Source organism: Pseudomonas sp. PAMC 25886 (genome assembly GCF_000242655.1).
Lineage (GTDB): Bacteria > Pseudomonadota > Gammaproteobacteria > Pseudomonadales > Pseudomonadaceae > Aquipseudomonas.
This window is the reverse complement of sequence record NZ_AHHC01000037.1, coordinates 1-55,447: the sequence shown is the minus strand read 5'-3', so window position 1 is coordinate 55,447 and position 55,447 is coordinate 1. Positions and strand designations below refer to the sequence as shown.

Genomic DNA, 55,447 nt, shown 5'->3' with positions numbered 1-55,447 from the left:
CCCTACGGCATCCCCCTGGCGCAAGGCGACATAGCTGAGTAACAGGCAGGCGTTGAGAGCGTGGTCGAAGTGCGACAGTTCGGCGTCCTGGCTGCGCATGCGCCGGCCACAATCGAGCATGAACATGATTTGCTGGTCGCGCTCATCCTGGTACTCCCGGGCGATCGGCGTGCGTTGCCGGGCGGTGGCTTTCCAGTCGATCTGGCGCAGGCTGTCGCCCTCGCGAAACTCGCGCAGTTGATGAAACTCCAGGCCCAGCCCGCGTCGTTGCCGCTGGCGTACGCCAAGCTGGTTGAGCCAGTTGTCCACCGCCAGCAACTGAGCCCCGTACAGGCGCGCGAAGTCCGGGTAGACGCGGGTGGCATCGCTGACATCTATCAAGCGCCGTGCCGACCACAGCCCCAATGGGCTGGGAAGATGGATTTCACACCGGGTAAAACTGAAATGCCCGCGCCGCAGTGGCCGCAGGCGGTAACCCAATTCACTCTGCTCACCGGGTCGCAGTTCGATGGACTGTGGCAGGTTCTCCACCGCCAAGCCGTCAGGCACATGATCGAATACACGGGCTACCAGCGGCTGTCGATAATCGTGTTCCAGTGTCACCCGCACATCTCCCCAGCGACCCAAAGCGAGGCTGCCGGGCATCTGCCGTCGTACGCGCGGGGAGGGCCGGCGGCGCAAGCGGCTGGCGTCCAGCAAGGCCAGCAGCAACAGCGCGAGCAGCAAGCCCCAGGTTACTGAGTGCAGGGTGCCGGGTACCTTGAACTGCAGCGCCACCAACGCGCCGAGCACGATGCCCAGGCCCAGCAGCACACTGAGCCAGATCAATAGCAGGCGGGCCGGTCTCATGGGCGTGTCATTGCCGTGGCGCCGGGACTTGGTCCAGCAGTTGCCGGAGCACCTGGTCGACTTCCAACCCGTCGATATCCAGCTCCGGCGCGATCCGCGCGCGGTGGCGCAACACCGCCAGGGCGCAGCCCTTGATGTCGTCCGGGGTCACGAACTCGCCACCGCGCAGCAAGGCCCGGGCCCGAGCGCCACGCACCAGGGCGATGGAGGCCCGGGGGCCGGCGCCGATGGTCAGGCCTGGCCAACTGCGGGTGGTGCGGGCCAGGCGTACGGCGTAGTCGAGTACCTGCTCATCCAGCGGCAGTTCGCTGGCAATCTGTTGCAACAGCAGCACGTCTTCAGCGTGCAGCACCGTGCGCAGCGGTTGGACGTCGAGCATGTCGGCCCGGGACGAGCGGGTGACTTCGCGCACCATGTCCAGTTCCTGCTGCGCCTCGGGGTAGTCCATGCGCACCTTGAGCATGAAACGATCGAGCTCGGCTTCGGGCAACGGGTAAGTGCCTTCCTGCTCGATGGGGTTCTGGGTGGCCAGCACCATGAACGGCTGGCCGATGGGCAGCGCCTCGCCTTCGAGGGTCACCTGGCGTTCCTGCATGGCTTCCAGCAGTGCTGCCTGGGTTTTTGCCGGGGCGCGGTTGATCTCGTCGGCCAATAGCAGGTTGGTAAACAGCGGCCCCTTGCGCAGCTTGAACTGTTCGGTATGCAGGTCGTACACGGCATGGCCGGTCACGTCGCTGGGCATCAGGTCCGGTGTGAACTGGATGCGCGCGAACTCGCCACCAAAGCAACGAGCCAGGGCCCGTACCAGCAAGGTCTTGCCCAGCCCGGGCACCCCCTCAAGCAGGACATGGCCGCCTGCGATCAACGCAGTGAGCACGTCATCGATTACCGGGTCCTGGCCGATGACTGCCTTGCGCAATTCCACGCGCAAGGCCTGGGCCAGTTGGCTGGCGCGCTGAATCGGGTCAACGGCTGGAAATTCGCTCATAGGGCATTCCTGAGGGTTTGCAGGCAGGCCACCTGGCGGCTGAAGTCGGCGCTGGAAAGCCGTTTCGCCGGGAGTGGGCCGAGGGCCTGGCTGATGATGAGGGCGGGTTGGCGGGTCAGGCGTTCAAGGACCTGCAATTGTTCGGTGGTGTCGAGGTGTTCGAACCCGGGATGACGGCGCCGGGCTGTGCGCTGGATGTCGCGCTGCAAGGCAATTAGCAGGCTGTTTTGCCCACTGCGGCGCAGCAGGAAGTCGGCACTGGCTTTCAAGTGTTCCTGCAGTTGCCGGCGTGCCTTGGGTGCCGGTGGCCGGATCGGGCCCTGGCGCATGCCGGCGTGCCATAACCCCAGGGCGATCAGTGCGGCAAGTGCCACCAGGGCCTGGGGGAAGTAGCGCAGCAACAGGCTGAACAGATCCTCGACGTCGGTGTTGAACAGCAGCGTAACCTGAGTGCCCTGGCTCAGGTACCAGAGCAGCCAGGCGTTATCGTGTTTGCCAATGGCCGGGCTTTTCCACAGGTCGCTGTCGGTGACCACGGTGACGCGGCCTTGCCCGAGGTTGACCTGCATCAGGTGCGTCGACCGGGCGCTGTTGGCCGAGAATTGCGCCAGGTGCCTGGGATCGGTGAGGTTGAAGTCGGTGTCGAAGCTGAAATAGGCCGGCGCCGTTTCGTTATCCACATAGAGTTTGGTCAGGTCCGGCGCTTTCTTTTTACGCGCGGGCGCTGGAGCGTCGAATTCTTCACTGAAGGATTGATGTATCTGCACGCGATCCAGCAGCAGGTCACCACTTTTGCCGGTGTCCTCATCCCACAACGCTTCGGCTACCAGTAGAAGGTGGCCGCCAGCCCGGGTCCATTGCAGGAGTTGATCCACCTGCGGCGGGCTCATGTTGCTGCGCTCGCCCAGCAACAACAGGCTGTTGCCTTCGGGCGAAAGGCTGGCCAGCCGCTCCAGGCTGTTGGTCTGCTCCACCACCAGGCCTTGCTGGCGCAGAAAGTGTTCCGCCGCGAGGTAGGGGTTGGCGAGGGCTTCAGGCGAAGGGCCGCGATCGACCACCTCCTGGTAGGGAATCGCCTTATGCCAGGCATAAAAGCCGCCTGCGGCCAACAGACATGCAACAAGCAGCCCCACCCACAGCAATGGCCGGTTCATTGCGCCGCTCCGGAGCCGAACAGGGCTCGCCAGTTGCTGCACAGCTGTTGTTGCGCCAGTGCGGGCGGCAGGCGGTGGCCATAGGCAAGGTTTTGCCAGTAGCGGGTCAGCTCATCACTGAATGCCAGCAACTGCGGTTGTTGCAGTTGGCGGATACGCTCCAGGACCTGACCTTCGGTGTCGGCGCTTTTCAGCGGCAGGTTGAAGTCGTGCAGCAGGCGGCTGAGCAAGCCACGGTAAAGCAAACCGAGGGCTTCCCGGGGCTGGGTTGCCCAGAGCTGTTCGGCGGTGCCGGCGATGTCTTCCGGCAGCGTGTCGGCCCCCAGTTCGAGGCCGAACAGTTGTGGGGGAGCTGGGTTGGCAGCCTTGGGCTTGTGCGGTCTGCGTCGGCTGACAAACGCATGCAGCCAGTCGCGATAACGCCAGATCACCAGGGCCAGCCCACCCACAAGCAATCCCCAGAGCAGTACCTCAAGCCCTTTCGCGATGTGCTTGAACGAATCGCTGTTGAGGTTTTTCAGGAATGCTTCCAGCCAGGCCGGCAGCTTGGCGTCACCTGCCGCTTTGTTTTTGTCTGTGGCTTTATCTTCGCCGAAGCGATAGCGGGTGACGGTTTCCGGGTTTTTGAACGGTGGCTGCTCCAGCAGCGCCTTGATCGACTGATTGGCCGATTGCGTACTCAGGGGCTTTTGGGGAACCGGCTCATCCGCCCACACCGGTGGCGCCGTCGGGACCAGCATCAGCCCGATCATCAGCAGCAGGACCGGTGCCACACCACTCAGGCGCTGGCGCAATCGGCGGAACACCAGTTCCAGGTCCCAGGCTTCCAGTACGGTGCGGCGGTTCAGGTACAGGCTGAAGCCACAGGCGACATAGATGGGTTCCCAGAACACCAGGATCAGGGCATAGAAGGCATTGGTCAGGTGTTCCAGCCACCGCCAGTCGTGTCCCGCAGTGAGCACCAGCTGTTGCCAATCCCAGTCCCGCTCGACCTCTTGCGGCAGGAAGAAATAGAACGCGGCCATCAACCCGAACCACAGGGCGATTTCCAGGTGCACCCCGATCAGGGTCAACCAGCGGGCGGCCCCCGCGTTGCGTTGTTGCAGCACTCCAAGACGTTGTTGGCGCGCCTGGCCGTGCAGGCCTTCGAGCTGGACTACCGGCATCTCGAAGCTACGGCTCAGGCTGAAGCGCCGCCAGGTCAGGCTGGCCAGCATTTGGCTCTTGAGCAGGCGCGGCCATTGGCGCAGAGCCTGCTTCAGGCTGGGTGTTTCGCCGAACAGGGCCTTGGACAGGATATACAGTGGCAGGCGGTCGAAGGCGGGTTTCAACCACCAGAACAGCAACAGCGCGGTGGAGGGGTGGTTCCACAGCAGCACGCTGAACAGGGCGAAGACCGGCAAGGTCACGATGGCCCAACTGCTCATCAGCAGCAGTCGGTGTTCGCGGGCCAGCAGGATGCCGAGGTCCATGGCTTCCCACGAGGTACGCGGGCGGATCACGACGCTGGCGTCACTCAGGCGCATGGCGATTCCGTCCGGCAAACAGCAGGTAGGCAGCCATCAGCAACCACAGCGCGGCGCCCACCAGGTACTTGATCCACGGTGCCACGGCAGTGGTGGAGGACCAATACGCTTCGATAAACGCGGCGATCAGCAGGAACACCATCACCCCACAAATCATTTGCACGCTTTTGCGCGCAGCCAGTCGCAGGGATTCGCCTCTTGTCAGTTGCCCCGGTGCAATCAATGCCCAGCCCAGTTGCAGGCCTGCTGCGCCGGCCAGGGCAATGGCACTGAGTTCGAAGGCGCCATGGCCAATCACAAACGACCAGAAGGTCTGGCCATAACCGATTTGTGTCAGGTGCCCGGCAACGGCACCGATTATCAGGCCGTTGAAGAACAGGAAAAATACGCTGCCCAAGCCGAACAACAGCCCGGCGGCAAAGGTCTGGAAGGCGATACCGATGTTGTGCATGACGTAGTAGCCGAACATCATCCAGTCTTCGCTTGAGGCGCGTTCGGCTGCCCGGCCCAACCGGCTGGCATCGGGATCGTACATGCCCTGCATCTCGGCCACTTGTTGCGGGCTGACGATGCTGTAGATCAGGTCCGGAAACAGGTACACCAGCAAGGCGATGCCGATCAGGCTGCCAAAGAACAGCAGGCTGGCGGCCAGCACAAATGGCCATTGCGCGCGAACCAGCCTGGGGAAGTCGGCCAGCAGGAAGCCCAGCACGTTTGCTCCCAGTTGGCTGCGATGTCGATACAACTGTTGATGGCCACGCAAGGCCAGTTGCTGCAGCGGGTCAACCAGGTAGCTGCTGTAGCCGCGCTCCTGTGCCAGGGCCAGGTGCTGGCACAGCTGCCGGTATTGATGAGGGAAGTCGGCGAAATCAGCGTGCCTGGCTTGGCCTTTTTCGAGCTGTGTCAGCTGTGTGGCAAAGGCTTGCCATTGTGGCTGGTGGCGGCTTTCGAAAAGACTCTGCTTCATGCTGGCCCCAACAATCCGCGGGCCACGCCATTGAGTTCCGCCACGGCGCGGGCAGGGGAGACTTGCAGGGGCGTGGCAAGGATCGCAGCCAGTTCATTGACCCGCTCGGCGGACAGTTCGCCCTGGCGTTCGGCGAAGCTGAGAATGGCCCGTTGCTCGCTCAGTTCAAGGGCGAACGGCAGGCGCAGTGCCGGGGCTTGCGGTACTTGCGGACGGGAAAGCGCTTGTTCGCGGTAGATCACCAGCGTCCCGGCTGCGAGGTCGCCCAGGCGCTTGAAGTGGGGGTGTTGCAGGCAACTGATGGCGCCGAGGAAGTAACCGAAGGGCAGCATGTCGACAAAGCGCAGCAGGTTGCGGACCAGCGAGGCGGACCAGCCGATGGGCGTGCCATCGTCCTGTACCACCCGCAGGCCCATGATCTGCTTGCCGGGCGAGCAGCCCTGGTTGAGCACTTCGAACAGCACCATGTACCACCAACTGACGAGGAACAGCAGCAGCGAACCCAGGCCAATGCCCAGGTTGCCGAGAAAGGCCAGCGCGATGAACAGGATGCCGAGAATCAGGCCGCGCAACCCCAGGTCGAAGGCAAAGGCCAGCGAGCGTACCAGCAGCCCGGCGGGGCGCAGGGGCAGGTCGACGCCCTCCGGGGTCTCGATCTGGTAGCGGGTATCCAGTGGCGCAGGTGGCATCGCGGTCCTTGGCAGTGCAGCGCTGGCGCCTGGGCGGCGGCAGCGGCGGGGTTGGAAACACGGATGCTAGCAGTGTCGACGGTGGAAGCAACCACTCAACGATTTACTGAATGTTTGTACAGTGAACACAGCGCTGGCCCCCGGTGCCTTCAAGCGCCTAGACTTTGGCGGTCTTCAGCACAGGAATAGCCCGTGACCACCATTTTCTGGTACGACTATGAAACCACCGGCATCAACCCGCGTACCGACCGCCCGCTGCAGGTAGCCGGCATTCGCACCGACCTTGAGCTCAACGAGGTCGGGCCGCCGGTCAACCTCTACTGCCAGCCCAGCGACGATATCCTGCCGCACCCGGCGGCGTGCGCGATTACCGGCATCACCCCCGGCGTGCTGGCGGAGAAGGGGCTGGCCGAAGCCGACTTCATGACCCGGGTGCACGCTGAACTGGCGGCGCCCGGCACCTGCGGGGCCGGCTATAACACCTTGCGTTTTGACGATGAGATGACGCGCTACAGTTTGTACCGCAACTTTTTTGATCCTTATGCCCGGGAATGGCAAGGCGGTAACAGCCGCTGGGACCTGATCGACGTGGTACGCACCGCCTACGCGCTGCGCCCGGACGGGATCGTCTGGCCGGAACAGGACGGGCGCGTCACCCTCAAGCTTGAGCGATTGACCGCCGCCAATGGCATCGATCACGGGCAGGCCCACGATGCCTTGTCCGATGTGCGCGCCACCATCGCCCTGGCCCGGTTGGTCCGCGAGAAGCAGCCCAAGCTTTACGACTGGTTGTTTCAATTGCGCAGCAAGCAGCGGGTCATGGACCAGGTGCGCTTGTTGCAGCCGATGGTGCATATTTCCGGTCGTTTTTCTGCCGAGCGTCATTACCTGGGCGTGGTGCTGCCGTTGGCCTGGCATCCACGCAATCGCAATGCGTTGATCGTCTGCGACCTGGGGCTTGATCCCCAGGGGTTGCTGGACGAGGACGCCGATACCTTGCGCAAGCGTCTGTATACCCGCCGTGACGACCTTGCCGAAGGTGAGTTGCCGGTGCCGCTCAAGTTGCTGCACATCAATCGCTGCCCGGTGGTTGCGCCGTTAAGTGTGCTTCGGGCGCAAGACCGTGAGCGCCTGCAACTGGATATGGATGAGTACGCTGCCCGTGCCCTGCGGCTAAGCGACGCACAAGAACTATGGCGCGATAAATTAGCGGCGATTTATGCCGAGGAAGATTTTGCGTCGAGCGCCGATCCGGAGCAGCAGCTATACGATGGTTTTATCGGTGATCGGGATCGACGTTTATGTGAACAAGTGAGAGTCGCCGAGCCTGAGCAACTAGCACGCCAGCAATGGCCGTTCGATGATGAACGTTTGCCTGAATTATTATTTCGCTATCGCGCCCGTAACTTCCCCGAAACCTTGAATAGTGAGGAGCAACAACGCTGGAGAGTTTTCTGTCAGCAACGTTTGTCAGACCCGCAATGGGGCGCTCCAAACACCCTTGAGGATTTTAAACAGGCGCGTCTTGAGTTGGCTGTTAGTGCTACACCGTTTCAGCGGCAGGTGCTTGATGAGTGGCAGGAATATGTTGACTCTTTAGCGACTCGAATGAGCCTGTAGTCGGCTCCCGGGTAAAACACGCGCAATAAAAAACGCCAGCAAGCTGGCGTTTTTTATTGCGTTGCGAATCACGCAGCGTCCTGACGAGGCTTAGCCCAGCAGGGTAGCCCAGCCTTCAACCACGTCGCCGCCCCACTTGGCTTTCCACTCTTTCAGAGTCTTGTGGTTGCCACCTTTGGTTTCAATCACTTCGCCGTTATGCGGGTTTTTGTATTGTTTAACCTTGCGCGCACGCTTGGTGCCGGTAGTTTTTACGGCGCCACGTGGAGCCTTAACTTTCGACTCTGGATCCAGCAGCGCGATGATGTCACGCAGGGATTTGGAGTATTCACCCATCAGGGTGCGCAATTTGCCTTCGAATTCCAGCTCGGTTTGCAGTTTGTCGTCTTGGGACAGGTTCTTCAAACGGGCTTGCAGCTCTTTGATAGCTTCTTCGGTGGCGCGGTATTCGTTGATCAGGGACATGGGGACTACCTTATGTAGGGCGCTGGGGTGAAAGGGGATAGTGGCCCAATAATAGTCAGACGGTTTGTCCAAGTAAACATTTAAGGCCGCATTTATGTAATTTACTTTGGATGTTTGTGGCAAAAGCGTGGAATTGAGTTAATTAGTAAGGGTTAAGCCCTAAAGATACTCTCGTTAAGTCTTGGCTTACTGCCGGAGTCCACGCGTTTGCACACATATAGTGGCTAAAACCTTACGCTATTAAGGGGCAGGGCTGACGCTCGCGATCAGAATAAGCGATGAGGAATACTGCAGTTTTTCTGCGCAATCGCTAGAATGGCGGCCTTTGCGAAGTTCTGGAGTTTCCCCCTAATGCGCACTTTTCGGCTGGTGATTGCTTGCCCGGACCGGGTTGGCATCGTTGCCAAGGTCAGTAACTTTCTGGCTTCCCACAACGGCTGGATCACCGAAGCAAGCCATCACTCGGACAATCTCAGCGGCTGGTTTTTCATGCGTCACGAAATCCGTGCCGATACGCTGCCCTTTGGCCTGGAGGCATTTCGCGAGGCATTTGCGCCGATCGCTGAAGAGTTCTCCATGACCTGGCGCATCACTGACACGGAACAGAAAAAACGTGTGGTCCTGATGGCCAGCCGTGAGTCCCACTGCCTGGCTGACTTGCTGCACCGCTGGCACAGCGACGAGCTGGACTGCGAGATCTCCTGCGTGATTTCCAACCATGACGACCTGCGCAGCATGGTCGAGTGGCACGGCATCCCGTATTACCACGTCCCGGTCAACCCGCAGGACAAGGAGCCGGCATTCAACGAGGTCTCGCGCCTGGTCAAGCAGCACGACGCGGACGTCGTGGTACTGGCGCGCTACATGCAGATCCTGCCGCCCGAACTGTGCAGTGAGTACGCTGGCAAGGTGATCAACATTCACCACAGCTTCCTGCCGTCGTTTGTGGGTGCCAAGCCGTATCACCAGGCATCCCTGCGGGGTGTGAAGCTGATCGGCGCAACGTGCCATTACGTCACCGAAGAGTTGGACGCCGGTCCGATCATCGAGCAGGACGTGGTGCGCGTCAGCCATAGCGACAGCATCGAAGACATGGTGCGTTTTGGCCGTGACGTCGAGAAGATGGTGCTGGCCCGTGGCCTGCGCTATCACCTGGAAGACCGGGTATTGGTGCACGGCAACAAGACCGTCGTGTTCTGATTGAAGCGTTTTGATTGAAGAATGAAGGGCCTGGGCGTTAAATCGCTACAGGCCCTTTTTCTTTGGCAACAGGTGAGGAGTGGAGAATGAGCGATCCATTGGATAAAGCCACGTCCAAAGCCCCCGCGACGCTGGGAGAGGGCTGTTTGAGTCGATATGACCCGGATGACCTGAGCAGTGAGGACGGCACCGAGTTTCCTGGCGCCGCCGAGTTGTGGGAACAGTTGCAGGACACATCTGATTCGCCGGAAGAAAAGGCGTCAGCCGCTGCGCAAGGCAGCAACTGAGCCTGCTGGATCAGATCCGGAAACTGCCCACCAATTGTTTCAAGCGCGCCGCCTGCTGTTCCAGGTCGGAGCAGGCCCGTAACGTTGAATGCAGGTTTTCCACGCCTTCCTGATTGAGGGTGTTGATCTCGGTGATGTCCATGTTGATCGACTCCACGACGGAGGTCTGTTCCTCGGTGGCGGTGGCGACCGACTGGTTCATGCCGTCAATTTCGCCGATGCGCAGGGTCACGCTGTTCAGGCGTTCCCCCGCGAGGTTGGCGATTTCCACGCTGTCCTGGCTGTGGCGTTGGCTTTCGCTCATGGTGCTGACCGAATCCCGGGCGCCCACCTGCAGCTCCTCGATCATCTTTTGCACCTGTTGCGCCGACTCCTGGGTGCGGTGTGCCAGGTTGCGCACTTCATCGGCCACTACCGCGAACCCGCGCCCGGCTTCCCCGGCTCGTGCGGCTTCAATCGCCGCGTTGAGGGCCAGCAGGTTGGTTTGCTGGGAAATGCTGGTGATCACCTCCAGGATTTGCCCGATGTTCACCGTCTTGCTGTTAAGCGCTTCGATATTGGTGCTGGAAGCGCTGATCATCTGTGACAGCTGGTTCATCGCCTTGATATTGCGCTCCACCACCTGCTGACCGTCTTCCGCCAGGTGCCGGGCATCGCTGGCCTGGCTGGAGGCTTGCGCGGCGTTGCGGGCGATTTCCTGGGCGGCGGCCCCCAGTTCGTTGATGGCAGCGGCGACGCTGTTGGTGCGATTGGCCTGTTCGTCGGAGTTGACCATGGAGGAGTTGGAGGCGCTGACCACCCGCAGGGCCACTTCATTGACCTGCTCGGTGGCCGAGGACACTTCGCGAATCGAGGTGTGAATACGTTCCACAAAGCGATTGAACGCGCTGCCCAGCACACCGAACTCGTCATGGTTCTGGATGGTCAGGCGGCGAGTCAGGTCGCCTTCACCGTCGGCAATGTCTTCCATGGCGCGGGTCATGACGTGCAGTGGCTGCAGCAGGATGCGGATCAGCATGCCCAGCAGGGCGATGATGATAACCACCGCGATAATCGTGGCAATGATCGCCGAGGTGCGGAATTCGCTGAGCATGGCGAAGGATTTGTCTTTATCTACCGACAGGCCGAGGTACCAGTTCACCGATGGCAAGCCCTTGATCGGGGTAAAGGTGACGATGCGGGTCTTGCCGTTAACCTCGACTTCGCTGAAGTCGCTGCTGATCTTGGGGGTAGTGTTTGGATAGACGTCGGCCAGGGTCTTCATCACCAGGCTCTTGTCGGGGTGTACCAGTACTTTACCGTCGGCGCTGACCAGGAAGGCATAACCCATGCCGCCGAAGTTCAGGGCGCCGATATTGTCCACCAGGGTTTGCAGGCTCAGGTCGCCACCCACTACGCCGACACTCTGGCCCGCTTTGCTGCTGGGGGTGGCAATGGAAATGATCAACTGGCCGGTGGCTGCATCAATATAGGGTTCGGTCAGGGTCGAGCCGTTGCTGCTCTGGGCCCCCGTGTACCAGGGGCGCACACGCGGGTCGAAGCCGTCGGGCATCTTGGTGTCGGGGCGGATCACGAAGCCGCCTTTGCTGTCGCCCAGGTAAGTCGCCATGAATGAAGAGGTCAGGGCTTTCTGTTCCAGCAGGCTGGCGACGGTGCTTGAATCAGGGTTGATGGCGATGTTCTGCGCGGCGCTTTCTATCAGCACAATGCGCCCGGCGAGCCAGGTCTGGATATTGCTGGCGGTGACATCGCCCATTTCATGCAGGTAGTTGTTCAGATCGTCGCGAATCGCATTACGCTGCAAGTAGTCGTTGTAGAGGGTAAACAACGCAAAGGCGGCAATGACGACAAGAGCGGCGGCAAGCAGGATTTTATGGCTGAAACGCAGATTTTTATTCATGGCTTGTGGGGTCCGCTATGGTCTTAATATCCGATGCACGTCCTTTTGGGGCGTGCAAAATGGCTGCGTCAAAAAAAGTGTGATATTTCCATCTGCTCCTGCAGGAATTATCCGGCCCATTTTTTCTAAGACTTTTTGGGTCTCTCGCGTTAACTGTATCGACCATGCAGTGCTAAAGATTAACCATGGGTGACAAAATGCCTGACTCCTCGCAACTCATTATTGGTGCAGATCTCAAAGGCCAGCCGATCGCCCAGTCGATGCGCCTGGCCAACCGCCATGGCCTGATCGCGGGCGCCACCGGTACGGGCAAGACCGTCACCTTGCAGCGCCTGGCAGAAGCCTTCAGCGATGCCGGCGTCGCGGTATTCGCCGCCGACATCAAGGGCGACCTGTGTGGCCTGGGCGCCGCAGCCAACCCTCAGGGCAAGGTCGCCGAGCGGATTGCCGGCATGCCTTTCCTTAATTACGCGCCCAAGGCTTATCCGGTGACGTTGTGGGATATTCACGGCCAGTCCGGTCATCCATTACGTACCACCATCAGTGAAATGGGCCCGCTGTTGCTCGGCAGCCTGCTGGAACTTACAGACAGCCAGCAATCGGCCCTCTACGCCACCTTTAAGGTGGCCGACCGCGAGGGGCTGTTGTTGCTGGACCTCAAGGACCTGAAGGCCCTGCTGAATCATCTGCGCTACCACCCGGAGTTGCTGGGGGAAGATGCGGCCTTGATGACCACGGGCTCAAGCCAGGCTTTGTTGCGGCGTTTGGCGGTGCTGGAGCAGCAGGGTGCCGAAGCGTTGTTCGGCGAGCCGGCCCTGCAACTGGAAGATATCCTGCAACCGGCCAGTGACGGCCGCGGGCGCATTCATCTGCTGGACGCCAGCCGCCTGGTGCATGACGCGCCGAAGGTGTACGCGACCTTCCTGCTCTGGCTGCTGGCCGAGTTGTTCGAGCAACTGCCGGAACGCGGCGATGCCGACAAGCCACTGCTGGCGCTGTTTTTCGATGAGGCGCATTTGTTGTTCGCCGACACCCCCAAGGCTCTGCAGGATCGCCTGGAACAGGTGGTGCGGTTGATTCGTTCGAAAGGTGTCGGCGTGTATTTCGTCACCCAGTCTCCGGGTGACCTGCCGGACACCGTGCTGGCACAACTGGGCTTGCGGATCCAGCACGGGTTGCGGGCGTTTACCACCAAAGAGCAGAAGTCCCTGCGGGCAGTGGCCGATGGTTTCCGTCCGAATCCGGCGTTTGATGCGTTGGCGGTGCTGACCGAGCTGGGTACCGGTGAGGCGTTGGTGGGAACCTTGCAGGAAAAGGGGACGCCTGAAGTAGTCCAACGCGTACTCGTGGCACCGCCGCAATCGCGGATCGGGCCATTGAGCGAAGCCGAACGGGCGGCATTGATTGCCAGCTCGCCGTTGCTGGGGCGTTATGACAAACCGATTGATCGCGAGTCGGCGTACGAAGTGTTGATGGCGCGCAAGGACTTGGGGCCGCAAGAGGAGGCGGCGCCCGCCGCTGAAGAACCGAGCTTCACCGACAAGGCCGGTGCGTTCCTTGGCACCACGGCCGGCAAGGCGCTGAAGTCCGCGATGCAGCAGGCAGCCAATCAGATGGGCCGGCAGTTGGTGCGAGGGTTACTGGGCTCGTTGTTGGGTGGCAGCAAGCGTAAATAAAGCAAGGGAGTCGCTCGCCCTCACGCCTTCGGTTTGGCGTGAGCGGCCAGGCGCTCCAGCGCAGCGCGCAAGTTCGGATCGGTAATCCCGTCTGCCGTGGCCTGAATCGTTTCGGCCGCAATCTCCGACAAGTCCATGGTATGACCCGCTGCACCTTGCTGCACGGTCGGCGGCTGCACCTTGAACTGGATACGCGTCAGGCTGGCGAATTCGTCGAAGGCCATCAATTGGCGCTGCAAGCGTTTTTGCTGATAACGCAGGCGCGTCGCCCAATGGCCGTCGGTGACGATCAGCAGCAGATTGCCTTCACGCCACGAGGCCACGTGGCAGTGTTCGCGGGCGGCGGGTTGCAGTTGGCTTTCTACCAGGCGTTGCAAATGACCAAGGCGTTGCGCATGGCCAAAGATGGCTTTTAAAGGCTTGGCTTCGCGAAGCAACACGGCGGGAGCACGGGCCGTAAGAGGGCGAAATGCCATGACTAGACACCTTAAGTAACAGAGAGGCCATGGTAGCAGAAAGCGTCTGCGACGCCGCGGCCATTGCATTACCGGCAGTTTATCCATTAAATCAACGAGTAACTTATTACCCGAATGGGTTGAAGTTCAGCAAAAAGCCCTTATTTTAAACAAGCCCTCCAAGAGCGCCGTGCCAGCATCGTGGAATAACGCCACTTTCCTCACCCACGTTTCCGGGTAGAATGCTCGTTCGCATGCGGCCGTGAGGGCTGCTCGGGCGACTCACGGGGCGCCCTCCATCCCTATGTGTGGAAGAACCTGCCGATATGTTTGCGCCTTTGTTAAAGAAACTTTTTGGAAGCAAGAATGAGCGCGAAGTCAAACGCATGCTCAAGACGGTGCAGCTGGTCAATGCCTTCGAAGAGCAGATGGTTGCCCTTTCGGACGAGCAATTGCGCGCCAAGACCGAAGAGTTCAAGGCCCGCATAGCCAAAGGTGAAACCCTCGACAAGCTGCTTCCCGAAGCCTTTGCGGTCGCCCGTGAAGCCGGCAAGCGTGTCATGGGCATGCGCCACTTCGACGTTCAGTTGATCGGCGGCATGACCTTGCATGAAGGCATGATTGCCGAAATGCGTACCGGTGAAGGCAAGACCCTGGTGGCAACCCTGGGCGTTTACCTCAATGCACTGTCCGGCAAGGGCGTGCACGTTGTGACGGTGAACGACTACCTGGCTCGCCGGGATGCCAACTGGATGCGCCCGCTGTATGAATTCCTCGGCCTGACCGTCGGCGTTGTCACGCCGTTCCAGCCGCCGGAAGAGAAGCGCGCCGCCTACGCTGCCGACATCACCTACGGTACCAACAACGAATTCGGTTTCGACTACCTGCGCGACAACATGGCGTTCAGCATGGAAGAAAAATTCCAGCGCGAACTCAATTTTGCCGTGATCGACGAAGTCGACTCCATCCTGATCGACGAAGCCCGTACCCCGCTGATCATCTCCGGTCAGGCCGAGGACAGCTCGCGCCTGTACACCGAGATCAACAAGCTGATTCCGCGCCTCGAGCAACACATCGAGGAAGTGGAAGGCGTGGTGACCAAAGAAGGTCACTTCACCATCGACGAGAAGACCCGTCAGGTCGAGCTCAACGAAGCCGGTCACCAGTTCGTCGAAGACATGCTGACCCAGATCGGCCTGCTGGCTGAAGGCGAGAGCCTGTACTCGGCGCACAACCTGGGCCTGTTGACCCATGTGTATGCCGGCCTGCGCGCGCACAAGCTGTTCCATCGCAACGTCGAATACATTGTGCAGGACGGCCAGGTCGTACTGGTCGACGAACACACCGGTCGTACCATGCCGGGTCGCCGTTTGTCGGAAGGCCTGCACCAGGCGATCGAAGCCAAGGAAGTCCTGAACATCCAGGCTGAAAGCCAGACCCTGGCCTCGACCACCTTCCAGAACTACTTCCGTCTGTACAACAAACTGTCCGGCATGACCGGTACAGCCGACACCGAAGCGTTCGAATTCCACCAGATCTACGGTCTGTCGGTGATGGTTATCCCGCCGAACAAACCGCTGGCACGTAAAGACTTCAACGACCTGGTGTTCCTGACCGCCGACGAGAAATACGCTGCAATCGTCGCCGACATCAAGGAATGCATGGCCCAGGGCCGTCCGGTGCTGGTGGGTACGGCCACCATCGAAACTTCCGAGCACATGTCGGGCTTGCTGAACAAGGAAGGCATCGAGCACAAGGTTCTCAACGCCAAGTTCCACGAAAAAGAAGCGGAAATCATCGCCCAGGCCGGTCGCCCAGGTGCACTGACCATCGCCACCAACATGGCCGGTCGTGGTACCGACATCCTGTTGGGCGGTAACTGGGAAGTGGAAGTGGCTTCCCTGGAAGACCCGACGCCTGAGCAGATCGCGCAGATCAAGGCCGACTGGCAGAAGCGTCACCAGCAAGTGCTGGAGTCCGGCGGCTTGCAGGTGATCGCTTCCGAGCGTCACGAATCGCGCCGTATCGACAACCAGCTGCGTGGTCGTGCCGGTCGTCAGGGGGATGCCGGTTCCAGCCGCTTCTACCTGTCCCTGGAAGACAGCCTGATGCGCATCTTCGCCTCTGACCGGGTGAAGAACTTCATGAAAGCCCTGGGCATGCAGTCCGGTGAAGCGATTGAGCACCGCATGGTGACCAACGCCATCGAGAAGGCCCAGCGCAAGGTAGAAGGCCGCAACTTCGACATTCGTAAGCAATTGCTCGAGTTCGATGACGTCAACAACGAACAGCGTAAAGTGATTTATCACATGCGTAACAGTTTGTTGGCCGCCACCAACATCGGCGAGACCATTGCCGATTTCCGCCAGGACGTGCTCAATGCCACGGTCAGCGCACACATTCCGCCACAGTCGCTGCCTGAGCAGTGGGATGTTGCCGGTCTGGAAGCGGCGTTGAAGAGCGACTTCGGTGTCGACTTGCCGGTCCAGCAATGGCTCGACGAAGACGACCACCTGTACGAAGAAACCCTGCGCGAGAAGCTCATGACCGAGTTGCTGGCCGCCTACAACGAAAAAGAAGAGCAGGCGAGTGCCGAAGCACTGCGCACCTTCGAGAAGCAAATCGTACTGCGCGTGCTGGACGACCTGTGGAAAGACCACCTGTCGACCATGGACCACCTGCGTCACGGCATCCACCTGCGTGGCTACGCCCAGAAGAACCCGAAGCAGGAGTACAAGCGCGAGTCGTTCACGCTGTTCTCCGAGCTGCTGGATTCGATCAAGCGCGATTCGATTCGTGTGCTGTCCCACGTTCAGGTGCGTCGCGAAGACCCGATCGAGGAAGAAGCTCGCCTGCGTCAGGAAGCCGAGGCACTGGCTGCGCGCATGCAGTTCCAGCATGACGAAGCGCCTGGTCTTGAGGCTCCGGAAGTGTTGGGTGAAGAGGTCGATGTGGCCCTGGCCCAGGCCCCGGTGCGCAATGAGCAGAAGCTGGGCCGCAACGAACTGTGCTGGTGCGGTTCGGGCAAGAAGTTCAAACACTGCCACGGCGAAATCAACTAAGATTTTCGCCTGACGCTGCAACACCCCGCGCCGCGACCGGCATCAGCCGTCGCGGCGTTTTGCCATTTTGTCACCGTCGATAGCGACGGGTCACACATCCACTATTTTTAGGAGCGCATTCATGGCTGTTGGTCTTGGTCCTTTGCCCACGTTGCACCCGGTTGCCGGTTTTGAACTCGGTATTGCTTCGGCCGGCATCAAACGCCCGGGGCGCAAGGATGTGGTGGTGATGCGCTGTGCCGAAGGCTCGACCGTCGCGGGTGTGTTCACCCTGAACGCGTTTTGCGCGGCACCGGTGATTTTGGCCAAGCAGCGGGTTGAAGGCCCGGTGCGTTACCTGTTGACCAACACCGGCAATGCCAACGCCGGCACCGGCGAGCCTGGGCTGGCCGCAGCTGCCCGCACCTGCGCCAAGCTGGCCGAACTGACTGGCGTTGATGCCAGCCAGGTGCTGCCGTATTCCACCGGCGTGATCGGTGAGCCGCTGCCGGTAGAGAAAATCGAAGGCGCGCTGCAAGCGGCACTGGATGACCTGTCGGTGGATAACTGGGCGGCTGCGGCCACCGGCATCATGACCACCGACACCCTGCCCAAAGGCGCGAGCCGCCAGTTTGTGCATGAAGGCGTGACCATCACCGTGACCGGCATCAGCAAAGGCGCCGGCATGATTCGCCCGAACATGGCGACCATGCTTGGCTACATCGCCACCGACGCCAAAGTGTCCCGTGACGTGCTGCAAAACCTGATGCTCGACGGCGCCAACAAGTCGTTCAACCGCATCACCATCGACGGTGATACGTCGACCAACGACTGCTGCATGTTGATCGCTACCGGCAAGGCCGACCTGCCGGAAATCACCTCGTCCAACGGCGCGTATTTCGCGGCGTTGAAGCAGGCCGTGTTCGAAGTGTGCATGGATGTGGCCCAGGCCATCGTGCGCGACGGCGAAGGCGCCACCAAGTTTGTGACGGTTGAAGTCAACGGCGGCGGCAATCACCAGGAATGCCTGGATGTGGGCTACACCGTGGCTCACTCGCCATTGATCAAGACTGCGCTGTTTGCCTCCGACCCGAACTGGGGCCGTATCCTGGCCGCTGTTGGCCGTGCCGGTGTGCCGAACCTGGACGTGAGCAAGATCGACGTGTTCCTCGGCGAGGTGTGCATCGCCAGCCGTGGCGCCCGTGCCGAGACGTACACCGAAGCCCAGGGTTCTGCGGTGATGCAGCAGGAAGAAATCACCATCCGTATCGAATTGGGTCGCGGTGAGTGCAGCGAAACCATCTGGACCACTGACCTGTCCCACGAGTACGTGAAGATCAACGCGGAGTACCGCACCTGACACCAGGCTGGTCTTCAAACCGATTCAGAGGAAATAGTGCGGTGAAACGAGTTCATGTAGCAGCAGCGGTCATCCGGGGTGTCGACGGCAGGATTCTGCTGGCGCGCCGCGCCGATACCCAGCATCAGGGTGGCCGCTGGGAGTTTCCCGGTGGCAAGGTGGAGGCCGATGAGTCGGTCGCTGCCGCGCTGTCCCGTGAGTTGCAGGAAGAGCTGGGTATCCAGGTCACAACGGCTCGTCCGTTGATCAAGGTGCAGCACGATTACCCGGACAAACAGGTGTTGCTGGATGTCTGGGAAGTCTCGGTCTTCACCGGCGAACCCCACGGTGCCGAAGGGCAGCCGCTTGAATGGGTCGCCCCGCGGGACCTGCCGAACTACGAGTTTCCGGCGGCCAATGCGCCGATCGTTGCGGCGGCGCGTTTGCCGGCGCACTACCTGATCACCCCGGGTGAGCTGGAAACCCCCGTGCTGTTGCGCGGCATTCAAAAAGCCATCGCTGGCGGCATCAAGCTGGTTCAGTTGCGTGCCCCCAACGGTTACGACCCCAAGTACCGCGACCTGGCGGTGGACGCCGTAGGCCTGTGTGCGGGCAAGGCGCAATTGATGCTGAAAGGGCCGTTTGAATGGCTGGGGGATTTTCCCGCCGCCGGCTGGCACATGACTTCGGCGCAACTGCGCAAGTACGCCAGCAAAGGGCGACCTTTGCCCAAGGACCGCTGGTTGGCGGCGTCTTGCCACAATGCTGAGGAATTGGCGTTGGCGGAATTGATGGACGTGGATTTCGTGACGTTGTCGCCGGTGCAGCCGACCCAGACTCATCCGGATGCCCAGCCGTTGGGTTGGGAGCAGGCGCAGCAGTTGATCAGCGGCTTCAGCAAGCCGGTGTTCCTGCTCGGTGGGGTTGGGCCTGCCGAGCTGGAAAAGGCCTGGGAAGCCGGTGCTCAAGGTGTGGCAGGGATTAGGGCGTTCTGGCCTGAGGTTTAAGGACCAGGCCGGGGCGCTTGTTGTGGCGAGGGAGCAAGCTCCCTCACCACAAGTCTCAATCAGTCAGTAAGCGTCAGTGCGGCTTCGCGGCCGCCTGCCACAAAATCTCCGCAACACCCTGACGCTTGGCAATCACTCGTGCTGCCACAAACAGCAAGTCCGACAGCCGGTTGATATACGCCAACCCTACGCCTTCCAACGGTTCCACCGCATTCAGGTGCTGACACCGCCGCTCCGCGCTGCGGGCCAGGCTACGGCACACATGAGCCTGGGCAATCAGCGCCGAACCACCCGGCAAAATGAAGTTCTCCAGCGGCCCGACCTCTTCATTCCAGCGATCAATCGCCGCTTCCAAACGGTCGACTTCCGCGGCATTCAGCGATTTGTACACCGGCATGGCCAACTCACCGCCCAGGTCGAACAGTCGATGCTGGCAGGGCGTAAGCACCTCGATCACATCCTTCAGCGCCGGGTGTTGCCCGCTCTGTTCCTCCAGGCCTGCCAACAACAGACCCAGCTGGCTGTTCAGCGCATCCACTTCGCCAATCGCCTCCACCCGTGGATGGTCCTTGGGTACGCGGCGGCCGTCGCCCAGGCCGGTTTCGCCCTTGTCACCGGTACGGGTGTAAATTTTCGACAGGCGAAAGCCCATGGTTAGCGCTCCAGTTGAGTGAGTTCGTTGGGTGGCAATTGGCTGCCGGCCAGGGGCAGGCGCAAGGTGAAGCAGGTGCCCTGGCCGAGGGTGGAATGGACTTCCATCTGCCCCTTGTGGTTGTTGGTGATGATGAAATACGAGACCGACAAGCCGAGCCCGGTGCCCTGGCCGATCTCCTTGGTGGTGAAGAACGGTTCGAAGGTGCGCTTGCGCACGTTCTCGCTCATGCCGATGCCGTTGTCCTCCACCTGGATTTCCGCCCACGGCGGGTTCAGCCGTGTACGCAGGATGATGCGCCCTGGCTCGCTGTCATCTTCGCGCTGATGAATCGCCTGGGCGGCGTTTTTCAGCAGGTTGAGCAGTACCTGTTCCAGTTCGTTGGCGGTGCCGGGCACCGGGCCCAACTGCGTGTCGAACTGGCGGATGATCGCCTGGCCCTTGAAGTCGAAGCCGACGGTGAGGTCGAAATCGTTGCCGGCAATTTCCACCGCCTGGTCAATCAGCGCCGGTAGATCGCAGGGCGCCATCTGGCGATTGCTGCGGCGGCTGAAGCTGAGCATGTGGGTGACAATTTTCGCCGCCCGGGCGCCGGCTTGCTGGATGCCGTCGAGCAACTGCGGCACTTCGCGGCTTTGCAGGTAGCGGTTCACTGTTTCCAGCTCGATGCCCACCTGTTCGGCATGCTCGAGGTTTTTTGGCAGCTCCGGCGACAGCCGGCGGCGGATGTTCTGCACGTTATGCAGGATCGCCCCCAGCGGGTTGTTGATTTCGTGGGCCATGCCGGCGGCCAGGCCGCCGACCGAGAGCATCTTCTCCGACTGCACCATCATTTCTTCCAGGGACAGGCGCTGGGTGATGTCGTCGATCCGGATTACCACACCGCGCCCGGCACCGCCCATCAGCGGGTAGAACGTCAGGGCGTAGTGCTTGGGCTCGTCATCCTTGACCCAGGTTACCCGCTCGATCCGCTCCACAGTGTGTTGCTCCACCGTGGCCTTGATCTGCGGCAGGAAGGGCTTGAGCGGCTGGAAGGCGAGGAAGATCGGCTGGTTCAGCGCCTCATCCAGACGGGTGCCGGAAAGTGCGCTGGCCTCCTGGTTCCATTGGGTGACGTAGAGCTGTTCGTCGAGGGCGATCAGCGCCGAGGGCATCGAGTCGATGATGCTGTTGAGGTAATTCTGGAACCCGGTGAGTTTTTTCTCGATCTTGCTGCGCACCTGGACTTCCAGCTCCAGCTTGCGGTTGGTATGGCGGGTTTCTTCCGCCAGGCCCTGGGCTTGATCGTAGGCGGCCTGGGAATCGTCCCGCGCGCGCTTGAGTTGCTGCTCGCGGGCTTCGATGCGCGAAAGCATGGTGTTGAAGGCTTCGGCGAGGCTGCCGATTTCGTCGTGGTTGCCGCGACCGGCGCGCAGGGCGTAGTTCTCTTCCCGGGTGACCTGGCGCGACAACTCTTCCAATTCATGGATCGGGCGGGTAATCAGGCGCTTGATCTGCCGGGCGATCACCAGCCACAGCAGCACACTGAAAATCAGGATGCCCAGGCTGGCGGTGAACGTCCCGGTGTAGAAGGCCACCGGCAGTTCGCTGCTGGCCACCAGCAGTAAATGCCCGGACGGTTGGCCGGCACGGGGAATGGTGATCACTTGATTGCTGCGAAACTCGGTGGCGCGCCAGATTTCAATCTCGCGGTAATTGTCGGGCAGGTGCAGGCGATTGGCGTGTTGCAACTGGGCCAGGCGGGTGCCTTCGCCGTCATATAGGGCGGCGGCCCGTAATGGCGAGTAGCTGGTCAGTTCATCCAGCAGGGTTTGCGCCTTGAGCGGTGAGTCCAGCGCCTCGGCCGCGAGCGACGGGTTGGACACCAGCCGACCGATGGCCTGCAAGGCCTGGGGGGCCATGCTTTCCTGGGAGATCCAGTAGGCGGCGCTGATAAAGGTCAGGTTGGCCACCAGCAACACGGTGGTCAACAAAACCAGCAGGGCCGCCAGCAGTTTCTGCCCAACCGGTAGATTTTCGAGACGCTGGCGCAGTGGCATCGAGGTTTTCGCTGCAAAGGAACAAGCAGGCAGGGTAGCGCGTGCCTCAGTCGCTGGGCAATCCGCGTGCAGACAGTCGCTGTACCAATCGCACCTGGAGTTGTTGCAGGTGCGGCAAGGTCAGTTGATGGCGAGCCGCCGCCTGGCAGGCGTAGCCGAGCAAGTAGCTGATTTCGGTGCGCCGGGCACTGATCACGTCCTGGTACATCGACGAGTAGTTGGCCGCGGTGGCCTGGATCACGCGTTCCACTTCGCTTTGCAAATCCTGCGCGGCGGCGGGTTGTCCGCAGCATTCTAGCAGGTCGGCGAGTTCGGCGCACAGGGTGGCGACTTCGCACTGATGGGCTTGCAGCTCGCCATTGCGGCATTCGTACAGCACGGTCAGCGGGTTGATCGCACAGTTCAGGGCCAGTTTGCGCCACAAGCGGGTGAGGATGTCGGTGCTCCACTCATGGGGAATGCCGGCGGCTTGCAGGTCATCCAGCCAGAGCGGCGGGGTAGGGTGGCTCGCATCCCCCAGCCAGGTATAGCCATGGCCGGCAAACACCACCCGCCAGTCGCTTTCACGAAACGCGCCTTCGGTGCTGGAGGCAAAAATACAGCGGGCTTGGGGCAGTTGGGCGGCGACCGCGTCCTGGCTGCCCAGGCCATTTTGCAGCAGGATCAGCTCGGCGTCGGGTGCCAGCCGGTGTTGAAGCTGTGCGACGGCGTCTTGGGCGTCGTAGGCTTTGCACGCCACCAGCAGGCGATGAATTGGCCCCGGACTGTCGGATGTTTCGCCGACGACCGGGTAGGTGTGGGCCACGCCTTGCTCGACCAGGGTCAGGCCGTTGGCCGCCTGATAGCTCGCCAGCCGCGCGTGGTCCCGCAGGATCAGCCGCACGGGCAGCCCGGCACGGGCCAGGCGTGTGGCCCACAGCGTGCCGAGACTGCCGGCGCCGAGGACATGCCAGGTGGTCGACATCAGTTTTTACTCCGTAAGGCTGCCCGCAGTGAACGAGGCGAAAGAACCGCTATAATGCCCGGGCATTTTAGCCCGGGCGTGCTCCATCTCTACTGAGCCGCGCCCCTTTTTATTGGAGAAATTACATGCCGTCGTTCGACGTGGTATCCGAACTGGACAAGCACGAACTCACCAACGCCGTCGAGAACGCCGTCAAGGAGTTGGATCGTCGTTATGACTTGAAGGGCAAGGGCAGCTTCGAGTTCAAGGAAAAAGACCTCACCGTCAACCTGACCGCAGAAGCCGATTTCCAGCTTGAAGCGATGATTGAGATCCTCAAGCTGTCCCTGGTCAAGCGCAAGATCGATGCACAGTGCCTTGAAATCAAGGACGCGTATGCCTCCGGCAAGCTGATGAAGCAGGAAGTCGTGTTCAAAGAGGGCATCGACAAGGAGCTGGCGAAGAAAATCGTCGCTCACGTCAAGGACGCCAAGCTCAAGGTCCAGGCCGCGATCCAGGGCGAGCAGGTGCGCATCACCGGCAAGAAGCGTGACGATTTGCAAGAGGCCATTGCTGCCTTGCGCGCCAAGGCTTTCGACATGCCGCTGCAGTTCAATAACTTCCGCGACTGAGTGCCCCCCGTTGGGAACCTGAGGGCGTTTTTGACGTCCCACGCCCAGAACCTGCAGAAACGATTGAGCCCTTCGGGGCTCATTTGTTATGTGGGCATAAATAAAGCCGTACATCCGGTAAACAGGAGAACGTAGATGGATTTGAACGCTGAAGTGGATCACTTGATCAAGACCTCGGAGTCGTGGTTACCGATGATCATGGAATATGGCAGCCGCTTTTTGCTGGCGCTGGTCACCCTGGCCATCGGTTGGTGGCTGATCAACGTCTTGACCCACCGAGTGGGGCGTTTGCTGGCACTGCGTAATGCTGACCTGGCACTGCAACACTTCATTACCAGCCTTGCGAACATTGCGCTCAAAGTCATGCTGGTGGTCAACGTGGCCTCGATGATCGGCGTGGCAACCACCTCGTTCGTTGCCGCGATCGGTGCCGCCACCCTGGCCATCGGTCTGGCATTGCAAGGCAGCCTGGCGAACTTCGCCGGAGGCGTGCTGATTCTGTTGTTCCGTCCGTTCCGCATTGGTGACTGGATCGAAGCCCAGGGCACTTCCGGTACCGTCGACAGCATCCAGATCTTTCACACCGTGTTGCGCACCGGCGACAACAAGACGGTGATCATCCCAAACGGCAGCCTGTCCAACGGCCTCATCACCAACACCAACCGTCAGCCGACCCGCAAGGTGGTGTTTGACGTGGGTGTCGACTATGAAGCCGACCTGCAGAAAGCGCGTGAAGTATTGCTGGAACTGGCCAAGGATCCACGGGTACTGGCTGATCCTGCACCGGCAGCCGTGGTTTCGACCTTGGGCGACAGTTCGATCACCGTATCCCTGCGAGTCTGGACCAAGACGTCGGATTACTGGGATGTGATGTTCATGTTCAATGAACTGGCGCGTGACCGTTTAAAAGGTGCGGGGATCGATATTCCGTTCCCGCAGCGGGTTATTCGCGTGATGCAGGAAACTGCTGCGAAGTGAGGGCGTGACTTGCGTGTCAAACTTGTCCGATGTGTCAGGTTTGATGCGTGGTGTTAAACTAGATAGTTAGCTTGCTAGTTATCCGGGTGTTGAGATTAAGTTGCAATAAAAAAGCCGCTCACTTGCGAACAAGTGAGCGGCTTTTTAGTTAGGGCCGAGGCCCTAAGTCATCGTTGTAATCAAACTGCCAATTACAAGATGTTCAGCGGGTATTGCGCGATCAGACGCAGTTCGTCGATCGACGCCGAACCGTAGTACACACCATCGCTGGAGCGATAAGTGGCTTGACGTACGCGCAGGCTCAGGTCTTTGGCCGGGCCGCTCTGGATCACGTACTTGGCTTCGATGTCGCGTTCCCACTCTTTACCGTTCGAAGTGTCGGCGGTGTTGGCGCCGGTACCTTTAACGTAGCGAGTCATGAAGCTCAGGCCTGGAACGCCGAAAGTCGCCATGTTCAGGTCGTAGCGAGCCTGGAAGGACTTCTCGTCTTCAGCGTTGAAGTCGGAACGAGCGATGGAGTTGGCAAGGAAGATCGTGCCGCCGCCGTCTACGCCGTAGCCGTAGTCACCGTCACCGCTAACCTTCTGGTAGGCCAGGGTAAAGGTGTGAGCCTGGATGGTGTACGCACCTTGCAAGCTGTAGGCACGGTTATCCAGTTTGGTGGTGCCGTCCTTCTCAGCCCGTTGCAGGCCAGCGCCATCGCTTTTGGTGCTGTAGATGTTGAAGTCGACCGCCAGGGACTGTTCATTGCTCAGCGCATGGGTCCAGTTCAGGTTGGCGTAGGTTTTCTTCCAGTAGTCTTCGGTCTTCGCGTAGTAGAGGCTGGCGCTGACTTCTGGAGTCAGGGCGTAGACGCCACCGATGAAGTCAGTTTTTGTCAGGCCCAGGCTGTCGCGGTAGGTCTGGGCTTGCGCCACGCTCGAAGTGAAGTGACCGCCTTCAAGTTTCAGGCCCTTGATCTCGTTGCTGGTCAACGAGATACCTTGTGGCAATTCAGGCAGCAGACGGCTGTCATCGGATGCGAATACAGGTGCGGTGGTGTACTGGTCGCCGATTTTCAGGACCGTATCGGAGATACGGAACTTAACTGCGCCGCCGCCTTTGGAGTAATCATCTTGAGCGCGACCGTCGGAGCCTGTTGGAAACAGGCCGGTGCCGGAACGACCCTTGCCGCTGTCCAGTTTGACGCCCAACAGACCGATCACGTCGACACCCACACCGATGGTGCCTTGGGTGAAGCCCGACTGGTACAGGCCGTTGAAGCCCAGGCCGGTTTCGTCGACGCGGCTTTTACCGGTGTCGTTGTTACGGAAGTCGCGGCTAAAGTTCAGGAGGCGAGTGTTGATGCTGAAGGTACTGTCTTCAACAAAGCCCTTGGAGTCGTCCTGAGAGGACGCCATTGCGAACTGCGAGGTGCCTGCTGAAACAGCCAGGGCGATCATGCTCCACTTCATCACGCGCATCGTGATTTGCTCCTTTGGTTTTAGGAAGAGTACTGCCGTCCCACCTATATTTTTGTCTGGGCGGCTCTTTCTTTTTTGTGTCGGCGCAAACTTATATCACGCTGACAATATTGGCGATACTTGCCCATCTATCCTTTCAGCTTCTTTACGAGCCTGTCGTAAATTGCTATGTCCATGTCGCAAATTTACAGTTCGAATGTAACCGAACTGACAACTTCAATACTGTTTTAAAACCTTGAGTTCAGGGTGGAAAAGTCACCCTTGAAAGTTTTAACACTTCCCTGAAAAGCATTGACCCGCTGTTGTTTTCTGTCGCGAAACACCTGCTTCCCGCCGGTGCTGTTGTCGACCATATGGGGGTGAATGCAACAAGCGTGCACAAACGAGTAACTGAATGTGATTTTTTCGTGAAAATTGTCAATGCCCTGTAAAAACCGCATAAGCACGGGCTTTTTACGCCGTTTGGTTTGGCCTTGACGCGCCTGCTGTACTCCTGTTCGGTGGTGCATAAAACCTGCACCAGAGCAAAACGTTACCGGTTCACCCCGTTCGGTGGGTAGTCGGCGGATCCCTTTGAGGCACAAATGGGTCATTTTGGTGCAGTTGTGCCCTTGCTGCATTTTTGCTCCAGTCCGCTGTTCGCGCCTGGAAAGCCCTCTGGCTCAGGTGCTTGAAGCCTGTCACGCGTCCTGGCTTTGACTGAATGAAGGTGCGTTGGTCATTTAGCGTAGCCGAAATATTGACCTGTCTCGAAATGGTGCGTTTTTTTTCATGGCGTCCTGTTTGGGCGCGTATTTGGCCCGGTGCATTCGCCGTGAAGCGCCGGGCATTCGCAGGTATGCTGGGCGCCTGAAACCTGACCCGCCGAACGGGAGTGACTGCTGTGTTCGCCTTAGATCCACGTCTTCAACAAGACACCTTGCCCATCGGGGATTTCCCCCTGTGCCGGCTGCTGCTGTCCAATGACTCAAATTACCCCTGGTTCATCCTGGTGCCGCGCATAGACGGTATCAGCGAAGTGTTTCAACTGGATGTCGCTGACCAGCAGCGGGTGTGGCAGGAAAGCACGGCGCTGGCGCAGTTGCTTAATGAAGGGTTTGGCGCCGACAAGATGAATATTGGTGCCCTGGGCAACGTGGTCAGCCAACTGCACGTGCATGTGATCGTGCGCAGGCGCGATGACGCCGCGTGGCCGGCGCCGGTCTGGGGCAAGCATCCGGCGAAGCCTTACAGCGACGAGCAAGTGGCGGCGATTCGTGCGCGTCTGCGCGAAATCCTGCCGGCTGACTTCACGTTCCTGGAGGCTTGAGCCATGGACCTTCAAGACCGCGTGACCGACCTGGAAAGCCGCCTGGCTTTTCAGGACGACACCATTGAGACCCTCAATGACATCCTGGTCGCCCAGCAGCGGGCGGTCGAACGCCTGCAGTTGCAGATGACTGCGCTGCTCAAGCGCCAGGAAGAAATGGGCGGCCAGTTCGAGTCGTCCGAGGAAGAGGCGCCGCCGCCTCATTATTAATGCAGGGCTGAATGCCCGGGCATAAAAAAACCGCGATGCAGCCTGGCTGCATCGCGGTTTCTTTTTTCGGGGTGCTGGAATCAGCGACGCGGCAACGCGGCGATCACATCTTCAGCTTGCAAACCCTTGTCACGGTTCATCACGGAGAACTCCACGCGCTGGCCTTCCACCAGGACGCGATGGCCTTCGCCGCGAATCGCCCGGAAGTGGACGAAGATATCGTCGCCCGAATCCCGGGAAATAAAGCCGAAGCCCTTGGAGGTGTTGAACCACTTGACCGTGCCGGTATCCCGGTTGGTCATGTCGTAGGTTTGCGACGCAGCGGCCGGGGAGGAACGGTAAAAACTGATGGCCAGATGAAGAACGATGGCGACCAGTGCTATTGCCAGGCTGAGCAGGACGGCCGGGTGGCCACCGACTTCAGGCATAGGCGCCAGCAGGGTGAGGGTTTGCACGACAACAGCCAGGACCAGCAGGGCGCTGACCAGGTTTTGCAGTTGATGACGCGGGCCTTTGTTCCAGTAAGGAATGACTGGAGCCAGTGTCAGGTTAAGAAGACCAAAGAAGGTCAGGTAGAGAGCGTCAGGTTGTTGCAGGTAAGGCAGGGTTTCTGATCGCAGGCTGGGGATAAAGGACAGCAGCAAAGCTGCGGCGCCCGTTAGCAGGTGGACGATTTTCAACATTTTGATTAACTCACGTTAAGACGGATCACGAGGAAGAGCTGACTGGCACGGTTCGCTTCTGAACAATGGGAGGCGTTGGGCACGTGCGCGGGTATCAGCCTATGTCGCTACCGCGAAAAATAACGGTGGCGACACGCTGCCTATTTAACAGCAAAGCCTGTGCCTACTCAAATCAAGCATTTCAGGCTGTTACAAGGGGCACGGCATTTCTGCGGCAAACACTTGTCCTAGACAGGTGCAGGCTTTTTCGCAGGCGTTGGGTAATTTTTCTTGCAGGGCTCGAAGCCCCGTCTGTCGCGCAGATTCGCTCTGCAAGGGGCGATTTGCCGCACGTCGTGAGGGTCAGCCGGGCTGCGCAAGGCCGGTACTCTTGCTAGAGTGGTCCTGCACCTGATCAATGAATTTTTTATCAATTGAAGGGGAAAAACATGGCAATCGATATTGGTATCAGTGAAGAAGATCGTAAATCAATCGTTGATGGACTTTCGCGGCTGCTTTCCGATACCTATGTACTTTACCTGAAGACCCACAACTTCCATTGGAACGTCACGGGCCCCATGTTTCGCACACTGCACTTGATGTTTGAAGAGCAGTACAACGAGCTGGCGCTGGCGGTGGATTCAATTGCCGAGCGGATCCGCGCCCTGGGCTTTCCGGCGCCGGGTGCTTACTCGGTGTACGCGCGACTTTCTTCAATCAAGGAAGAAGAGGGCGTGCCGAGCGCTGAAGACATGATCAAGCAGTTGGTCGAGGGCCAGGAAGCGGTTACCCGCACCGCCCGGGGCATCTTCCCGTTGTTGGATAAAGTCAGCGACGAGCCTACTGCGGACTTGCTGACCCAGCGTATGCAAGTTCATGAAAAGACCGCGTGGATGTTGCGCTCCCTGCTCGAAAACAAGTAACACCGGTTGCGGGTGGGCGTTGAACCGACGCCCCTCGCATGCCTGCTTCCCGGCGATTCCCTTCATCCTGCGAGCTTCCTGATACGCGCGTTGGCTTGTCCTACGGCGATCGGCTCCCTGTCTTCTGGCTGCACTTGTCTTCTTGATGTTTTATAGGCCCAACGGCCAACAAGAACGATTGATGGGTGGCCGTCAGGCAATGGAGTGTCAAGTGTATGTCACGCGGAGCAGGTAATGGAGTGATGGAAACGTGCGGGTTGCACAAGATAAAGGTAGATCCCTTTGCCAAGGGGTTTGATATGAACCTGGCCAGGCCATTGTCCCGATCCGTTCGGCTTAATGGTTTTTCGACGTGTTTGCGACTTGAAGAAGTCTATTGGAATATCCTCACGGAGATAGCCAGGATCAATACCTGTTCGGTCAGTGCGCTACTGTCTTACGTGGACCGCGAAGTGCACTTGCGTTATGGCGGTGTAAAGAACTTCAGCGGTCTGGTCAGGGTGGTGTGCGTGGTTCATTTATTGAAAGGACGCGTCACCGCGCCAAGTGTCCCTTTGGGCCAGGCGTGATCCTTGTGCCAGCTGCCAGCCCCGGGATTGCCCCGGGTCGGGCGCCTGGCACAAGCCTGCTGCAGCCACCTATATAAAGAGCAGCACGCCGCCACGGCTGCACAGCCTCGATTTACCAGATATAATCCCGGGCTTTGCTGCGCATGCCGGGACTTTCCCACGGGACACAGTCAGGGCAGGGCGTGGCGCAGTAATGATCTGATCGCCGAGACATCTCCATGCCCATGTACGACTATCAATGCGCTTCCTGTGGTCATCAGTTGGAAGCCATTCAAAAGATCAGCGCCGCGCCGCTGGTCGATTGCCCTGCCTGCCAGGCACCGGAGCTTAAAAAGATGTTGTCCATGCCGGGCTTTCGCCTGAGTGGCAACGGCTGGTACGAGACCGACTTCAAGACCGGTTCGAAGAAGAATCTGGCCGGCGGCGACAAAGCAGACTGAGTTGAACTCTACGCGCAGGCTCCTGCATTATCCGTCACCTGACTTAGCTGTACGGTGATGAGGCAGGCCTCCACCGAATTTCGAATTACGAGAAGCGAAACCACTATCATGATGCGCAGCCACTATTGCGGCCAACTGAACGAGACCCTGGAAGGTCAGGAAATCACCCTTTGCGGATGGGTTCACCGTCGCCGCGACCACGGCGGGGTGATCTTCCTCGATATCCGTGATCGTGATGGTCTGGCCCAGGTGGTGTTCGATCCGGACCGCGCCGAGAGCTTCGCCGCCGCCGATCGCGTGCGCAGCGAGTACGTCGTGAAGATCACCGGCAAGGTTCGCCTGCGTCCGGCCGGTGCCACCAACGCCAACATGGCGTCGGGCATGATCGAAGTGCTCGGCTACGAGCTGGAAGTGCTGAACGAGTCGGAAACCCCGCCGTTCCCGCTGAACGAGTTCTCGGACGTTGGCGAAGAAACCCGCCTGCGTTATCGCTTCCTCGACCTGCGTCGCCCGGAAATGGCCGAGAAGCTGCGTCTGCGTTCGCGCATGACCACCAGCATCCGCCGCTTCCTGGACGAGAACGGCTTCCTCGACGTCGAGACGCCGATCCTGACCCGCGCTACTCCGGAAGGCGCCCGCGACTACCTGGTGCCGAGCCGTACCCACGCCGGTTCCTTCTTCGCCTTGCCGCAGTCGCCACAGCTGTTCAAGCAGCTGCTGATGGTTGCCGGCTTCGACCGTTACTACCAGATCGCCAAATGCTTCCGTGACGAAGACCTGCGGGCCGACCGCCAGCCGGAATTCACCCAGATCGACATCGAGACCAGCTTCCTCGATGAAAAAGAGATCATGGGCATCACCGAACAAATGATCCGCAACCTGTTCAAGGAAGTGCTGGACCTGGAATTCGGCGAATTCCCGCACATGACCTTCGAAGAAGCCATGCGCCGTTACGGTTCCGACAAGCCAGACCTGCGTAACCCGCTGGAACTGGTTGACGTTGAAGACCAACTCAAAGACGTCGACTTCAAGGTGTTCAGCGGCCCGGCCAACGACCCGAAATGCCGTATTGCCGCCCTGCGTGTGCCTGGCGCTACGAGCATGCCGCGCAAGCAGATCGACGATTACACCAAGTTCGTCGGCATCTACGGTGCCAAGGGCCTGGCGTACATCAAGGTCAACGAGCGCGCCAAGGGTGTTGAAGGCCTGCAGTCGCCAATCGTCAAGAACATCCCTGAGGCCAACCTCAACGTGATCCTGGATCGTGTTGGCGCGGTCGACGGCGACATCGTGTTCTTCGGTGCCGACAAGTCCAAGATCGTCAGCGAAGCGCTGGGTGCATTGCGGATCAAGGTCGGCAACGACCTGAACCTGCTGACCTGCAAGTGGGCGCCGATGTGGGTGGTCGACTTCCCGATGTTCGAAGAGAACGACGACGGCAGCTTCAGCGCGCTGCACCACCCGTTCACCGCGCCGAAGTGCACGCCGCAAGAGCTGGAAGCCAACCCGGCTGGCGCTCTGTCCCGTGCCTACGACATGGTGCTGAACGGCACCGAGCTGGGTGGCGGTTCGATCCGTATCCATCGCAAGGAAATGCAGCAATCGGTCTTCCGCCTGCTGGGTATCGACGAAGACGAACAGCAAGAGAAGTTCGGCTTCCTGCTTGACGCACTGAAATACGGCGCGCCACCCCATGGCGGCCTGGCCTTCGGCCTGGACCGTCTGGTGATGCTGATGACCGGTGCCCAGTCGATCCGTGAAGTGATTGCCTTCCCGAAAACCCAAAGTGCTGCCGACGTCATGACGCAGGCACCGGGTGTGGTGGATGCCAAGGCACTGCGCGAGCTGCATATCCGTCTGCGCGAGACACCAAAGGCTGAGTAAGGCCGCAGCGTGAAAGCGCGATAAGGTTTTACATTGTCAGCTAAGGGCGCATCTTCGGATGCGCCTTTGCGTTACAAGGGCTGTACGTTTAAGAGGGAAGTCCCGCCTGGGGCGGGATCGACAGGTTTCTACAGAATTTCGGAGTTGTGTTATGGCTGGCCATTCCAAGTGGGCGAACATCAAGCACCGCAAAGAGCGTCAGGATGCCAAGAAAGGCAAGATTTTCACCAAGTGGATTCGCGAGCTGACGGTCGCTGCCCGCCAGGGTGGCGGTGACCCGGGCTCCAACCCGCGTCTGCGCCTGGCCCTGGACAAGGCCCTCGGCGCCAACATGAGCCGCGACATCATCGACCGCGCCGTGGCCCGTGGCGCCGGTGCGGCCGATACCGATGACATGGTCGAGTTGAGCTACGAAGGCTACGGCCCGGGTGGCGTGGCGGTGATGGTCGAGTGCATGACCGACAACCGCAACCGTACCGCGGCGGCCGTACGCCATGCGTTCAGCAAATGTGGCGGCAACCTGGGCACCGATGGTTCGGTGGCCTACCTGTTTGAGCGCAAGGGGCAGATTTCCTTCGCGCCGGGCGTTGATGAAGATGCGCTGATCGAAGCGGCGATGGAGGCCGATGCCGACGACGTGGTGACCAATGAAGACGGCTCCATCGACGTGTTTACCTCGTTCGCGGGATTTTACTCGGTGCGTAACGCCCTGGAAGCGGCCGGTTTCAAAGGTACCGATGCGGAAATCGTGATGCTGCCGACCACCAGTGCCGAACTGGACCTGGACGGCGCGCAGAAGGTGCTCAAGATGCTCGATATGCTTGAAGACCTGGATGACGTGCAGAACGTTTATTCCAACGCCGATATCCCGGAATCGGTCGCCGAACAGCTCACTTAAGGGCACTGAAGATCCAATGTGGGAGCTGTCGAGCCCCGGTGAGGCTGCGATGGCATCAACTCGGTGTGACTGATGCTCCGAGGTGCCTGCATCGCAGGCAAGCCAGCTCCCACAGGTTCTATGCTGTTACACAAACCATGTGCCTCGCGCATCCGCTTTAAACCCATCTCGCAGGCGTTATGACTCTAATCCTAGGTATCGACCCCGGTTCGCGAATCACCGGCTTTGGCGTGGTGCAACAGACCCCGCGAGGCTGCGTGTACGTGGCGTCGGGCTGTATCCGTACCGGCGCCGGCGAGTTGGCCGAGCGCTTGCAGATCGTTTATCGCGGCGTACGTGAAGTGATCCAGACCTACGGCCCGGTGACCATGGGCATTGAAAAGGTGTTCATGGCAAAAAACGCCGACTCGGCCCTGAAGCTCGGCCAGGCACGCGGTGCGGCCATCGTTGCCAGTGCCGAGGAGGGCATGGAGATCGCCGAGTACACCGCGACGCAGGTCAAGCAAGCCGTGGTCGGTACCGGTGCGGCCAATAAGGAGCAAGTGATGATGATGGTCATGCACATGCTCAAGCTCACCGCCAAGCCGCAAATCGATGCCTCCGACGCCCTGGCCATTGCCATTTGCCATGCCCATACCCGTTCCAGCCTGATGCCGCACGGTTTGGGTACGGCACGCAGTCGTGGCGGCCGGCTGCGTCTCTGATAGCATCAGCGCAATCATTCTGCGTGGGGTGCGTGAACGGCCTGTGCTGTCGGCCGGCATGCCCGCGTTATTACCGGTCAGGCCTTGATCTGAGCCGACTCTTAAGGATTCGAACGTGATTGGACGCTTGCGCGGCACCCTGGCTGAGAAACAGCCGCCGCACCTGATTCTGGATGTAAACGGGCTGGGCTATGAGCTGGAAGTGCCCATGACCACCCTCTACCGCCTACCGTCGGTCGGTGAGCCGCTGACCCTGCACACCCACCTGGTGGTGCGCGAAGACGCACAATTGCTCTATGGTTTCATTGGCAAGCGTGACCGGGATTTCTTCCGCGAACTGATCCGCCTCAATGGCGTGGGGCCGAAGCTGGCGCTGGCGCTGATGTCGAGCCTGGAGGTCGATGAATTGGTACGGTGTGTGTCGGCGCAGGATACGTCCGCGTTGACCAAGGTCCCGGGCGTCGGCAAGAAAACCGCCGAGCGTTTGCTGGTAGAACTCAAGGACCGCTTCAAGGCCTGGGAAGTCGTACCGAGCATGTTCGCCCTGGTGCCTAATCAGCCGGACGCGCCAGGTGTACCGGTGGCCAGCGCCGAAAGCGATGCAGTCAGCGCGCTGATTTCCCTGGGCTACAAGCCGCAGGAGGCGAGCAAGGCCGTGTCGGCCATCAAGGACAAGAACCTGAGCAGCGAAGACATGATCCGCCGCGCCCTGAAGGGAATGATTTAAGTGATTGAAGCTGATCGTCTGATCGCGGCCACCGGCCCGCGTGATCGTGAAGAAATCCAGGACCGGGCGATTCGTCCCCTGAGCCTTGCCGAATACATCGGCCAGCCCACCGTGCGCGAGCAGATGGAGTTGTTCATCCAGGCCGCGCGCGGGCGCAGCGAATCACTGGATCACACGTTGATCTTCGGTCCGCCGGGGCTGGGCAAGACCACCCTGGCCAACATCATCGCCCAGGAAATGGGCGTGTCGATCAAGTCCACCTCCGGCCCTGTGCTGGAGCGCCCGGGCGACCTGGCGGCGCTGCTGACCAACCTGGAACCCCACGACGTACTGTTTATCGACGAGATTCACCGGCTTTCGCCCATCGTCGAGGAAGTGCTGTACCCGGCGATGGAAGATTTCCAGCTGGACATCATGATTGGTGAGGGTCCGGCGGCCCGCTCGATCAAGCTCGACCTGCCACCGTTTACGCTGGTGGGTGCCACCACCCGTGCGGGGATGCTGACCAACCCGCTGCGAGACCGTTTCGGGATTGTTCAACGTCTAGAGTTCTATAGCACGGCGGATCTGGCCACCATCGTCAGTCGTTCGGCGAACATCCTCGGCTTGCCCCTGGACCCGGAAGGTGCGTTTGAAATCGCCCGCCGCGCCCGTGGCACGCCGCGGATCGCCAACCGTTTGCTGCGCCGTGTGCGCGACTTCGCCGAAGTGCGTGCCAAGGGCCATATCACCAAGCCCGTGGCAGACCTGGCGCTGAACCTGCTGGATGTGGACGAGCATGGCTTTGACCACCAGGACCGGCGCCTGCTATTGACCATGATCGAGAAGTTCGACGGTGGGCCGGTGGGGGTGGACAGCCTCGCTGCGGCCATCAGCGAAGAGCGGCACACGATTGAGGATGTACTGGAGCCTTACCTGATCCAGCAGGGCTACATCATGCGTACGCCGCGGGGGCGGGTGGTCACCCGGCATGCCTATCTGCACTTTGGGTTAAACATTCCGTCACGATTGGGCGAGATGCCCGTAGTAGACGAATTCCTCGATGCAGTAGACGATTAAAAAAGGCTTGGCGATTCGATTTATTCGGCGTTTGTGCTGTCCTAGTGGCTGGCGTCGTCATTCTTTCGTTAGAAATGTGCCACAGAATGAAAAACAGTTGCCTGGCCGGATTGGCAACCTGAGGAGTAAGCACTAGAGTATGCGCGCGCAAAACGGGGATCAGTCGTTCGCACATCGCTGTCGCGTTTATTACGAGGACACCGATGCTGGCGGCATCGTTTATTACGTCAATTACCTAAAGTTCATGGAGCGGGCTCGAACCGAGCGGCTACGGGAGCTGGGCTTTGCCCAATCCCAGCTGGCAGGGGAGGACCTGTTGTTTGTCGTGCATTCCAGCGAGGCGCGTTACTACGCGCCGGCGCGACTGGACGACGAACTGCTGGTCAGCGCAGAAATAACCGAATTGAACCGTGCCAGCCTGCGCTTTAAACAGCAGGTCAGGCGGGCTACGGATGCAACGCTGCTCTGTGAGGGGCAGTTCCTGGTGGCCTGTGTTCGCACCAATAGTTTGAAACCCCGGGCCATTCCCGAAACTCTACGCGCGGCCTTTGCCGGCGTGAGCGGCGCGGGTAAACATTCAGAGCAGGAGATTTAGCGTGGAACCTACCGTCGTCGACCATTCCTCCATGTGGAGCCTGGTCAGCAATGCCAGTGTCGTGGTTCAACTGGTGATGCTGGTCCTGGTAGCCGCATCGGTTACCTCTTGGGTCATGATTTTTCAGCGCAGCAACCTGCTGCGTGCCGGTCGACGTGCCCTGGAGAGCTTCGAAGAGCGCTTCTGGTCGGGTATCGACCTGTCCAAACTGTACCGCCAGGCCGGCAGCAACCCGGACCCGGATTCGGGCGTAGAACAAATCTTCCGCGCCGGCTTCAAGGAATTCTCCCGTCTGCGCCAGCAGCCAGGCGTTGACCCGGAAGCGGTCATGGAAGGCGTGGCCCGTGCCATGCGCGTCGCGATTTCCCGCGAAGAAGAAAAGCTTGAGCAAAGCTTGCCGTTCCTCGCCACCGTAGGCTCCGTGAGCCCGTACATCGGCCTGTTCGGTACCGTATGGGGCATCATGAACTCCTTCCGCGGCCTGGCCCAGGCCCAGCAAGCGACCCTGGCCACCGTGGCCCCGGGTATCGCCGAAGCGCTGATCGCCACCGCCATCGGCCTGTTCGCAGCTATTCCCGCAGTAATCGCCTACAACCGTTTTGCTGCTCGCGGCGAAACCTTGATCAGCCGTTACTACACCTTCGCCGATGAATTCCAGGCGATCCTGCACCGTAAAGTGCACACCAGCGAAGAATAAGCAGGTAATTCCCAATGGCTTTAATCGCTCGAGCTCGCAAAAAGCGCAAGCCGGTCGCCGAGATGAACGTAGTGCCTTACATCGACGTGATGCTGGTGCTGCTGGTTATCTTCATGGTGACCGCGCCGATGCTCAATCAGGGCGTGAAGGTTGATCTGCCCAAGGTTTCCAGCGAAGCCTTGCCGCAGGACAACAACACCCAGGTCCTGACCATTTCGATCAAGGCTGACAAGACCTATTACTGGAACCTTGGCAGCGAAGTCGACACTCAGAAACAGCAGGACAAGGCCATGACCTTGCCGCAGATGACTGATGCCGTGACCAAGATCATTCGCGCCGGCAACGAAGGTGGCAAGCACACCCAGGTGTTCATTCGCGGCGACAAGGTCGTCGACTACGGCTCCGTCATGGGCGCCATGGGCGGGCTGCAGAAGGCCGGAGTCGGTAATGTTGGCTTGATTACCGAGGCGCCCTGATGCACCAACAGCGAGAGCCGTCCGCCTCGGAAAGCTACTTCTGGCCTAGCGTCTGGGCAATTGCCCTGCACGTCCTGGTGTTTGGCATGCTGTTCGTCAGCTTTGCCATGACCCCGGACCTGCCGCCAGCCAAGCCGATCGTGCAGGCGACCCTGTATCAGCTGAAATCGAAAAGCCAGGCCACCACCCAGACCAATCAGAAGATTGCGGGTGAGGCCCAGAAGTCGGCTGCGCGCCAGACTGAAGTCGAGCAGATGGAACAGAAGAAGGTCGAGCAGGAAGCGGTGAAGGCTGCTGCGGAACAAAAGAAAGAAGAGGCGGCTCAAAAGGCCGAGGAATCGAAAAAGGCTGACGAGGCGAAGAAAGCTGAAGAGGCGCAAAAGGCTGATGAAGCCAAGAAAGCCGATAAAGCTGCCGAAGCCAAAAAGGCCGAAGAGAAACAATTGGCTGATATAGCCAAGAAGAAATCTGAAGAAGAAGCCAAGAAAGCTGCCGAAGAAGAGGCCAAGAAAAAGGCCGCTGAAGACGCGAAGAAAAAGATTGTCGAAGACGCGAAGAAGAAAGCCGCGGACGACGCCAAGAAGAAAGCTGAAGCTGACGAGGCGAAGAAGAAAGTCGCCGACGATGCGAAGAAGAAAGCTGCCGCCGATGCCTCCAAGAAAAAGGCCCAGGAAGCAGCACGTAAATCGACCGAAGACAAAAAGGCCCAGGCCTTGGCCGATTTGCTTTCCGACACGCCGCAGCGCCAGCAGGCCTTGGCCGATGAACGTGGTGATGAAGTCGCGGGCAGTTTCGATGACCTGATTCGTTCACGGGCAGCAGAAGGGTGGACCCGTCCTCCTTCGGCACGTAAAGGCATGACAGTAGTGCTGCAGATCGGCATGTTGCCGGACGGTACGGTGACTTCGGTCAGCGTGGCCAAGTCCAGTGGCGACGGCTCGTTCGACAGTTCGGCGGTAGCAGCGGTCAAGAACATTGGCCGGTTGACCGAGATGCAGGGAATGAAACCAAGCGACTTCGCTCCCTACCGTTCATTCAAGATGACATTCACACCTGAGGATCTAGCCTTGTGAGAAACCTTCTTCGAGGAATGCTTGTCGTTATTTGCTGCATGGCAGGGATAGCGGCGGCGGATGAAAAGAACATCCTGGTCACCAGCGGTAGCGATCGGGCCACCCCGATCGCCGTTGTGCCGTTTGGCTGGCAGGGCGGCAGCGTGCTGCCGGACGACATGGCGCAGATCATCAGTGATGACCTGCGTAACTCCGGTTACTACGCACCAATCGACAAAGGCAACATGATCAGCCAGCCGACCCAGGCCAGCGAAGTCATCTTCCGTGACTGGAAAGCGTTGAACGCCCAGTACTTGATGGTGGGCAGCATCACGCCGGCCGGCGGTCGCCTGCAGATCCAGTACGCGTTGTTCAACGTCGCGACCGAGCAGCAAGTGCTGACCGGCAGCGTATCGGGTACTACGGATCAATTGCGGGACATGGCGCACTACATCTCCGACCAGTCGTTTGAAAAACTGACCGGAATCAAGGGTGCCTTCTCGACTCGCCTGCTTTATGTAACGGCCGAGCGTTTTTCGGTAGACAACACTCGTTACACTTTGCAGCGTTCCGACTATGACGGCGCTCGCGCAGTGACGCTGCTGCAATCCCGTGAGCCGATCCTGTCGCCTCGCTTTGCACCGGATGGCAAGCGTATCGCCTACGTGTCCTTTGAACAGAAGCGTCCACGCATCTTCGTTCAGCACATCGATACCGGTCGCCGTGAGCAGATCACCAACTTTGAAGGCCTGAACGGTGCGCCAGCCTGGTCGCCGGATGGTTCGCGCCTGGCGTTCGTGCTGTCCAAGGACGGCAACCCGGACATCTACGTGATGAACATGGCCTCGCGCCAACTTAGCCGTGTTACCAGCGGCCCGGGCATCAACACCGAACCGTTCTGGGGTAAGGATGGTTCGACCATCTACTTCACCTCCGACCGTGGCGGCAAGCCGCAAGTCTACAAAACCAGCGTCAACGGCGGCGGCGCCGAACGTGTGACCTTTATTGGTAACTACAACGCTGCACCCAAGCTTTCAGCTGATGAAAAGACGTTGGTGATGATTCACCGTCAGGATGGTTTCACTAATTTCCGGGTTGCGGCCCAGGATTTGCAGCGCGGAACCGTAAAAATCCTTACAGATACCAACCTTGATGAGTCAGCCACTGTTGCGCCCAACGGCACCATGGTAATCTACGCCACCCGCCAGCAGGGCCGGGGAGTCTTGATGCTCGTGTCCATTAATGGACGCGTAAGGCTCCCGCTTCCTACCGCACAAGGCGAAGTCAGAGAACCGTCCTGGTCCCCTTACCTGAACTGACGCGGCGCTACAAAAAGAAGTACTTAACACACTGGGGTTCATTAGGAGTTTCACGATGGAAATGCTGAAGTTTGGTAAGTTTGCTGCTCTGGCTCTGGCTCTGTCCGTAGCCGTTGGTTGCTCGTCTAAAGGCGGCGACAATGCCGGTGAAGGCGCAGCTGTTGATCCAAACGCTGGTTACGGCGCTAACACTGGTGCAGTTGACGGCTCCCTGAGCGAAGAAGCTGCTCTGCGCGCTATCACCACTTTCTACTTCGAATACGACAGTTCGGACCTGAAGCCAGAAGCCATGCGCGCTCTGGACGTTCACGCGAAGGACCTGAAAGCTAACGGCGCTCGCGTTGTTCTGGAAGGTAACACCGACGAACGTGGTACTCGTGAGTACAACATGGCACTGGGCGAGCGTCGTGCGAAAGCCGTTCAGCGCTACCTGGTACTGCAAGGTGTTGCTCCAGGCCAACTGGAACTCGTTTCCTACGGTAAAGAGCGTCCAGTTGCTACTGGCCACGACGAGCAGTCCTGGGCTCAAAACCGTCGCGTCGAACTGCGTAAGTAATTCGTCATGCGAACGTGCCGTCGTGCTCTAACTGTATTGGCTCTCAGCCTGGCACCGCTTGCGGTGTGGGCTGCGGTTCCTGTGGAAGATAGCAACTCTGGCTATAACAATAGCGGGAGCAGCTATCCGCCAGCGGGTTATGGCACGAACGGCGCCTATGCCGGGGGCGCGGCTACGGCCGCGCCTTCGGCACAGGGCGAGCTGTTCAATCAGCTGCAACGCATGCAGGATCAATTGTCGCAGCAACAAGGCACGATTGAAGTTCTGCAGAATCAAGTGAACCAGCTGAAGCAAGAAGGCCTGGAGCGATACCAGGATCTTGATCGACGCATTGGAGCCGGCGTTACACCTGCCGCCACTCCTGATAATTCTTCTGCCGGTGGCGCGCCCAGTGCCGCCGTCGGTGGTGCAGCAGCAGGGGCCGCGGCTGCCAGCCAAGCCCCTGCCGCGAGCAGCGAACCGGGTGATCCGGCGAAGGAAAAGCTGTATTACGACGCAGCCTTCGACCTGATCAAAGCCAAGGATTTCGATAAAGCCAGCCAGGCTTTTACCGCATTCCTGCGCAAATACCCGAACAGCCAGTACGCGGGCAACGCCCAGTACTGGTTGGGTGAGGTGAACCTGGCCAAGGGCGACCTGCAAGGTGCAGGTCAGGCCTTTGCCAAGGTCAGCCAACTGTACCCCAAGCACGCCAAGGTGCCGGATTCGCTGTACAAGCTCGCTGACGTAGAACGCCGCCTGGGTCATACCGACAAGGTCAAAGGCATTCTGCAGCAGGTGGTGGCCCAGTATCCGGGTACCTCCGCTGCGCAGTTGGCCCAACGGGACCTGCAACGCATGTAAGCGGTTGCAACCCGTTTAGAAGAAACCCGCGCCCTGCGCGGGTTTTTTCGTTAGAATCCACGCCCTTTTATGAAACACGCTTTTTGGGGTTTACGCGTTGGCGGAACTCCTTGAAGTGCCTGACGGAGGCGGACAGCCTGTTTAGCTGTTACGCCCGTGGCGACTATGCAAGACACATTACGTATCACCGAAGTTTTTTACTCGTTGCAGGGTGAAACGCGCACTGCTGGGCTGCCCACTGTATTTGTGCGCCTCACCGGTTGCCCGCTGCGTTGCCAGTACTGCGACAGCGCCTACGCCTTCAGCGGCGGCACCGTGCGTACCCTTGAAGACATTCTCGAGCAAGTAGCCGGTTACCGGCCGCGTTATGTCTGCGTCACCGGTGGCGAGCCACTGGCGCAACCTAACGCCATTCCCTTGCTCAAGCAGTTGTGTGATGCCGGTTATGAGGTGTCCCTGGAAACCAGCGGCGCCCTGGATATTGCTGCGGTCGACCCTCGCGTCAGCCGGGTCGTCGACCTGAAGACCCCGGGTTCCAAGGAAGCACACCGCAACCGCTACGAGAACATCGAACTGCTGACGCCCAACGATCAGGTCAAGTTCGTCATCTGTTCCCGTGAAGACTACGACTGGGCGACCTCCAAGCTGATCCAGTATGGCCTGGACCGACGCGCCGGCGAGGTGCTGTTTTCCCCAAGCCACCATGACCTGAACGCCCGCGACCTGGCCGACTGGGTCGTCGCAGACAATCTGCCGGTGCGCCTGCAGCTGCAACTGCACAAGTACTTGTGGAACGACGAGCCGGGGCGCTGACATGACGGATCAAAAGCGTGCGGTCATCCTGCTGTCCGGCGGCCTCGACTCCGCCACCGTGGTCGCCATGGCCCGTGCCGAAGGCTACAGCTGCTACACCATGAGCTTCGACTATGGCCAGCGCCACCGCGCCGAACTCGACGCCGCCGCCCGCGTCGCCCGTGACCTGGGCGTGGTGGAGCACAAGGTGATTGGCCTGAACCTCGACGGCATTGGCGGCTCGGCGTTGACCGACAGCTCCATTGATGTACCGCAAGGCCCCAGCGAAGGCATCCCGGTGACGTACGTGCCGGCGCGCAACACCGTGTTCCTGTCCCTGGCCCTCGGCTGGGCCGAAGTGCTCAATGCCCGCGACATCTTCATCGGCGTCAATGCCCTGGACTATGCCGGTTACCCGGACTGCCGTCCCGAGTACGTCGAGTCGTTCGAACGCATGGCCAACCTGGCGACCAGGGCCGGCGTAGAGGGGCAGGGCTTTCGTATCCTGGCGCCGCTGCAGAACCGCAGCAATGCCGATATCGTGAAGACTGGCGTAGGACTTGGCGTTGATTACTCGCTGACTGTTTCCTGCTATCAGGCGGACAATGACGGCCGCGCTTGTGGGAAATGCGACAGCTGCCGACTGCGTGCTGAAGGCTTCCAGGCGGCCGGAATTGCTGACCCAACGCGTTATTTCTGATTTATTTCAAATAAGGTGTTGAATAATCCTTAGAAATCAGTATTATACGCGCCACCACACAGCGGGTCGTTAGCTCAGTTGGTAGAGCAGTTGGCTTTTAACCAATTGGTCGTAGGTTCGAATCCCACACGACCCACCATTTTTGGCGGTTTAGAAAATCCGGAAGGCCCACGCAAGTGAGGATTTCCGGGTTTTTTTTTGCCCAGCGAAAGGCCGGTCACTCTCGGGCAGAGAGTGATCGGCCTTTTTGTTAACTCTAGCCAAAGCGCCCGGTTATATAGTCCTCGGTCTGCTTCATCTTCGGCGTAGTAAAGATCTGGTCCGTCTTGCCATGCTCAATCAGTTCGCCCATGAACATGAACGCCGTGCTGTCAGACACGCGGGCGGCCTGCTGCATGTTGTGGGTCACGATGATCACTGTGTAGTGCTCTTTCAGCTCAGTGATCAATTGCTCGATGCGCCCGGTGGAAATCGGATCGAGCGCCGAGGTCGGCTCATCCAGCAGCAATACCTGCGGCCGCAGTGCAATGGTGCGTGCGATGCACAGGCGCTGTTGCTGCCCGCCTGACAGGCTCTGGGCGCTTTGCTTGAGTTTGTCTTTCACCTCGTCCCACAGGGCGCCACCGCGCAGGGCCTGCTCGACACGGTCATCCATTTCCCGACGTGTCAGTTTTTCATGGTGGCGTACGGCATAGGCGATGTTGTCGTAGATCGACATCGGAAAAGGCACGGGCTTTTGGAAGACCATTCCGACGTGGCTGCGCAGGCGGTTCATCGAGTAGCCCGGGGCGAGGATGTTTTCGCCGTTCAGCAGCACCTCACCGCGCGCTTCCTGCTTCGGGTACATCGAGTAGATGCGGTTGAACACACGCAGCAAGGTCGACTTTCCGCAGCCCGAGGGGCCGATGATCGCGGTGATGCGTTTTTCCGGAATATCGATGTCGATGGATTTCAGTGAGCGTTGGTTGTTGTAGAAAAACTCCAACCCACGGACACGGATTTTGGTTTTTTCAGGATCAAGGCGGGTCGATTGCATCAGTGGGACCTATTGCGCAAAAGAATCAGGCGAGACAGCAAGCTCAGCACCAGTACGAACATCGTCAGTACCAGCGCGCCCGCCCAGGCCAGGGAGTGCCAGTCATCGAAGGGGCTCATGGCGTACTGGAAAATTACCACTGGCACGCTGGCAATCGGCTTGAGCAGGTTGCTGCTCCAGAACTGGTTGCCGAAGGCGGTGAACAGCAGCGGGGCGGTTTCCCCGGTAATCCGGGCCAGCGCCAGCAGGATGCCGGTCACCACCCCGGCCTTCGCCGCTCTCAATACAATCTGCAACGTCAGCTTCCATTGCGGTACGCCCAAGGCCAGCGCGGCCTCGCGCATGGTGGAAGGTTGCAGCTGAAGCATTTCGTCCGTCGTCCTCACCACTACCGGAATCACCAGCAGGGCCAATGCCAACGCACCGGCAATCGCGGAAAAGCCCACCTGGTGATTGGTCAGCAGGTTCAGTGGCAGGATCACGCCGGTGTAGATGAACAAGCCCAGTACGATGGAAGGTGCGGACAACAGAATGTCGTTGATGAAACGAACCGTAGTCCCCAGGCGCGAGTGGCGTGCGAATTCCGCCAGCCAGATGCCCGCCATCAGCCCGATGGGTGTGCCGATCAGCAGGGCAATCCCCGACATCAGCGCGCTGCCATAAAAGGCGTTGGCCAGCCCGCCGTCTGTTCCGGGGGGCGGTGTCATCTCGGTAAACAGGCGCAGGTTGAGCGCCTGAAAGCCGTTGATGATGGTGGTCAGCAGGATCCAGGCGAGCCAAAGCAGGCCAAAGGCTGTCGCGCCACAGCTCAGCAGCATGGCCACGCGGTTCTTGAAGGCACGCTTGCGGTACAGGCGTTCGTTGCTGTTCATAGGCCCTCCTTGCGGGACAGGCGCATCAGCATCAGCCGCGCCAGTGCCAGCACCACAAAGGTCACGATGAACAGCAGGAAGCCCAGTGCAATCAGCGCCGAACGGTGCAGGTCGGTATAGGCCTCGCTGAATTCGTTGGCGATGACCGACGCGATGGAGCTGCTGGGCATCAGCAATGAGGCCGAGAACTGTTGGGCGTTACCTAGTACGAACGTGACCGCCATGGTTTCCCCCAGGGCGCGACCGAGGCCGAGGAACACCCCGCCGACTACAGCAGAGCGGGTGTAGGGCAGGACGATGTCCCACACCACTTCCCACGTCGTACTCCCCAATGCGTAGGCCGACTCTTTCAACTGAGTCGGCACGCTGCGAAAAACTTCATGCATCACCGAGGTAATGAACGGCGTAATCATGATCGCCAGTACGATGCCGGCGGTCAGCATCCCGATGCCCAGCGGCGGCCCCTGGAACAGCGAGCCAATAAGCGGCAGTGCACCCAGGTAATCGTTGATCCAGGGCGACAAGTGTTCGGCCATAAAGGGCCCGAAAACAAACAATCCCCACATGCCATAGATGATCGAGGGGATGCCCGCGAGCAATTCAACGGCAGAGGCCACCGGCATTCTCAGCCAGGGCGGCGCCACTTCGGTCAGGAAAATCGCGATGCCAAAACTCACGGGCACCGCAATCAGCAACGCGAGGAAGGAGGTGACCAGCGTGCCGTAAATCGGCACCAGGGCGCCAAAGTGGTTGTTGACCGCATCCCACTCAGTGCTGGTGATAAAGCCGAAACCGAAGGTTTTGAAGGCCAGGCCACCGCCCCACAATGTCGAGGCGGCAATGCTGGCCAGCAACAGCAAGACGAGCATGGCGGCGCCGAACATTGAGCGTTTGAACCACAGGTCGTTGCGTTGATCGCGGGCGGCGCGGCTGTCACCCGATACGTCGCTCGCGTGAGTCGTCATGGCCAGGGGTTGGACAGTTTCGTTCATATCAGATGTGCTCATCCCCTTGCTCAAACACGTAGTGGCTCGGGCAAGGGGACTATGGGAGGGCGGATCAGTGGGCGAAGTCAGACTTCCAGTAACCTTCGATCCGGGTCACGAGGGAATCAGGCAGCGCTACGTAGTCCAATGCCGCAGCCTGCTGCTGACCTTTTTCCAGCGACCATTTGAAGAAGTTGAAAGCGGCCTGGCTTTGCTCGGCGTTTTTCGGCTGCTTGTACATGATGATCCAGGTGGTCGCCGTGATCGGCCACGCGTTCTCGCCCGGGGCGTTGGTCATGATCAGGTTGAAGTCTTTGGCGTCGGCCCAGTCGGCGGTATCCGCAGCCGCCTGGAAGGCCTTGGCGTTGGGCTCGACAAACTTGCCCGACGCGTTCTTCAACTGGGCGTAGGTCATTTTGTTCTGCAGGGCGTAGGCGTATTCAACAAAGCCGATGGAGTTCTTGATCTGCTTCACGTAGGCCGAAACACCTTCATTGCCCTTGCCGCCCACACCGACTGGCCACGGCACGGTGGTGCCGAAACCGATCTTGGTCTTCCAGCTGTCACTGACTTTGGCGAGGTAGTTGGTGAAGTTGTACGAGGTGCCCGAGCCGTCCGAGCGGTGAACCACGGTAATGTTCGCGCCCGGCAGCTTCAGGCCAGGGTTGAGTGCGGCAATCGCCGGGTCGTTCCAGGCCTTGATGTCGCCCAGGAAGATTTTCGCCAAAACATCGCCATCGAGTTTCAACTGGCCAGCCGCAACGCCTTCAACGTTCATCACCGGCACGATGCCGCCGATCACGCTTGGGAATTGGCCCAGGCCGCCGGCCTTCAGTTCATCCGCCGACAACGGCGCGTCGGAGGCGCCGAAGTCTACGGTTGCCGCCTTGATCTGGGCGATACCGCCGCCGGAACCGATGGACTGGTAGTTGATCCGGTCACTGGCGCTTTTGCTGTATTCCTGGGACCACTTGGACAGTACCGGGTAGACGAAACTGGAGCCTGCGCCCGTGACGTCAGTGGCGTGAGCGACACCACTCAGGCACAGGGCAGTGAACAACACTGACAGACTCTTTTTGGTCAGCAACATCACGACGACACCTCAAAGTAAGGGGGTAAGTGGAAGGGTCCACCTGTCTAAGACGTGACGATTTAATTCCCGGGATGTTTCTGTTTGATGACGGTTTGGCTTTATGAAGAAACATTTAGAAATATCTGTAGGAGGCCTCAAAAGAGAGAGTTTGAGGCCTCCTACCGATCAACCGTGGCTGCGCACCAGGATCGATTCGTCAATCTGCGCGATTGACGTCACCCCGGTCAGCGTCATCGCCACGCGCATTTCCTTGGCGAAGATATCCAGCAGGTTCTCCACCCCGCGTTGCCCGTCAGCGGCCAGCGCGTAAGCCTGCGCACGGCCCAGCAGCACGCCTTTGGCCCCAAGGGCAAGCATGCGCACCACGTCCAGCCCCGAGCGTACGCCGGAGTCCACCAACACCGTCAGATCGCTGCCCACGGCTTGTGCGATAGGTGCGAGCGCCTTGGCCGTCGACAGCACACCATCCAGTTGCCGGCCGCCATGGTTGGAGACGACGATGCCATCGGCTCCGAAGCTCACCGCATCCTTGGCATCCTGCGGGTCGAGGATGCCTTTGATGATCATCGGGCCTTTCCAGAACTCGCGAATCCACTCCAGGTCTTTCCAGCTGATGGAAGGGTCGAAGTTGTTGGCCAGCCAGCCGATGTAGTCCTTCAACTGGGTGGGCTTGCCCAGGTACTTGGAGATGTTGCCCAGGTCGTGGGGGCGGCCCATCAGGCCGACATCGAAGGCCCAGGCCGGTTTGGTCATGGCCTGCAGGATTTGGCGTTGCGGCCCGTAGGCGCCGGACATCCCCGAATGGGCGTCGCGATAACGCGCGCCGGGGGTGGGCATGTCGACGGTGAACACGAGGTTCTTCACCCCGGCGGCCTGGGCCCGCTCCAGGGCGTTTTTCATGAAGCCGCGGTCTTTCAAAACATACAGTTGAAACCAGATGGACTGCGGGCTCTGGGACGCCACTTCTTCAATCGGGCACACAGAAACGGTCGACAGGCAAAACGGAATGCCCTTGTTCGCTGCCGCCTTTGCCGCCTGGACTTCACCGCGCCGGGCAAACATGCCGGTCAGCCCCACTGGGCTGAGGACCACCGGCATCGCCAGCGGCTGGTCGAACAGGGTGGTTTCAAGGCTCAGGCTTTCGACGTTGCGCAGGATGCGCTGGCGCAGGCTGATATCCGACAGGTCCGAGCTGTTGGCGCGCAGGGTGTGTTCGGCGTAGGCACCGCCGTCGATGTAGTCGAACAGGAAACGCGGCAGTTTGCGGCGAGCGGCTTCGCGGTAATCCGATGCGGACGAAATGATCATGAACAGTGATGCCCCGAGTGAAGAAAACGGTGGGGTGAGGATAGACAAAGGCCTTTCATGGTAAAAACAACTTTTCCAACTTGAATCAAGTCGTAAATGGAATACTCATGAACCTTCGCACGTTGCTGGCTTTTGTCGAAGTGGTACGCCAGGGCAGCTTCTCACAGGCGGCCGAGGTTGTTTCGCTCACCCAGTCTACCGTCAGTAAGGCAGTGAAGACCCTGGAAGATGAATTGGGCACGCCGCTGTTCAATCGCATCGGCCACAAGAGCGAGCTGACGGCTGCCGGCGAAATTGCCTACCGTCGCGCCTTGGTGTTGCTGGCCGAACGCAGTGACCTGGTGGCCGAGATCAATGACTTGCTGGGGCTCAAGCGCGGTGTATTGCGCATCGGTTTGCCGCCGGTAGGCAGTGGCGTGTTGTTTGCGGCGATGTTCGCCCTGTACCGGCAGCGTTATCCAGAGATCGAGATCGAGCTGATCGAGCACGGCAGCAAGAAGCTGGGCGAATGCCTGGAGGCGGGTGAGGTGGACCTGGCGGCCTTGCTGGTACCGGTGGCCGGCGAATTTGAATATCAGGATGTGCGCGTCGAACCGCTGATGGTGGTCATGCCGATCGACCATCCATTGGCCGGGTGTAAAAGCGTCGACTTTTCCGACCTCGCCGACTCACCTTTCATACTGTTCGAAGCCGGGTTTGCGCTTAACCGGATTATTCTCACCGCCTGCGAGCGCAGAGGCGTAGTCCCGCGCATCACCGCCCGCAGCGCCCAGATCGACTTTATCGTCGACCTGGTTGCCGCAGGCCTGGGCGTCGCGTTTTTGCCGAGCATGCTGGCTTACAAACACCTGCACGCCGGCATTGCCCTGATTCAGTTGGACGAGCCCGAGACCGATTGGCACATCGCCCTGGCCTGGCGACGACAGGCGCACTTGCCGCCGGCAGCACGGGCCTGGCTGGACCTGGCCCTGGAGATGGGCAATGTGCCGGACGAGACCTGATGCTTATTCGGCGGGGCTTTCGCCTTGCTGGATGAAGTACTGACAGATCAGCCGATCTTCTCGCAGGCAGTGCTCGCTGGCGGGAAAACCCGTGGCTTCGGAAAAGAACCCGGCCATGGCCCGGCACACACATTGTTCGTCGCGCACCACGCTGCCCACCGGGCAGGTGAAGTTGCGCACCATCACACCGCCATCCTGAACCACTGCCTCGGTGCTGGCGCCCAGGGAGTCGGCTGCGGCCATGGCGGCGCGCAGACCGCTGTCGAAGTCCCGCGGGTTGGCCAGGCCGGCGCTTTGCGCCAATTGGCGGCCGGTCTGTTCCAACACATCGCCCAACTCATCGGCGGCGTAGCGGTCCTTGAGCACGGCGAGCAGGTTAGTCAACAGAATCTGATAGGCCGTGGAGGTGACATCTTCACTGCCGGGCGCCGCCTCGAACACCACCGGCGGTTTGCCCACGGTATTCGGTGGGCGGACCTTGCTGCGGCGTACCAGGCCTTCGGATTCCAGTTGCTTGAGCTGCACGATGATCGCGTTGCGGGTGACGGCGAGGTGCTCGCAAAGCTGCACCACGGTCAGTGGCTCGCGTTGCAGAAGGTTGAGGATGTCGCTTTTGGTGCTCACGGCAGGCTGGGTTCGCTGGCTGGTTTGAGGGCCGAGTATACCTTCAACCGTTTGGAATGCAGGACCAAAAACAATAATGACAAAAGTTATTGTCGTAATTGTTTTTTGTCGATTAGAATCCGCCGGGATCACCCACCACCCTGCAGGTCACACCATGAAAAAAACCATTTACGTGCTCTTGGCAGTGCCTTTTGCGCTGGCATTGATCGCCAGCGCCGCGGCACAAGAGGCACCGGCCCAGCCAGCCACCCCAACCCAACTGGTCGACGCCCTTAACGGCGTGTTTGGCCAACACGCGGGTGCACGCGCCGTGCACGCCAAGGGCGTGGTGCTGGAAGGCCAGTTCACCCCAAGCCCGTCGGCGGCCTCCATCAGCAAGGCGGTGCATTTGCAGGCGAGCGCAGTGCCGGTGACGGTGCGCTTTTCCAACTTTGCCGGGATCCCGGACATTCCCGACAACCACGCCCTGGCCAGCCCGCGTGGCCTGGCGATTCGCTTTGCGCTGCCCGGCGGTGGTTCCACCGACATCGTCGCTCACTCGTTCAACGGCTTCCCATCGCCCACCGCCGATGACTTTCGCGACCTGCTGATCGCCCTCGGCACCAGTGGTCCTGACGCACCCAAGCCAACCCCGCTGGACGGCTACCTGGCCAGCCATCCCGTGGCCAAGGCATTCCTGACGGCACCCAAGCCGGCGCCGGAAAGTTTCGCCACGCTGCCCTACTATGGGGTGAATACCTTCAGGTTCATCAACGACGCGGGCAAGGTGACGTTCGGGCGCTACCAGTTCCTGCCGGTCAGCGGTGCCCATTACCTGGCGGATGCAAAGGCAGCCAAGGCGAAACCGGACTACCTGAGCGAAGAAATCCTGCAACGCCTCGCCAAGGCCCCGGCACGTTTCAAGTTGGTGGTTCAGGTGGCCGAACCCGGGGACAAGCTGGACGATCCCTCCACTGCCTGGCCGAACAGCCGGCCTGTGGTGGAACTGGGCACCGTCGAAATCACCCGTGCCGTCGCCGATAACGTGGCGGCACAAAAAAGCCTGATGTTCCTGCCCAACAACGTCCCGGCAGGCATCGAGCCGCAAGACCCGATGATCAACGCACGTTCGGCCGCCTACCCGGTGTCCTTCGGGCGTCGGCAGTAAGCGATCAATAACAAGAGGAAACCCTGATGAGCCTGATACCGAACAACTCGCTGATAACCGAGACCCCTGAAGAAGGGCGCCAACTGGCGATCAAGATGGCCCGCCTGGTGATCAAGGCCACGCAGCCCGACGAAGCCGTGCGCAACCGGCTGCGCGATGTGTACGCCAACGATGCGGCGATGCTGATCAGCATCGGCCAGGTGGTGGCGACTGAGTTTGCGACCATCGCAGCGGCCAACAAATACTGGACGCGCTGACGCCGGTGAAGGTGCGGCCCAAGGCTGCACCTTCGTTAAAACCCATCAGTCACATTCGGGTTTCAAGGTCTGAACAAGTACCGTAAAAACCGCCGAAGTCTTTGAAATCAGAAGGATTGTAGGACAATTTTCAGCATGAAAAACTCTTCATAATTCGCTCGCCCGAAGATTGGTAGCTTCCACGTGCTGCCCAATAATTCGAGTTCTAATAATGAATAAAAAACTCTTCAAGAGCGCTTTGGCGCTGTCGGTTTCGCTTGCCTCCACTTCCCTGTTTGCCGGTGGTTTCGCCCTCAATGAACAAAGCATCAGTTCAATGGGCACCGGTTACGCCGGGCGTTCTTCCTCTGCCGACGACGCCAGCACGGTGTTCGGCAACCCGGCCGGCATGTCTCGCCTCAAGCACAATGAAGTGAGCATCGGGGCGACCTACCTGGATGCCAAATCGAACATCAAGGACGCCAGTTCCTCTCAAGGTGGCGCGGACAACCCCGGCACCAACAAAGGCGACATGGTCCCCGGCATCGCCATACCGATGGGCTACCTGGTGACGCCGATTGATGAACACTGGGCGTTCGGCCTGGGGATCTACGCGCCGTTCGGCCTGGTGACCGACTATGAACACAGCTTCCAGGGCAATGGCTTTGGTAACAAAAGCAAGGTTCAAGTCATCACGGTCCAGCCAACGGTCAGCTACGCCTTCAACGACAAGGTTTCGGTGGGCTTCGGTCCAACGTTCAACCGGATCAGTGGCGAGCTGGATTCCAAGGTCCCGGCATTTGGCCTGGGCACTGAAAACGTGAAGGTCAAGGGCGACGACACCGCCACCGGTTTCAACGCCGGTATCCTGGTGCAGCCGATTGAAAGCACGCGCATCGGTGTGACCTACCACTCGCAGGTTGTGTATCACCTGTCGGGCAACACCAACGCCTCAGGCGTTCTCTCTAACCTGTTGGATGGCGGCCCGCAGCGGTATGACGCCAAGCTGGATGTCACCACTCCGTCGTCCGTGGACTTCTCGGTTACCCATAAACTCAACGATGACTGGACCTTGTACGTCGGCAGCACCTACACCCGCTGGAGCCAGTTGAAGAAGATCACGATCAATAACAGTGGCGTCTCCGACCTCGCCACCGAGCTGGCCGGCCTGAACTCCATCACCGAAGAACAGCACTGGCATGACACCTGGTCTCACGCCATCGGCCTGTCGTACCAGTTGAACAAGCAATTGGTGCTGCGGACCGGCTTCTCGGTGGATCAGACCCCTACCAACAACACCGACCGTTCCGTACGTATTCCTACGGGCGATCGCACGGTATTCAGCCTGGGTGCCGGCTGGACGCCAGTCGATAACCTGACCTTCGACGTCGCTTACTCCTACCTGAAGGAAGAACCGATCAAGGTCCGCGACAATAATCCGCAGTTGGCACTGACCTACGACGCCAAGTATGAAAACAGCGCCAACGGCTTTGGCGGTTCGGTAACTTACCGCTTCTGATGCACCGAAAGAGGGCGGAGAGTCATTTTTCTGACATGGCTCTTTGCTAGCAATTGTATCAATCGTGCTATTAAACCCTCCCTGTCTTGGCTAAATTAGGCGCAATCCAGTTCAAGACAGGGATCGTCATGACTACGCTTTCGCCCATCAGCTCCGCCATTGCCCTTATCAATCGGCCGGCCGTTACGCCGCCAGCGACGCTGACGCCAGAAAGGGACGCCACGGTCGTGCGGCCCTCCTCGGTGGTCAGCCTCGGTAACGTGGCGGTTGATGTCCAGGCCCAGACCTATTCCCGAAACGGCCAATTGGCCGTCCATGAACCGATCACGGTCTGGGAAAATGATAGCCAGGATGCCGTTACACGGGCGATTGGCGCGAATATCGACTCAACGCCCAGAGCCACCGGGTTCAGCGGCTTGGGCGCTACCCTGATCGCGCAATTCGCCAGGAGCGGTACGGACATTTCGCAGTCGGCGCTCGGCACCGCGTCGTCCAAGATCCAAAGCCCGGCCGAACTCAAGGTTCAGCAGGCCCTGCTGCACAGCGAAGCAGATAACCGGGTCAGCCTTACCGTCAAGACCGCCAGCGGCAAGACTGTCACCTTCAGCCTGGCCAGCCAGCCCGGTGGCCTGGCCGCGCAGGCCAAGGTGGACGGCGGCACCCTCAGCGCCGCCGAGCTCAAGGAAATCGCCAAGTTGGGCGAAGCCTTCCAGGGCGCCATCGACGGCCTGGCTGCCCAGCCGCCGAAACTCGATCTGAGCAAGCTGACGCAGTTTGATTCCAGTGTGTTGTCCTCGGTAGACCTCAGCGGCAAATTGAAAGCGGGGGCTGTTGACGACATCACCCTCGCGTTTCATGCGGACAGCCAGAGCCGTACCACTCGCATGAAAAGCCCGGCGGGAGAGGTGAACCTCTCGGTGGACCTGAAAAACGCCGGCATCCTCGGCAGCGCCAAGCAGCAGGCAATCGCGCTGAAAAGCTACCTGGCCCAGTTCGACAAGGCCCAGGCGCGGGGCAAAGCCGATGCGGACCTGATGGCGATGTTCAAGGATGCGTTTACCGCCATGAACAGCAACTACCCGCAGGGCGTCAAAGCGCCACAGGCGCTGACCCGGAATACGGCGGATCAAGGCCTGTTGACTGGCTTGGCAGATTTCAAGGCCTCCATCCGCCAGACGGCCAGCTCCCCCAACCCGGCGCGCCTTGGGGAAACCGACACGTTTGCCTATACGCTGTCCCAGAAAACCCGTGTGGGCGGCAGTGACATCTCCAATCGCACGATCGATCAGGTCCAGCAATCAAGCCTCAAAGCCAGCTTCCATCGGGACCTCAATGGCGCGAAGCCGCCGGCTTTCGACACCCACCGCGAGTCGCAGAACTACCTCTATGTGCAGGTCGACGACAAGGCCAGCAGCGCGGCGAATATCACCTACAAGGATGGCTTCCTGACCAACGCCTCCGTCGATCAAAGCGCCAGCCAGAACACCCGCACCCAGCGCTACGAGATGGCTAAACTGGTTAAGGACACTCTGGAGCCTAACCAGGCCAGCAGCCGTCGCGACTACCTGATATTGCTGGAATATGCGGCGCGAGAGGGCAAGAGGGTCCAGGGCGCCGATGAAACCATCCTGAAGGAAGCGCTGGCAACCCTGCATCAGGGCGTGTTGCTGCAAGACGATCCTGGCGCGTTGCCGCGCTAAACCGGACGTTGTAAAAAAGGGAAACCCCCGCGTGGGTTTCCCTTTTTTATGCTTCGCCGAATCCCAGATTAGGCTTTTGAATCCATTCGATATTCTGTAGCCTTGCGCAGCTTCACCGTGCTTGATGAACACAATCACTTCGTCCGGCGGCGCCCGAAAGGCTCCAGAGCCGGTGGTACACTCGACTTTCGCGCAACTGCGCCTGCAGGTCTTGCGAACATGACGCAAATTTCCGAACGCCTTCTGGTCCAAGCCCACCTCGACGCCAAGCAGCCCACGGTGCTGAGCGCCGAAGAAGAGGCGGGCTACCGTGCCGCCATCGCCGCCGAGCTCAAGGCTCAGGACGCGGTGCTGGTGGCTCACTTCTACTGCGACCCGGTGATTCAGGCTTTGGCCGAAGAAACCGGTGGCTGTGTCTCCGACTCCCTGGAAATGGCCCGCTTCGGCGCGGCGCATCCGGCCAAGACTGTGCTGGTGGCTGGCGTGCGTTTCATGGGCGAGACCGCGAAGATCCTCACGCCGGAAAAACGCATCCTGATGCCGACCCTGGAAGCTACGTGCTCCCTGGACCTTGGTTGCCCGGTGGATGAGTTTTCGGCGTTCTGTGATCAGCATCCCGAGCGCACGGTGGTGGTGTATGCCAACACCTCGGCGGCGGTGAAAGCCCGGGCTGATTGGGTGGTGACCTCCAGTTGTGCGCTGGAGATCGTTGAAAGCCTGATGGATAACGGTGAGACGATTATCTGGGGGCCGGACAAGCATCTGGGCACCTATATCCAGCGTCAGACCGGCGCGGACATGCTGCTGTGGGACGGTGCGTGCATCGTTCACGAGGAGTTCAAGTCCAAGCAGTTGGAGGACATGAAGGCGCTGTACCCGGACGCTGCGATCCTGGTGCACCCGGAGTCGCCGACGTCGGTGATTGAGTTGGCGGATGCGGTGGGGTCTACCAGTCAGTTGATTGCGGCGGCGCAGCGGTTGCCGAACAAGACGTTCATTGTGGCGACCGACCGGGGGATCTTCTACAAGATGCAGCAGTTGTGTCCGGACAAGGTTTTTGTCGAGGCGCCGACGGCTGGGAACGGGGCGGCGTGTCGCAGTTGTGCGCATTGCCCGTGGATGGCGATGAATACCCTTGAGCGCACGCTGCAGTGTTTGCGTGAGGGGAGTAATGAGATTTTTGTTGAGCCTTCGGTGATTCCTCAGGCTGTTAGACCGCTTAAGCGGATGCTGGATTTTACTCAGGCTGCGCGGTTGAGGTTGGCTGGGAACGCTTGATCTGGGTTGTGTACATATCCGTTTCTTCGGTAACGGCGGCTATGGGTTCCGCTCTTACAGCGGCTCACTTTGGAAAAGCCCCAAAGTAAGCAAAGGGCTCTGCCCCGCCTGTCGGCACCTCGCCTAGGCTCGGTGTTCCCTCACTCCGGCATTGCTCCGCGGGCCGCCGCGACGGGGCGTCCCTGCCCCGTCGCGGCTAAACCGGCGTCCTGCCGGTTTACCCGCTCCTCAATCCCTGCGTTCGGCCTCGGGCTGAGTGGGGCAGTCAGAGCCATCAAGATCAAAATCTACAGCACAGCGGCCTACAGGCCGGCTTGAGTCGTAGAAGCCAGATCAAAAGCCAAAGCGAAAGCCAAAGCTGA

Annotated in this window: 55 protein-coding genes, 1 tRNA gene and 1 pseudogene (1 of these 57 cut by a window edge); 35 read left to right on the top strand and 22 right to left on the bottom strand. The window is 59.8% G+C overall.

Translation table 11 applies throughout. From position 1 onward, the window contains the following. The 6 genes in view from MUM_RS0112060 to MUM_RS0112035 are tightly spaced (at most 7 nt apart) and all read right to left on the bottom strand, a layout consistent with a single transcriptional unit that may run on beyond the window. Nucleotides 1-849, bottom strand: the 5' portion of a protein-coding gene (locus MUM_RS0112060) for a DUF58 domain-containing protein (protein ID WP_010169980.1). Its footprint begins 483 nt before the window's first position; the window shows 849 of its 1,332 coding nt (coding positions 1-849); it begins with the start codon at nucleotides 847-849; its stop codon lies off the left edge, out of view. A 7-nt stretch (nucleotides 850-856) separates the two neighbouring features. After that, nucleotides 857-1,837 (bottom strand): AAA family ATPase, encoded by a 981-nt coding sequence (locus MUM_RS0112055; protein ID WP_010169979.1) that lies wholly within the window; start codon nucleotides 1,835-1,837, stop codon nucleotides 857-859. Continuing rightward, nucleotides 1,834-2,991 carry a DUF4350 domain-containing protein gene (locus MUM_RS0112050; RefSeq protein WP_010169978.1) on the bottom strand — a complete coding sequence of 386 codons (1,158 nt, stop codon included), beginning with the start codon at nucleotides 2,989-2,991 and terminating at the stop codon, nucleotides 1,834-1,836. Before MUM_RS0112050 ends, MUM_RS0112055 begins: the two co-directional genes overlap by 4 nt. Then, nucleotides 2,988-4,517 carry a DUF4129 domain-containing protein gene (locus tag MUM_RS0112045; RefSeq protein WP_029615861.1) on the bottom strand — a complete coding sequence of 510 codons (1,530 nt, stop codon included), beginning with the start codon at nucleotides 4,515-4,517 and terminating at the stop codon, nucleotides 2,988-2,990. The genes MUM_RS0112050 and MUM_RS0112045 overlap by 4 nt, the downstream gene beginning before the upstream one ends. Beyond that, nucleotides 4,504-5,484: a stage II sporulation protein M gene (locus tag MUM_RS0112040; RefSeq protein ID WP_010169976.1), complete on the bottom strand. Its 981-nt coding sequence runs from the start codon at nucleotides 5,482-5,484 to the stop codon at nucleotides 4,504-4,506. The genes MUM_RS0112045 and MUM_RS0112040 overlap by 14 nt, the downstream gene beginning before the upstream one ends. Continuing rightward, entirely contained in the window at nucleotides 5,481-6,173 is a 693-nt protein-coding gene (locus MUM_RS0112035) for an RDD family protein (RefSeq protein WP_010169975.1), read from the bottom strand. Before MUM_RS0112035 ends, MUM_RS0112040 begins: the two co-directional genes overlap by 4 nt. A gap of 192 nt (nucleotides 6,174-6,365) precedes the next feature. Between MUM_RS0112035 and sbcB the strand changes: the two genes are divergently transcribed. Continuing rightward, nucleotides 6,366-7,793, top strand: coding sequence for an exodeoxyribonuclease I (gene sbcB / locus MUM_RS0112030; protein ID WP_010169974.1), 1,428 nt, complete (start codon nucleotides 6,366-6,368; stop codon nucleotides 7,791-7,793). A 90-nt stretch (nucleotides 7,794-7,883) separates the two neighbouring features. Here the strand turns inward: sbcB and mvaT are convergent, their stop codons facing one another. After that, nucleotides 7,884-8,258 carry a histone-like nucleoid-structuring protein MvaT gene (mvaT, locus tag MUM_RS0112025; protein ID WP_005790963.1) on the bottom strand — a complete coding sequence of 125 codons (375 nt, stop codon included), beginning with the start codon at nucleotides 8,256-8,258 and terminating at the stop codon, nucleotides 7,884-7,886. A 351-nt stretch (nucleotides 8,259-8,609) separates the two neighbouring features. Here mvaT and purU point away from each other — a divergent pair, with 351 nt between their 5' ends. Continuing rightward, the gene (purU, locus tag MUM_RS0112020) at nucleotides 8,610-9,458 is read left to right on the top strand and encodes a formyltetrahydrofolate deformylase (protein WP_010169973.1); all 849 of its coding nucleotides are present in this window, start codon (nucleotides 8,610-8,612) and stop codon (nucleotides 9,456-9,458) included. Between the two features lie 86 nt (nucleotides 9,459-9,544). Then, on the top strand, nucleotides 9,545-9,745 hold the full coding sequence (locus MUM_RS0112015; protein ID WP_010169972.1) for a hypothetical protein: 201 nt from the start codon (nucleotides 9,545-9,547) through the stop codon (nucleotides 9,743-9,745). Nucleotides 9,746-9,755: 10 nt separating this feature from the next. On the opposite strand, the gene MUM_RS1000000134990 is transcribed toward MUM_RS0112015, so the two are convergent. Continuing rightward, the gene (locus MUM_RS1000000134990; protein ID WP_442962328.1) at nucleotides 9,756-10,520 is read right to left on the bottom strand and encodes a methyl-accepting chemotaxis protein; all 765 of its coding nucleotides are present in this window, start codon (nucleotides 10,518-10,520) and stop codon (nucleotides 9,756-9,758) included. 93 nt (nucleotides 10,521-10,613) lie between these two features. Then, nucleotides 10,614-11,645: pseudogene (locus tag MUM_RS1000000134985) on the bottom strand (HAMP domain-containing protein); the annotation flags it as partial. A gap of 197 nt (nucleotides 11,646-11,842) precedes the next feature. On the opposite strand from MUM_RS1000000134985, the gene MUM_RS0112005 reads away from it, so the two are divergent. Further along, complete coding sequence (locus MUM_RS0112005) at nucleotides 11,843-13,321, top strand: helicase HerA-like domain-containing protein (protein ID WP_010169970.1); 1,479 nt, start codon at nucleotides 11,843-11,845, stop codon at nucleotides 13,319-13,321. A 20-nt stretch (nucleotides 13,322-13,341) separates the two neighbouring features. Here the strand turns inward: MUM_RS0112005 and MUM_RS0112000 are convergent, their stop codons facing one another. After that, on the bottom strand, nucleotides 13,342-13,797 hold the full coding sequence (locus MUM_RS0112000; protein ID WP_010169969.1) for a DUF721 domain-containing protein: 456 nt from the start codon (nucleotides 13,795-13,797) through the stop codon (nucleotides 13,342-13,344). Between the two features lie 305 nt (nucleotides 13,798-14,102). Between MUM_RS0112000 and secA the strand changes: the two genes are divergently transcribed. The 3 genes from secA to MUM_RS0111985 all read left to right on the top strand — a co-directional run bounded on the left by secA (nucleotide 14,103) and on the right by MUM_RS0111985 (nucleotide 19,163). Further along, nucleotides 14,103-16,838, top strand: coding sequence for a preprotein translocase subunit SecA (gene secA / locus MUM_RS0111995; RefSeq protein WP_010169968.1), 2,736 nt, complete (start codon nucleotides 14,103-14,105; stop codon nucleotides 16,836-16,838). 121 nt (nucleotides 16,839-16,959) lie between these two features. After that, on the top strand, nucleotides 16,960-18,177 hold the full coding sequence (gene argJ, locus MUM_RS0111990) for a bifunctional glutamate N-acetyltransferase/amino-acid acetyltransferase ArgJ (protein ID WP_010169967.1): 1,218 nt from the start codon (nucleotides 16,960-16,962) through the stop codon (nucleotides 18,175-18,177). Between the two features lie 41 nt (nucleotides 18,178-18,218). Beyond that, nucleotides 18,219-19,163: a Nudix family hydrolase gene (locus MUM_RS0111985; protein ID WP_010169966.1), complete on the top strand. Its 945-nt coding sequence runs from the start codon at nucleotides 18,219-18,221 to the stop codon at nucleotides 19,161-19,163. Between the two features lie 73 nt (nucleotides 19,164-19,236). On the opposite strand, the gene MUM_RS0111980 is transcribed toward MUM_RS0111985, so the two are convergent. Genes MUM_RS0111980 through MUM_RS0111970 form a run of 3 tightly spaced genes read right to left on the bottom strand, consistent with a single transcriptional unit; the run spans nucleotide 19,237 to nucleotide 22,818 of the window. After that, nucleotides 19,237-19,815 carry a cob(I)yrinic acid a,c-diamide adenosyltransferase gene (locus MUM_RS0111980; protein WP_010169965.1) on the bottom strand — a complete coding sequence of 193 codons (579 nt, stop codon included), beginning with the start codon at nucleotides 19,813-19,815 and terminating at the stop codon, nucleotides 19,237-19,239. A gap of 2 nt (nucleotides 19,816-19,817) precedes the next feature. Then, entirely contained in the window at nucleotides 19,818-21,854 is a 2,037-nt protein-coding gene (locus MUM_RS0111975; RefSeq protein WP_010169964.1) for a sensor histidine kinase, read from the bottom strand. A gap of 46 nt (nucleotides 21,855-21,900) precedes the next feature. Continuing rightward, nucleotides 21,901-22,818, bottom strand: a complete 918-nt coding sequence (locus tag MUM_RS0111970) for a putative 2-dehydropantoate 2-reductase (protein WP_010169963.1) — start codon at nucleotides 22,816-22,818, stop codon at nucleotides 21,901-21,903. A gap of 125 nt (nucleotides 22,819-22,943) precedes the next feature. On the opposite strand from MUM_RS0111970, the gene MUM_RS0111965 reads away from it, so the two are divergent. Together MUM_RS0111965 and MUM_RS0111960 are read left to right on the top strand one after the other, a co-directional pair. Continuing rightward, entirely contained in the window at nucleotides 22,944-23,429 is a 486-nt protein-coding gene (locus MUM_RS0111965) for a YajQ family cyclic di-GMP-binding protein (protein ID WP_010169962.1), read from the top strand. Nucleotides 23,430-23,564: 135 nt separating this feature from the next. Further along, nucleotides 23,565-24,407, top strand: a complete 843-nt coding sequence (locus tag MUM_RS0111960) for a mechanosensitive ion channel family protein (RefSeq protein WP_010169961.1) — start codon at nucleotides 23,565-23,567, stop codon at nucleotides 24,405-24,407. A gap of 191 nt (nucleotides 24,408-24,598) precedes the next feature. Here MUM_RS0111960 and MUM_RS0111955 read toward each other — a convergent pair whose 3' ends face one another. Together MUM_RS0111955 and MUM_RS0111950 are read right to left on the bottom strand one after the other, a co-directional pair. Beyond that, on the bottom strand, nucleotides 24,599-25,870 hold the full coding sequence (locus MUM_RS0111955; RefSeq protein WP_003209790.1) for an OprD family porin: 1,272 nt from the start codon (nucleotides 25,868-25,870) through the stop codon (nucleotides 24,599-24,601). A gap of 227 nt (nucleotides 25,871-26,097) precedes the next feature. Beyond that, on the bottom strand, nucleotides 26,098-26,490 hold the full coding sequence (locus MUM_RS0111950; RefSeq protein WP_029615860.1) for a hypothetical protein: 393 nt from the start codon (nucleotides 26,488-26,490) through the stop codon (nucleotides 26,098-26,100). Nucleotides 26,491-26,753: 263 nt separating this feature from the next. On the opposite strand from MUM_RS0111950, the gene MUM_RS0111945 reads away from it, so the two are divergent. After that, the gene (locus MUM_RS0111945; protein ID WP_010169959.1) at nucleotides 26,754-27,179 is read left to right on the top strand and encodes an HIT domain-containing protein; all 426 of its coding nucleotides are present in this window, start codon (nucleotides 26,754-26,756) and stop codon (nucleotides 27,177-27,179) included. Between the two features lie 3 nt (nucleotides 27,180-27,182). Then, on the top strand, nucleotides 27,183-27,389 hold the full coding sequence (locus tag MUM_RS0111940; RefSeq protein WP_010169958.1) for a SlyX family protein: 207 nt from the start codon (nucleotides 27,183-27,185) through the stop codon (nucleotides 27,387-27,389). A gap of 80 nt (nucleotides 27,390-27,469) precedes the next feature. Here MUM_RS0111940 and MUM_RS1000000134880 read toward each other — a convergent pair whose 3' ends face one another. Beyond that, the gene (locus MUM_RS1000000134880; RefSeq protein ID WP_010169957.1) at nucleotides 27,470-28,072 is read right to left on the bottom strand and encodes a cold-shock protein; all 603 of its coding nucleotides are present in this window, start codon (nucleotides 28,070-28,072) and stop codon (nucleotides 27,470-27,472) included. A gap of 428 nt (nucleotides 28,073-28,500) precedes the next feature. On the opposite strand from MUM_RS1000000134880, the gene MUM_RS0111930 reads away from it, so the two are divergent. The 18 genes from MUM_RS0111930 (at nucleotide 28,501) to MUM_RS0111845 (ending at nucleotide 42,424) form a co-directional block, all read left to right on the top strand. Then, on the top strand, nucleotides 28,501-28,974 hold the full coding sequence (locus tag MUM_RS0111930; RefSeq protein ID WP_003209800.1) for a Dps family protein: 474 nt from the start codon (nucleotides 28,501-28,503) through the stop codon (nucleotides 28,972-28,974). A 215-nt stretch (nucleotides 28,975-29,189) separates the two neighbouring features. Beyond that, on the top strand, nucleotides 29,190-29,543 hold the full coding sequence (locus MUM_RS0111925) for a ribbon-helix-helix domain-containing protein (protein ID WP_029615859.1): 354 nt from the start codon (nucleotides 29,190-29,192) through the stop codon (nucleotides 29,541-29,543). 218 nt (nucleotides 29,544-29,761) lie between these two features. Beyond that, on the top strand, nucleotides 29,762-29,983 hold the full coding sequence (locus MUM_RS0111920; RefSeq protein WP_003209804.1) for an FmdB family zinc ribbon protein: 222 nt from the start codon (nucleotides 29,762-29,764) through the stop codon (nucleotides 29,981-29,983). A 108-nt stretch (nucleotides 29,984-30,091) separates the two neighbouring features. Then, on the top strand, nucleotides 30,092-31,867 hold the full coding sequence (gene aspS, locus MUM_RS0111915) for an aspartate--tRNA ligase (protein WP_029615858.1): 1,776 nt from the start codon (nucleotides 30,092-30,094) through the stop codon (nucleotides 31,865-31,867). A 151-nt stretch (nucleotides 31,868-32,018) separates the two neighbouring features. Continuing rightward, entirely contained in the window at nucleotides 32,019-32,765 is a 747-nt protein-coding gene (locus tag MUM_RS0111910) for a YebC/PmpR family DNA-binding transcriptional regulator (protein WP_010169954.1), read from the top strand. 179 nt (nucleotides 32,766-32,944) lie between these two features. Continuing rightward, nucleotides 32,945-33,469, top strand: coding sequence for a crossover junction endodeoxyribonuclease RuvC (ruvC, locus tag MUM_RS0111905; RefSeq protein WP_010169953.1), 525 nt, complete (start codon nucleotides 32,945-32,947; stop codon nucleotides 33,467-33,469). 115 nt (nucleotides 33,470-33,584) lie between these two features. Next, nucleotides 33,585-34,196 (top strand): Holliday junction branch migration protein RuvA, encoded by a 612-nt coding sequence (gene ruvA, locus MUM_RS0111900; protein WP_010169952.1) that lies wholly within the window; start codon nucleotides 33,585-33,587, stop codon nucleotides 34,194-34,196. Further along, the gene (ruvB, locus tag MUM_RS0111895) at nucleotides 34,197-35,255 is read left to right on the top strand and encodes a Holliday junction branch migration DNA helicase RuvB (RefSeq protein ID WP_010169951.1); all 1,059 of its coding nucleotides are present in this window, start codon (nucleotides 34,197-34,199) and stop codon (nucleotides 35,253-35,255) included. Between the two features lie 139 nt (nucleotides 35,256-35,394). Beyond that, complete coding sequence (gene ybgC / locus MUM_RS0111890) at nucleotides 35,395-35,850, top strand: tol-pal system-associated acyl-CoA thioesterase (protein ID WP_010169950.1); 456 nt, start codon at nucleotides 35,395-35,397, stop codon at nucleotides 35,848-35,850. Nucleotide 35,851: 1 nt separating this feature from the next. Next, a complete protein-coding gene (tolQ, locus tag MUM_RS0111885; protein WP_003209819.1) occupies nucleotides 35,852-36,547 on the top strand; it encodes a protein TolQ in 696 nt (231 codons plus the stop codon). 23 nt (nucleotides 36,548-36,570) lie between these two features. Then, nucleotides 36,571-37,023, top strand: a complete 453-nt coding sequence (tolR, locus tag MUM_RS0111880; RefSeq protein WP_161635741.1) for a protein TolR — start codon at nucleotides 36,571-36,573, stop codon at nucleotides 37,021-37,023. Then, a complete protein-coding gene (gene tolA, locus MUM_RS0111875) occupies nucleotides 37,023-38,096 on the top strand; it encodes a cell envelope integrity protein TolA (protein ID WP_010169949.1) in 1,074 nt (357 codons plus the stop codon). Before tolR ends, tolA begins: the two co-directional genes overlap by 1 nt. Nucleotides 38,097-38,113: 17 nt before the next feature. Then, complete coding sequence (gene tolB / locus MUM_RS0111870; protein ID WP_032881902.1) at nucleotides 38,114-39,394, top strand: Tol-Pal system beta propeller repeat protein TolB; 1,281 nt, start codon at nucleotides 38,114-38,116, stop codon at nucleotides 39,392-39,394. Nucleotides 39,395-39,449: 55 nt separating this feature from the next. Next, nucleotides 39,450-39,950: a peptidoglycan-associated lipoprotein Pal gene (pal, locus tag MUM_RS0111865; protein ID WP_003209827.1), complete on the top strand. Its 501-nt coding sequence runs from the start codon at nucleotides 39,450-39,452 to the stop codon at nucleotides 39,948-39,950. A 6-nt stretch (nucleotides 39,951-39,956) separates the two neighbouring features. Beyond that, nucleotides 39,957-40,793 carry a tol-pal system protein YbgF gene (gene ybgF, locus MUM_RS0111860; RefSeq protein ID WP_029615857.1) on the top strand — a complete coding sequence of 279 codons (837 nt, stop codon included), beginning with the start codon at nucleotides 39,957-39,959 and terminating at the stop codon, nucleotides 40,791-40,793. A 165-nt stretch (nucleotides 40,794-40,958) separates the two neighbouring features. Next, nucleotides 40,959-41,606: a 7-carboxy-7-deazaguanine synthase QueE gene (gene queE / locus MUM_RS0111855; RefSeq protein ID WP_010169945.1), complete on the top strand. Its 648-nt coding sequence runs from the start codon at nucleotides 40,959-40,961 to the stop codon at nucleotides 41,604-41,606. A gap of 1 nt (nucleotide 41,607) precedes the next feature. Next, a complete protein-coding gene (gene queC, locus MUM_RS0111850) occupies nucleotides 41,608-42,285 on the top strand; it encodes a 7-cyano-7-deazaguanine synthase QueC (RefSeq protein ID WP_010169943.1) in 678 nt (225 codons plus the stop codon). Nucleotides 42,286-42,348: 63 nt separating this feature from the next. Next, nucleotides 42,349-42,424, top strand: a tRNA-Lys gene (locus MUM_RS0111845). A 117-nt stretch (nucleotides 42,425-42,541) separates the two neighbouring features. On the opposite strand, the gene pstB is transcribed toward MUM_RS0111845, so the two are convergent. The 5 genes from pstB to lldD all read right to left on the bottom strand — a co-directional run bounded on the left by pstB (nucleotide 42,542) and on the right by lldD (nucleotide 47,580). Further along, complete coding sequence (gene pstB, locus MUM_RS0111840) at nucleotides 42,542-43,321, bottom strand: phosphate ABC transporter ATP-binding protein PstB (RefSeq protein ID WP_010169941.1); 780 nt, start codon at nucleotides 43,319-43,321, stop codon at nucleotides 42,542-42,544. Continuing rightward, nucleotides 43,321-44,193 (bottom strand): phosphate ABC transporter permease PstA, encoded by an 873-nt coding sequence (gene pstA, locus MUM_RS0111835; protein ID WP_010169939.1) that lies wholly within the window; start codon nucleotides 44,191-44,193, stop codon nucleotides 43,321-43,323. Before pstA ends, pstB begins: the two co-directional genes overlap by 1 nt. Beyond that, nucleotides 44,190-45,185: a phosphate ABC transporter permease subunit PstC gene (pstC, locus tag MUM_RS0111830; RefSeq protein ID WP_010169938.1), complete on the bottom strand. Its 996-nt coding sequence runs from the start codon at nucleotides 45,183-45,185 to the stop codon at nucleotides 44,190-44,192. The genes pstA and pstC overlap by 4 nt, the downstream gene beginning before the upstream one ends. A gap of 67 nt (nucleotides 45,186-45,252) precedes the next feature. Beyond that, on the bottom strand, nucleotides 45,253-46,269 hold the full coding sequence (gene pstS, locus MUM_RS0111825; protein WP_010169936.1) for a phosphate ABC transporter substrate-binding protein PstS: 1,017 nt from the start codon (nucleotides 46,267-46,269) through the stop codon (nucleotides 45,253-45,255). Between the two features lie 168 nt (nucleotides 46,270-46,437). Next, nucleotides 46,438-47,580 carry an FMN-dependent L-lactate dehydrogenase LldD gene (lldD, locus tag MUM_RS0111820; protein ID WP_010169934.1) on the bottom strand — a complete coding sequence of 381 codons (1,143 nt, stop codon included), beginning with the start codon at nucleotides 47,578-47,580 and terminating at the stop codon, nucleotides 46,438-46,440. A 107-nt stretch (nucleotides 47,581-47,687) separates the two neighbouring features. Between lldD and MUM_RS0111815 the strand changes: the two genes are divergently transcribed. Next, entirely contained in the window at nucleotides 47,688-48,581 is an 894-nt protein-coding gene (locus MUM_RS0111815) for a LysR family transcriptional regulator (protein ID WP_010169931.1), read from the top strand. 3 nt (nucleotides 48,582-48,584) lie between these two features. On the opposite strand, the gene MUM_RS0111810 is transcribed toward MUM_RS0111815, so the two are convergent. Beyond that, entirely contained in the window at nucleotides 48,585-49,205 is a 621-nt protein-coding gene (locus MUM_RS0111810; protein WP_010169930.1) for a helix-turn-helix transcriptional regulator, read from the bottom strand. A gap of 154 nt (nucleotides 49,206-49,359) precedes the next feature. On the opposite strand from MUM_RS0111810, the gene MUM_RS0111805 reads away from it, so the two are divergent. The 5 genes from MUM_RS0111805 to nadA all read left to right on the top strand — a co-directional run bounded on the left by MUM_RS0111805 (nucleotide 49,360) and on the right by nadA (nucleotide 55,085). Beyond that, nucleotides 49,360-50,352: a catalase family peroxidase gene (locus MUM_RS0111805; protein ID WP_010169929.1), complete on the top strand. Its 993-nt coding sequence runs from the start codon at nucleotides 49,360-49,362 to the stop codon at nucleotides 50,350-50,352. 26 nt (nucleotides 50,353-50,378) lie between these two features. Then, nucleotides 50,379-50,609, top strand: coding sequence for a hexameric tyrosine-coordinated heme protein (locus MUM_RS0111800; protein ID WP_010169928.1), 231 nt, complete (start codon nucleotides 50,379-50,381; stop codon nucleotides 50,607-50,609). 211 nt (nucleotides 50,610-50,820) lie between these two features. Beyond that, nucleotides 50,821-52,107, top strand: a complete 1,287-nt coding sequence (locus MUM_RS0111795; protein WP_010169927.1) for an OmpP1/FadL family transporter — start codon at nucleotides 50,821-50,823, stop codon at nucleotides 52,105-52,107. 128 nt (nucleotides 52,108-52,235) lie between these two features. Beyond that, a complete protein-coding gene (locus MUM_RS0111785) occupies nucleotides 52,236-53,807 on the top strand; it encodes a lactate dehydrogenase (protein ID WP_238535530.1) in 1,572 nt (523 codons plus the stop codon). 219 nt (nucleotides 53,808-54,026) lie between these two features. Next, nucleotides 54,027-55,085 carry a quinolinate synthase NadA gene (gene nadA, locus MUM_RS0111780; protein WP_010169923.1) on the top strand — a complete coding sequence of 353 codons (1,059 nt, stop codon included), beginning with the start codon at nucleotides 54,027-54,029 and terminating at the stop codon, nucleotides 55,083-55,085. Nucleotides 55,086-55,447: the final 362 nt, after the last annotated feature.

Excerpts from the sequence above, each read along its gene's own strand:
- MUM_RS0111975 (WP_010169964.1), bottom strand. The coding sequence starts at position 21,854 with ATGCCACTGCGCCAGCGTCTCGAAAATCTACCGGTTGGGCAGAAACTG.
- pstA (WP_010169939.1), bottom strand. The coding sequence starts at position 44,193 with ATGAACAGCAACGAACGCCTGTACCGCAAGCGTGCCTTCAAGAACCGC.
- MUM_RS0112035 (WP_010169975.1), bottom strand. The coding sequence starts at position 6,173 with ATGCCACCTGCGCCACTGGATACCCGCTACCAGATCGAGACCCCGGAG.
- MUM_RS0112040 (WP_010169976.1), bottom strand. The coding sequence starts at position 5,484 with ATGAAGCAGAGTCTTTTCGAAAGCCGCCACCAGCCACAATGGCAAGCC.
- MUM_RS0111950 (WP_029615860.1), bottom strand. The coding sequence starts at position 26,490 with ATGCAGCAAGGGCACAACTGCACCAAAATGACCCATTTGTGCCTCAAA.
- MUM_RS0111910 (WP_010169954.1), top strand. The coding sequence starts at position 32,019 with ATGGCTGGCCATTCCAAGTGGGCGAACATCAAGCACCGCAAAGAGCGT.
- pal (WP_003209827.1), top strand. The coding sequence starts at position 39,450 with ATGGAAATGCTGAAGTTTGGTAAGTTTGCTGCTCTGGCTCTGGCTCTG.
- tolB (WP_032881902.1), top strand. The coding sequence starts at position 38,114 with ATGCTTGTCGTTATTTGCTGCATGGCAGGGATAGCGGCGGCGGATGAA.
- MUM_RS0111925 (WP_029615859.1), top strand. The coding sequence starts at position 29,190 with ATGTCACGCGGAGCAGGTAATGGAGTGATGGAAACGTGCGGGTTGCAC.
- MUM_RS0112045 (WP_029615861.1), bottom strand. The coding sequence starts at position 4,517 with ATGCGCCTGAGTGACGCCAGCGTCGTGATCCGCCCGCGTACCTCGTGG.
- MUM_RS0111970 (WP_010169963.1), bottom strand. The coding sequence starts at position 22,818 with ATGTCGACCACCTGGCATGTCCTCGGCGCCGGCAGTCTCGGCACGCTG.
- ybgC (WP_010169950.1), top strand. The coding sequence starts at position 35,395 with ATGCGCGCGCAAAACGGGGATCAGTCGTTCGCACATCGCTGTCGCGTT.
- purU (WP_010169973.1), top strand. The coding sequence starts at position 8,610 with ATGCGCACTTTTCGGCTGGTGATTGCTTGCCCGGACCGGGTTGGCATC.
- ybgF (WP_029615857.1), top strand. The coding sequence starts at position 39,957 with ATGCGAACGTGCCGTCGTGCTCTAACTGTATTGGCTCTCAGCCTGGCA.
- aspS (WP_029615858.1), top strand. The coding sequence starts at position 30,092 with ATGATGCGCAGCCACTATTGCGGCCAACTGAACGAGACCCTGGAAGGT.
- nadA (WP_010169923.1), top strand. The coding sequence starts at position 54,027 with ATGACGCAAATTTCCGAACGCCTTCTGGTCCAAGCCCACCTCGACGCC.
- MUM_RS0111805 (WP_010169929.1), top strand. The coding sequence starts at position 49,360 with ATGAAAAAAACCATTTACGTGCTCTTGGCAGTGCCTTTTGCGCTGGCA.
- MUM_RS0111955 (WP_003209790.1), bottom strand. The coding sequence starts at position 25,870 with ATGCGCGTGATGAAGTGGAGCATGATCGCCCTGGCTGTTTCAGCAGGC.
- argJ (WP_010169967.1), top strand. The coding sequence starts at position 16,960 with ATGGCTGTTGGTCTTGGTCCTTTGCCCACGTTGCACCCGGTTGCCGGT.
- queC (WP_010169943.1), top strand. The coding sequence starts at position 41,608 with ATGACGGATCAAAAGCGTGCGGTCATCCTGCTGTCCGGCGGCCTCGAC.
- MUM_RS0111795 (WP_010169927.1), top strand. The coding sequence starts at position 50,821 with ATGAATAAAAAACTCTTCAAGAGCGCTTTGGCGCTGTCGGTTTCGCTT.
- MUM_RS0111815 (WP_010169931.1), top strand. The coding sequence starts at position 47,688 with ATGAACCTTCGCACGTTGCTGGCTTTTGTCGAAGTGGTACGCCAGGGC.
- ruvC (WP_010169953.1), top strand. The coding sequence starts at position 32,945 with ATGACTCTAATCCTAGGTATCGACCCCGGTTCGCGAATCACCGGCTTT.
- lldD (WP_010169934.1), bottom strand. The coding sequence starts at position 47,580 with ATGATCATTTCGTCCGCATCGGATTACCGCGAAGCCGCTCGCCGCAAA.
- MUM_RS0111920 (WP_003209804.1), top strand. The coding sequence starts at position 29,762 with ATGCCCATGTACGACTATCAATGCGCTTCCTGTGGTCATCAGTTGGAA.
- MUM_RS0111800 (WP_010169928.1), top strand. The coding sequence starts at position 50,379 with ATGAGCCTGATACCGAACAACTCGCTGATAACCGAGACCCCTGAAGAA.
- tolA (WP_010169949.1), top strand. The coding sequence starts at position 37,023 with ATGCACCAACAGCGAGAGCCGTCCGCCTCGGAAAGCTACTTCTGGCCT.
- MUM_RS0111965 (WP_010169962.1), top strand. The coding sequence starts at position 22,944 with ATGCCGTCGTTCGACGTGGTATCCGAACTGGACAAGCACGAACTCACC.
- MUM_RS0112050 (WP_010169978.1), bottom strand. The coding sequence starts at position 2,991 with ATGAACCGGCCATTGCTGTGGGTGGGGCTGCTTGTTGCATGTCTGTTG.
- secA (WP_010169968.1), top strand. The coding sequence starts at position 14,103 with ATGTTTGCGCCTTTGTTAAAGAAACTTTTTGGAAGCAAGAATGAGCGC.
- MUM_RS1000000134990 (WP_442962328.1), bottom strand. The coding sequence starts at position 10,520 with ATGGTCAACTCCGACGAACAGGCCAATCGCACCAACAGCGTCGCCGCT.
- MUM_RS0112055 (WP_010169979.1), bottom strand. The coding sequence starts at position 1,837 with ATGAGCGAATTTCCAGCCGTTGACCCGATTCAGCGCGCCAGCCAACTG.
- MUM_RS0111960 (WP_010169961.1), top strand. The coding sequence starts at position 23,565 with ATGGATTTGAACGCTGAAGTGGATCACTTGATCAAGACCTCGGAGTCG.
- queE (WP_010169945.1), top strand. The coding sequence starts at position 40,959 with ATGCAAGACACATTACGTATCACCGAAGTTTTTTACTCGTTGCAGGGT.
- MUM_RS0111980 (WP_010169965.1), bottom strand. The coding sequence starts at position 19,815 with ATGGGCTTTCGCCTGTCGAAAATTTACACCCGTACCGGTGACAAGGGC.
- pstB (WP_010169941.1), bottom strand. The coding sequence starts at position 43,321 with ATGCAATCGACCCGCCTTGATCCTGAAAAAACCAAAATCCGTGTCCGT.
- MUM_RS0111940 (WP_010169958.1), top strand. The coding sequence starts at position 27,183 with ATGGACCTTCAAGACCGCGTGACCGACCTGGAAAGCCGCCTGGCTTTT.
- MUM_RS0112000 (WP_010169969.1), bottom strand. The coding sequence starts at position 13,797 with ATGGCATTTCGCCCTCTTACGGCCCGTGCTCCCGCCGTGTTGCTTCGC.
- MUM_RS1000000134880 (WP_010169957.1), bottom strand. The coding sequence starts at position 28,072 with ATGTTGAAAATCGTCCACCTGCTAACGGGCGCCGCAGCTTTGCTGCTG.
- mvaT (WP_005790963.1), bottom strand. The coding sequence starts at position 8,258 with ATGTCCCTGATCAACGAATACCGCGCCACCGAAGAAGCTATCAAAGAG.
- MUM_RS0111785 (WP_238535530.1), top strand. The coding sequence starts at position 52,236 with ATGACTACGCTTTCGCCCATCAGCTCCGCCATTGCCCTTATCAATCGG.
- pstS (WP_010169936.1), bottom strand. The coding sequence starts at position 46,269 with ATGTTGCTGACCAAAAAGAGTCTGTCAGTGTTGTTCACTGCCCTGTGC.
- MUM_RS0112015 (WP_010169972.1), top strand. The coding sequence starts at position 9,545 with ATGAGCGATCCATTGGATAAAGCCACGTCCAAAGCCCCCGCGACGCTG.
- MUM_RS0112005 (WP_010169970.1), top strand. The coding sequence starts at position 11,843 with ATGCCTGACTCCTCGCAACTCATTATTGGTGCAGATCTCAAAGGCCAG.
- pstC (WP_010169938.1), bottom strand. The coding sequence starts at position 45,185 with ATGAACGAAACTGTCCAACCCCTGGCCATGACGACTCACGCGAGCGAC.
- MUM_RS0111930 (WP_003209800.1), top strand. The coding sequence starts at position 28,501 with ATGGCAATCGATATTGGTATCAGTGAAGAAGATCGTAAATCAATCGTT.